Consider the following 57,671-nt stretch of genomic DNA (forward strand, 5'->3'; position numbering starts at 1 on the left):
CCTACATTAACGACTGGTCTAATGGAACAGGATTTACACCAGAACAAATTCAACAAGCACTTGATAAGTTAAAAGAAGAATAGACATTTTTGTTAACCCGTTTTAAAATACAGTGAACATGAAAGCAGATGAAAAAATCACTATGAAGGCTATAGCACTATGCTTTAAGCCATTCCTAAAGCCAGAAGAAGCTTTGATTTATACAAATCTTGAACGTACTGCATTGGCTAAAAGATGCGAGGAGGCTGGTATATATAAAAATGATGCAGGATATTTTAAGAAAGAAGACCTGGACAGAATGATGTCAGGTGCGCCCTCACTATTACTAGAGAAAGCGCAGGCAATAAAGTTATGATGGTAGGAGTGATGCGGCATCTCTCATATTGGATGCCGCAACTCTTCTTTGGTAAGTTTTGAGTACATATTTAGCAGTCTTTTGTCCCAAGAATGCGGCAACTGTCATAACATCAACTCCGGCAGCTTGTAACAAATCAGATACACTATGCCGCAGACAATGCCAAGTAATGGTTTTATTTATACCTACTGATTTCACCCATGCCTTTAAAATTTTATTAGCACCATCCGCAGTTGGAAGTTGAAATACCTTTTTCCTTGGATCGGTAATATCACCAATGATTGCCCTTGCAACTGGGTGCAATGGTACTTTCAATGGTTCTCCAGTTTTACTTTGTCTCTTTAGGGTAATCTCTGTTTCTCCTACTTGCCAACCTTCTAAATCAATATCGCACCACCGCAATCCTGTATACATACTCGTAATTGCGGCTTTTTTTACTTCATGATTTGTACAGTGAGAGTTCACCAACCTTTTATATTCATCCACAGTTAGAGTGTCTTTTATTTCACTAGGATGTTGTTTTATCGAGATTCCTGCTGCTGGACTTTTAGCGTAGTAGTTTTCATCGGTTGCCGCAGCAAGTACTCTTTTAAAGCGCATAAAATAATCACCAGGAGTCTCGCCGTTTAATGTGTCCAGGAGGTACTGCTGAAACCTCTCACATAAATTTTTAGTGATATCAAACGGAGATATTTGATTTGTTCTCTCTTTTTCCAATAAGAAGGCCTTAAATTTTTCGAAACTGCAGGGAAGGCTTTTATTGGTATCTTTCTTATTCTTTAAAACAAATTCACCATAATAGTCAACGAAATTTGCTTTAAATCGATGTTGAGGAATGTACAGCGTTCCCGTGCTATTGAAGGTAATAGTACTCTGAGCTGCTTTAATTTCTAAAATTGCTTTTTGCTCTTTGTTGAAATTTTTTTGAATTTGATTTGAAGGAGTTGCCCAAGTGAAAATGCCTGTCGCTTTTCGTTCACCTGGTCCCTTACCCCACTCTAGGGTGTAGTAGATTTTCTTCCCGTTTTTTGAAGGTACTGGTATAATTTTCATACTTGCCATATGTCTGCCAATTCATCTGCCATTTATCTGCCAAAAGCAGCGGCACTAAGTGAAAAAATGGGGTGTTTTTTGACATTGGCAAAAATAAGAAAACCCTTACCAATGCAGTAATAATAAGCATTAGTAAGGGTTGTAAATATAAGCGACTGGTAGTCTTGGTGCCCAGAACAGGAATCGAACCTGCACTCCGTTGCCGAAACAAGATTTTGAGTCTAGCGCGTCTACCAATTCCGCCATCTGGGCAATTGCTTTCGCTTATTTTGTAAGAACCTTTCCGCCGAAGCGGGATGCAAAAGTAGGTAAATAAATTTAATAAACAACAAATATTTAAAAAAAATTTCTGTGGAGAGATTTTTATCATCATTATCCGTCAGAAAATTTCCGTAAATTAAAGAATGGAAACGACTGTAAACATAGGACTGATAAGGGAAGAGAAGCAACCGCACGACAACCGCGCCGCCTTCACCCCAAAGCAATGCCAGTGGATCATGCATCACTTTCCACAGGTGAAAGTATTCGCACAACCAGCAAACTATCGCTGCTTCAAAGATGCAGAATATCAAAAAGCAGGTGTCATCATCTCCGAAGACCTCACCCACTGCAAGTTCCTGCTAGGCATCAAAGAAGTACCTCCTTCATACCTCATCCCCAACAAAACTTATCTCTTCTTCAGTCATACCAAAAAGAAACAACCACATAACCAACATATGCTCCAGGCTATCCTGGAAAAAAATATTACACTCATCGACTACGAATGCCTCGTCCACCCCGATGGACAACGCATCCTCGGATTCGGATTCTTCGCCGGCGTTGTAGGCGCACACAACGGACTGATGGCCTACGGACATAAAACAAAAGCATTCCACCTGAAACCAGTACACGAATGCCACGACTTCCAGGAACTCATCTCTCACTATTTTGGCGTCAAACTACCACCACTGAAAATCGTTATAACCGGCTCCGGACGCGTCGCCGCAGGCACCCTCGAAATTATGGGACTGCTAGGTATTAAATACCTCCCCCCCGAAGAATATCTCATCAATACCTATAACTATCCCGTATATACGCAGCTGAAAGCAGGTGAACTCTACCTGCGAAAAGATGATAAAACCTACAGCCGCGCCGACTTCCACGCACACCCCGAACAATACGATTGCCGCTTCCTACCCTTCGTTACCGTCAGCGATATCCTCATGAACGGCATCTACTGGGACCATAACATCCCTCAACTATTTCAACTCAAAGACATCCAGAAAGAAAACTTTCATATACAAGTCATCGCAGATATCACCGACGATACACACGGCTCTGTGCCCTGCAACCTCGCTGATAGCACCATAGAAGACCCTGTATATGGTGTAGACCGCCAAACATTCCAACAAACGGCGCCCTATCTCCCCAACACCATCGATATGATGTGTGTCAGTAACCTACCCAACGAACTGCCACGAGACGCCTCCCAATACTTCGGCGACCAACTCATGAAATATGTTTTCGAAGAATTGCTGAAAGAAAAAAGTGATACCATCGAAAACGCGACCATCGCTGCCAATGGTAAGCTGACACCACTTTTCAGCTACCTGCAAGATTATGCAGATGGGAAAGTATAAACTATAACTTAAAGTAATAATCTCTCAAAAGATCTACAAACGGTAACGTATACACGTTGTTTGCATCATATATATCCAGGTCTTCTGTTACCAGCTCTCCTGGTGCTCGCTCAAATATACCTACCGCCCTGAAATAAGCACTATGCCTGCTACTCTGACGTACACGCAATATCCTGCGCATATAAAACCCCGCCTCCTCTGCCATCTTCTTAAACTGCTCAAATTCCGTATACGGCAGCAACACCGAAAACTGGCCAGCAATTGTTAAATGCGTTGCTATCACCTCCAATAATGCCGCATAACTAAGGTTGGTAGCATGCATCGCCTGATCTTTCTTCGCATCGCCACTCTTCAACGCCGCCTCATAAAACGGTGGGTTAGTGATGATAAAATCAAATTGATCCCCCGCAGGCAAAGTTCGTATATCCGCTTCACGTAAATGTAAACGATCCGCCCAGGGCGAAGCAGCGAAATTCTCCCGCGACTGTAAAGCCGCACCAGGATCAAGTTCTACCGCCGTAATATCTGCCACATGACGCTGCGCTACCATCAAACTCAATAAACCTGTGCCAGCGCCAATATCCAACACACGATTCACTGCATGGCCATGCAATGCCAGATGCTGCGCCGTGAAAGCCCCCTGTATACAGGCATCTGTACAGACTTTCATGGCGCAGTGCTCCTGGTGTATAATAAATTGCTTAAACTTAAAATATGTATTAGCCATGCCCTATTTTGCCCGCAAAGATACGGATAGATTAGGCATACGCATGTTTCTATGTGGAGAAACTGCCTGCGCATCACGGATAGTCAAATGCTGCACCGCTGCACTGCCAGCCACCGGAATATCCAGCTCCTGCTCATACATAACCTGCGGCACCTGCGTATTAATAGACCATTGCAGCTGTTTCGCAAAACGGGTATACAAACGTACCACGATCTGATTCACGCCCTGCTTCAATGGCAACAACAAAATCTCTGATTGCATCGTACCACGTGCAGGATTATTATGTATCAACTGCTGTTCTCCATTTACAAATACCTGGATACCATCGCCGCTATTGAAGCCCACAAGGTAGTTACCAGCTTTCTTCGCAGTCACCTCTTGTAATACATAATATACCGTACTGCGGCCACCATCAAAACTTTGCGGCTGATCATCCTTCCAATCCGGATGCGCTATCCATACGCTGTCTGCTGCCCAATGGCGGGAAACATCCACCTGGTGGAGGTCTGCATGACTACCACCAATACCTCCCCAGTAAGGCCCCACGCTATACAGCTTTCCCCAGCTCAGGTCTGCGGCATCCACCGGCAACTTCACTTCCTTGCCCTGCAATGGAATATTGGTAGTGCTGCCATTCAACGTCAACGCTAACGCCCTGCCCTGCTCTGCTGCGCTAAAACGCAGTGTCATACGCTGCGCCTTCGCACTAGTGAATGCCCAGGTTTTACCCACCTCACTACGGTAATAACTCTCATAATCTACACCTGAAAAACTATACAGGTAAGCGCCATTGTTACGATCCAACACCTTTGGCTGTTTCAGCATATGCAATGGTAAAATATCCGCATCTCCCTCAAATTCTACCACAACAACAGGTATATCTTTGGAAGATACTAACCCTGTAGGTAGCGTCAATGCTACATTTCCCGCCTTATTTACAATAACATCGGGCAGCGCTTTATGATCACTCAGTGTATACACACCCGTTATTTTATTTTTTAATCCTGGTAAGATGATGGTGCTCTGATCTGGCATCTGCAACAGATGAAGGTATAATTTGCCAGGTTTAGCTGTTACTTCTCCCCATGCAAACGTTGTATCAAACGGATTGGGCGAAGCGCCGTAAATAGCCTCCCCATTGCGTTTCAGCCATTGGCCGTTGCGTAATAAAACATCTTTTTCAAAATCGACTACAGAGCCATCTCCACGTGGACCAATATTCAACAGATAATTACCTCCTCTGCTCACCACTTTGATCAGGCCACGTAATTTTTCATCCGCTTTAGCAGCAGCTTCACCATGATGCTGCCAGGACCTGTAGCCCCAGGTTTCATCATACACAGAAGCTGGCGTTTGCCATGGAGATGCAATCTGGTAGTCAGGATAAGCATTGTCTCCCATCACACAAAAATCTCCGGCATCATTGCCTAACCTACCACTAACCATACATCCCGGCTGCAAAGCATGCACCAGGTCTGCCAGCTCTTTGCTTTGCTGCGCCGTCAGCGAGCCCATATCAAACCATATCTCCGAAACCTGACCATAATTCGTCATCAGCTCTCTCACCTGATGCAAATTAAACTGATGATGCTCCGGCGTAATTGGATCACTATTGCTGCTGGATATAGGATAGGCTTGCGGATAATGCCAGTCTATCAATGAAAAATACATTCCGAATTTCAATCCGTGACGCTTACAGGCATCCGCCAATTCTTTCAGCACATCCCTTTTAAAAGGCGTAGCATCTACTACGTTATAATCCGTATAGGCAGAATGAAACATACAAAAACCATCATGATGCTTGGAGGTCATCACCACGGATTTCATGCCTGCGGCCTTTGCCAGCAATACAATCGAATCTGCATTCCAGCATGCAGGATTAAAACGTTTTGCTACATCTCCATAAACATCACTGTAAATACCTGCGTGCGACTGTATCTGTTCACTATACCCTTTTGTAACAGGTTTTCCTTCCCATACCCCGCCTAATGTACTGTAAATAGCTCCCCAGTGGATAAACATGGAATACTTCTGATCTTTCCATTCCGAAAGAGCTGTTTGCTGCGCCTTTGCACCAGCCGAAGCCAGTAACATCACCGCCAGAAAAAGTTTCTTCATATGTTCTTTTTGTTGGCTTTATGCAAACAATATAAAGCTAAATCGTTAAACTAGGAGTTTTTTCACGCTGAGAGGCAGAAGGTGCGAAGCAGAAAAGATCAACGGATTGTAGGTAGATTATATCGTTTTTTTTCAAAAACTACAACAATGACAATTAATAACAAAACATAATCCTCTACTGCTTTGCCTCTGATGCTGCTTTGCGAGCAAAAAAAAACCGCCAGAGGCGGTTCCAATATCCTTGTGAGAAAAACTAGAATGCTGCTCTTGCAGTAGGCACCGCATCCAACCCTGCAAAGTCTCCTTCGAGGTACTTGTAATAGGCCGTGATAGCGATCATTCCAGCATTATCCGTACAGTACTCAAATTTAGGAATAAAAGTGCGCCAGTTATATTTCTTACCATATTGTTCCAATGCAGCTCTCAACCCACTATTGGCGCTTACGCCGCCAGCAATGGCAATATCTCGCACGCCCGTTTCTGCAGCGGCTTTCACCACCTTATTTAGTAATATGCTGATGATACGCTGCTGAATAGAAGCACATATATCTGCCAGGTTGTTTGCTATAAACTGTGGATCTTTCTGCTGATTTTCCTGCAGGAAATATAATATCGCCGTTTTCAATCCGCTGAAACTGAAGTTCAGCTCAGGAATGCGCGGCTCCGGAAATTTAAAACGATCAGGATTTCCTTCCTTGGCATATTTGTCGATCAGAGGGCCACCAGGATAAGGCAATCCCAGTAACTTAGCACTTTTATCAAAAGCCTCTCCTGCCGCATCATCCAGCGTTTCGCCAATGACGCGCATCTTCAGCGGACTTTCACACAATACAATTTGTGTATGCCCACCAGAAACTGTCAGACAAAGAAAGGGGAAATCAGGTTTTGGATCATCAATGAAATTCGCCAGCACATGCGCCTGCATATGATGTACTCCTATCAACGGGATATTCAGGGCCATCGCCATAGACTTGGCAAAACAGCTACCCACCAGCAAAGAGCCTATCAGTCCGGGTGACTGTGTAAACGCAATAGCACTCAGCTCCTCTTTCTTTATACCTGCCTTCTGTAGGGCAATGTCCACCACAGGAACAATATTTTCCTGGTGTGCACGGGAAGCCAGTTCCGGCACCACCCCGCCATACTCTTCATGTACGCGCTGATTTGCTATCTGGTTGGATAAGATCTTTCCATCTACCAATACTGCTGCTCCTGTATCATCACATGATGATTCTATCGCTAATATTTTCACTGACATAAGGCGCAAAATTACGAATTAATTGCTTCTTATCGCCACCACTGGATCCAGTTTGCTGGCAAAATAAGCCGGGATAAAGCCCGCAATCATTCCCACCACAGCAGATACAGTTAATCCGAATATGATATTGCCCATCGTCATGTACAAATGGAAACTGGAAACCGCTGTAATGAGTAACGCAATGATGAACACCAGCAAAATCCCCAGCAAGCCACCTATTAAACACAGCATGATGGCCTCTATGAGGAATTCCAGCATAATGGTACCCCTGCGGGCTCCTATGGCTTTTTTGAGCCCAATGATATTCGTACGTTCTTTCACCGTCACAAACATGATATTGGCAATACCGAAGCCCCCTACCAGCAAGGCAAACAAAGCAATAACCCCACCGGTGCCATTAATTACCCCAAACATTGAGTTCAGACTTTCATTGGCAGAACTGATCTCGTTCATAGCGAAATCATCTTCCACAGTAGGTTTTAGCCGGTGAGATGCCCGCATTACGCCCCTGATCTCATCTTTTAACTGATCCAGCGATACTGTTGGCTTCGCTTTTACCAATATATATGGATCGCCATTACGTCTTTCATCTACCAATGTCCTTCCAAAACGATAAGGAACAATGATTGCATTGTCGAAGCTGGGGCCACCAATCATACTTTCGCCCTTACGCTTTAGTACACCAATTACCTTCACGTCGCGGCCCATGACTTTCACCGTTTTACCAATAGTTGCTTCCGCACTGCCAAACAGGCCATTCCATAGGGTATAACCCAGGATAGCCACATTGGTACCGCTGTTGCTTTCTGCATTGGCAAAATAGCGCCCATCTATAATGGATAACGCCTGGATCTGGTTATAATCATTGCTCACCGCCATCATCGTAGCGCCTTCCATATAATCATCACCATATTCCACTCGCCTGCCACCCACATCAAAATTAAAAGAGGCATAACTGGCACCCTGCACCTTATCTTGTAGCAGTTTCAGCTCCTTATATTCCGGTTCCGGGCGGTTCATATATTTCCACCATGGATATTCTCCATCACCTCCCCAAGGCCACTTCTGTACATAAATCACGTCATCGCCCAGGTCTGCAAGGTCCGCACGGATATTACGTTCCAGGCTATCCGTCAACGTAAATACCGAAATAATACAAAAGATACCTATCGTAATACCTAATAGCGAGAGAAACGTGCGTAACTTGTTGACACGCAGTTCTTGCAACGCCATTTTTAAACTATTCCATAATATTTTCAGGGTCGAGATCATATTTCAAATTTAAAGGATTTATTTACAGTACAAACTCCGGTAAACACGGAATTTAGCCGGATAAAAAATTTAGTTACCTTTGCAGCCATTTTTCGGACAAATTATATGAAGTACGCTAACGAGATCAATAAAAGAAAATCCTTTGCTATCATCGCTCACCCGGATGCTGGTAAAACTACCTTGACAGAGAAATTCCTGCTGTTCGGTGGCGCTATCCAGACAGCGGGAGCGGTAAAATCCAATAAAATTAAGAAACATACTACCTCCGACTTTATGGAGATAGAAAGGCAAAGAGGTATCTCCGTGGCCACTTCCGTGATGACATTCGAATACCACGATGTGCTGGTCAACCTCCTCGATACGCCTGGTCACAAGGACTTTGCGGAAGACACCTACCGCACCCTCACCGCTGTAGACAGCGTGGTACTGGTTATCGACTGCGTGAAAGGGGTTGAAACCCAGACAGAAGCACTCATGGAAGTATGTCGTATGCGCGATACCCCAGTGATCATCTTCGTCAATAAAATGGACCGCGATGGTAAAAATCCATTTGATCTCCTGGATGAACTGGAAGAAAAACTGAGCATAAGGGTACGCCCACTCAGCTGGCCTATCAATATGGGTAAAGATTTTAAAGGCGTTTATAACCTCTATGATAAAAGCCTGGTAAACTTCCTCCCAAATAAAAAAGCTACCGACGATGATATCGTGCCGCTGGCAGACCTCAGCGATAGCTATGTGGATGAACATTTCAACGAAAAAGACGCTGCGCAGCTCCGCAACGACGTGGAACTCATCGAAGGCGTTTATGATACCTTCGATACAGAAGCCTACCTGCAAGGTCAACTCGCACCGGTATTCTTCGGTAGCGCCGTAAATAACTTCGGTGTAAAAGACCTCCTCGATACCTTCGTAGAAATCGCTCCTACCCCGCGTAACCGCGAAAGCAGCACCCGCGAAATCGATGTACAGGAAGATAAATTCAGTGGCTTCATCTTTAAGATCCACGCCAACCTGGACCCTCGTCACCGCGACCGTATCGCCTTCCTGCGCGTATGCTCAGGTAAATTCGAAAGAAATAAATTCTATAAACATGTACGCCTCGACAAAGACGTACGATTCAGCAACCCATACTCCTTCCTCGCCCGCGAAAAAAACATCGTAGATGATGCCTTCCCTGGCGACGTAGTTGGTTTGTTCGATACTGGAAACTTCAAAATCGGTGATACCCTCACCGAAGGCGAAAAATTCTACTTTACCGGTATCCCTAGCTTCTCTCCTGAGCTGTTTAAGGAACTGGTAAACAAAGACCCAATGAAAACCAAACAACTGGAAAAAGGTATCCGCCAGCTTACAGATGAAGGGGTGGCTCAGCTCTTCACCCAACACGGTGGTAACCGTAAAATCATCGGTTGCGTGGGCGACCTCCAGTTCGAAGTTATCCAGTACCGCCTCCTCCAGGAATATGGTGCGGCATGTCAGTTCAATACACTGCCCTACTATAAAGCCTGCTGGATCACCGGCCCTAAAGATAAAATCGAAGACTTCATCCGTTTCAAATCAGCCAATATCGTGGAAGATAAAGACGGACACCTGGTTTACCTCGCTCAGTCAGAATGGTACCTCAACACCGAAAGGACCAACAACCCTGAGATCCAATTTAACTTCACATCAGAAATTCACAAATAATCTGATTTATTATAAACAAGAAAGCCCTTCGCTAAGCGAAGGGCTTTCTTGTTTATAACGCATACTTAATATCTGACATTCGACTGATGCTTATCGCTATACTGCTCCTGGAATGTAGTCGTCAAATCACTCCCCCATTTTTCCATCAGTGAAATAATAGGTAAAAGAGATGCTCCCAGCTCAGTGAGATAATATTCTACTCTTGGTGGTAACTCTGGATAAATAATCTTGGTTACAATTCCATGCTCCTCCAGTTCTTTTAATTGAAGCATTAATACCCGCTTGCTAGCTCCAGGATTATGTTTAGCCAGTTCGGTGGGCCGGCGTATTCCCCTCTGGATACAATTAATCAAACAAGGCTTCCATTTGCCACCAATAATTTCTAATGTTACACCAATACCACAACTAAGGTCTTTTAATATTTTCTTTTCGTACATAACCTACTCCTTGATCTGATAAAGTTAAGACCCGCTACTGACGCATAGGGATAATATTTTCACTATGACAGTTTTTTTACACCTATTTCCCTGCACCTGACCACCCAATACCTTTGTGCCACTAAAAGAATAACAGACATGGATTTATTATCATTATCAAACAGAGACAAAGCAGAAGCTATTCAGAATAGCATCGAAACAGCAACCTTAGCTGAAATTGGGTTAATACATCCCACCTCATACAAACAACACAATCCCAATGTTGCTACAGGACTATCCGCCATTCTGGCCTTGCATGACCAAATGCCGATGGAAAAAGTATACACCAATGTTGTCCGCAAATTTCAGGATGGTGATTTTGGATTTGTACATGTAGATTATTTTCTGTTCGACCATACCGTAGCCTTCGACATCCACCGATTTGAGGCTGGCATCAGTGTGGAACATTGGGACAACCTACAAATCCATTCCAAAAAACTGAACAAAAGTGGCCGCACCATGACTGATGGTAAAACGAAAGCCACTGACCTTCACAAAACTGCATCCAATAAAGCACTCGCTCGAAACTTCGTCCAGGAGATACTTATCGATGGTAAATTACAATTTGTATCCAGATATTTCCGGGAAGATGAGCTGATCCAACACAATCCACATATGGGTGATGGCGTGGAAGAGTTTTTCCGTGTTTTGACACAATGGAGAGAAGCAGGACAACCGCAGATCTATCAGAAGGTTCACCAGGTACTCGGAGAAGGTAACTTTGTACTGGTACTCAGTGAAGGATATCTGCATCATATACATACCGCGTTCTATGACCTCTACCGCATTGAAGATGATAAGATTGTCGAACACTGGGATGTAGTCGAAGCAATACCTGCACCAGAAAAAAGAATGAACACAAATGGCAAATTCTAAAGGGCTAAACAAATAATCTTTTATTTCCCCAATAAAAAAACATCACTGAATAAGGCTTATACTTGTACCTTATTCAGTGATGTTAATTCGTTTTTTTATTATTTACTATACTTAAAAATATATTCCTCTACTGTTCCATCTCTTGTGCCTTGCACTCTTGCTTCCAGCATTTTCTCTGAAGAAAAGCGATAGGTCACTTTTTGAGGAAAATCATTTTTCAGGTCTTCTGCCACAAATCCAATAGGTTTCAGTACACGCAGGCGCAATCGTATAGGCGCAAACGTTTCATGACCAGTATAGGAAGGAATAAAGAAGATGTCTGCCCCACGGCGTACCAGCATAACAGATTGTTGTAATGCAGTATCTCCGGCCGCTACCCGCCAGGTTTTGCCAGTCCAGGTAGAGTCGTTACTTTTCACCCATTCTTCTCTTACAGAACCATGTTTGGTATGCATCACCCACATGCCTTCCAGTTTGTTCAAGTAACCAAAATCGCTGGCATTGGCCTGAGCTGCCGCCTGAAAGCAGCAACCCAGTAGGATCAGGAGCATACTACTGCTCCACAATAGCTTCTTCACCATATATCTGATGTTTATATTTCAAGGAAGGTGATGCCAAAAAAGGCCCGAGGTTCAGCTCATTCCATTTAGCATCTACTTTTTGAATGGTAGCATCATCCGCAACTATGATATTTGGCCAGTCGCGCTCAAAACCATCCAGTATCTTGTTTTTCAGCGTACCGTCCATACCGATGCCACCAATATATTTACCAGGTTGTCCGGATGGTTTATTGATCACAAAGCTGTCACGCTTAGGGTCCAGGTTATTGCAGAAGCGCCATAATGCGGAAGGCAGGTCCATTACATCTACAGTATGTTCTACGAACAATATCATCTTGATACCAGCAAATGCAGGCAGGGTATATAACTGCTCGGTCAGTTCACGTACATGGAAAGGACGTGATTTCTCTATGCCTACTACGATACAGGAAATATCCAGTGCCAGCAGTTTAGTATTGATCGCTTTTATTTCCGGGAACTGCTGCATGATGGCTGCGGTATCCAGGTTTTTCGGAGCTGGCGCCTGCAGGTAAGTTTCGTCAATTTCTTCTTCGTATTTACGTGTACCGTCTATGCACATCTTACCGCCGAAGCCCATCTTGGAGCAGGAATGGTCTAAAACGTCCATAGGGCCCTGGCTCAGGTAAATATCCGTGGCCGGGTTCAGATTACGGAAGATATATTGTGTGAGTTTGAGATAGTCGGTAATACGCTCACCCTCATCTGTAACTACGAGGATTTTATTAAACATCATCTGACCTGCACCCCACATAGCGTTCATCACCTTTTGTGCTTGTCCGGCGTAATCTTTTTTGATTTGTGAGATGACCAGGTTATGGAAAACACCTTCTACCGGCATTTCCATGTCTACGATCTCAGGTACCAGCGTCATTTTGATGGGCGCCAGGAAGATACGTTCTGTAGCCTTTCCTATCCAGGCATCCTCTTGTGGTGGTATACCTACAATGGTAGAAGGGTATACTGCATCTTTACGATGAGTGATGGCGGTTACATGGAATTTCGGATACCAATCGGCAAGAGAATAGTAGCCGGTATGGTCCCCGAAAGGCCCTTCCCAGATCAGGTCTTCATTTGGATCTACGTAACCTTCGATTACAAAGTCTGCGTCTGCTGGTACTTCTATTTCAGGCTGAGAAATACATTTTACCAGTTCCACCTTCTTTTTACGAAGGAATCCTGCCAGCATGTATTCGTCCACGTTTTCAGGGAGTGGTGCGGTAGCAGAATAGGTATACGCCGGATCACCGCCAAGTATAACGGCAACGGGCATACGTTTATTCAGTTTTTTATATTCCATGAAATGCTTGGCAGAAACTTTATGTTTATGCCAGTGCATACCGGTGAGGTCTTTATCGAAGATCTGCATACGGTACATGCCTACGTTTCGGCTACCCGTCAGCGGATCTTTGGTATGAATTACGGGGAGAGTAATGAAAGGGCCGCCATCTTTTGGCCAGCATTTCAAAACCGGGAGTTTGGTGAGATCAGGATTGGTCATGACTACTTCCTGGCAAGCACCTTTGCCACTTACGACTTTAGGCATCCAGGAGGCAAATTGTCCTAGTTTAGGTAATAAGGATAGTTTGTCAAGAATACTTTCTTTGGGCTTGGAAAGCATTTTAAACAATGCCTCAATTTCTTTAGCCACATCATCCAGTTCCTGCACTCCCAGGGCCATACACATACGTTTATAGCTGCCCATGGAGTTGATCAATACCGGAAAATCATAACCGGTATTCTCGAATAAAAGGGCCTTACCTCCATCCGGAGATTTGCTGATCCTGTCTGTTATTTCTGCTATTTCCAGTTCCGGGTTGACATACGTCTTAACCCTTACTAGTTCTCCTGCCTGTTCCAGCGTATCTATAAAATGCCTTAGATTTTTATAAGCCATAATCCGATTAAATAGTATTCAGGCTGCTGAATAGCAGCAACCAGTGTACAAAAGTAACTATCTCCTGCAGGAATAAAAAATGCCTTCCGGAATTATCGGAAGGCATTTCATTTCTTTTACAGTAATCAGTTGGAGATCGTCACTCCAGCGTGGAAAACAGCTCTCGGGCGACCTGGTGGAGGTACTGGTACCGCTACTACAGGTACGTAAGCCGGGCGGTAGTATACGGGTCTTTCTTCATATACCACTACTCTTCTTGGTCGGTGGCAATCATCCCAACGGCGGTCATCGCAACGTCTGCGTTCCCAGCGGTCGTCGTCGCGATCTTCGCAATGTTTGTAGTGTCCCCATCCATGGCCACGACCACGGTCATAGCCACGATCATATCCTCTCTGTGCGAAGGAACTTAAAGCAGCGCCACCCATCAATAGTGTCAGCAACATTAATTTTTTCATGTGATTCTCTGGTTTTTTAATTCAAGACTGGTTGGTATTATTTATTAATGGAAGCTTAGCCAATATATGCTTTGATTCCCTGAACGTGGCTGCTGGCAAGTGTTTCGTATTGCTGAAAATTGATAATGCCGGCGTAGCGACGGTGATGATGATGATTATAATGTCGATTATAATGCCTGTTATAATGATGATGATAATACCTTGGCGGATATGGAGGCCTTGGCGGATAAGGTCTTGCAAAGTGCGGCGGACGCGGTGGGCGTGGCGGCAATGGAGGCCTTGGTGGTAATGGCGGTGCCGGAAAATGTCTAGGAACCGGTGGATGCGGTGGTGGCGGAGGAAGCTGTGCGTTGCTCTCCAAAATACCAACCGTCACTAACACAGCAGCTAAAGTTATTATCTTTTTCATGGCACTTATCTTTGGTTATGAATACAGGTTGTTGCACACCAACTAATAATAGTTCTGATGCTTAAACTCCTCTCCGCGATTCGTCTTACTTCCCACCTATTACAAGCTGGTGGCTGCATCATTACCTGTTTAATCAAAAGAATTCAACATCTATGCCAAAAAACAAATGGGGTCTATCTGCTACAGCATTTTGTTTACCTGAAAGTTGGATTTTAACTTTTATACAGATTTTTTCAAATAAAAAAAGCTGCCTCAAAATATGAGACAGCTTTCCAATTTATAAATGGACTTTGTTGGGGGCTTTGAATTTCAGCCAGTTAAACCAAACATTGTGCCAGGATAATATATTTAAATTTTACCAACGCGGACAACGGGTCGCTTTCACTTTACCCCAAGGGTTTCCGTTGTTGCCCAGGCGATAGGTAATAGTAAAGCCGGAGAATCCATACCAGTCTTTGTGTTTATCAGAACCTCTGATAGTACCGTCCATAGGGTAAGTACCAGGCGTTGTATTTTTACCGGTTACTTCATCACCTCTGTAAGCCATGTCCACGGAGGCCTGGCCACGATATGCCAACAGTGTGTTCTGATCTACATATGTTTTGCTGACATCATCCAGGTAATCTGTGGTGGTAGGACGGAAACCAACTTCCAGACCTAACGTCCATCTGTCGCTGAGTAATGCTTTGAAGCCAATACCAAAAGGAATTGATACAGTAAACATATCGTATGGTAAACGATCAGGATATTGCGGGAGGCCCTGACCTTCCGTACCTAGTCGGCGTAAGCGTACATAGTTGCCAGATTTGTCTTTCGCCTGCGGATCAAATCCAAATCCAGCAATACCGGCAAATACATAAGGGGTCCACCCTTTATCATCTATATCTAAAAAGTTCAGTTCACCTATGAGTGCAAATTCAATGATACGGCTGCGAAAGCTGAGGTTACGTGCCTGTAATGCTTTACTGGCGTTAGTGCTATCTGCTCCAGTTGCCGTTCCAAAGGTAATGGCACCACGCAAAGAAAAATATCGGTTAAAGTCTTTTCTTACCAGAATTCCCAGTGCTGGTCGGCTGTATCTCAAATCAACCTTTTTCTGGACGAGATCTCCGCTATAATTGCTGATTCCCAGAAACGCGCCCACATGCCAGTCCTGCGCCATGCTGATAAAAGGAATTGCCAGAAATAACAATAGTATTCCGGTAGATTTTCTGATTTTCAAGGTGTCTGTTTTTTAAGAGGTTAGTCCGGTATAACTTTGAATACATCTATTAACGTAATTCCGCTTGTTTTATTTGGTATAAAGCAGGCCAACGTGTATGTATGCACGTTATACCGTACAAATATTAATAATTAAAATGTAAAAATAAACTAATAAAACAATTCATCCATAAAGAATTACATTAACATTTAATGTATGCCCATCCATTTAGTTGTCGCTCTACGAGGTGAGCCACTGCAGAAGGGATGACAACAACATAATCTGGCAATGCAGTTTCCTGTATATGATGGCTTTTCATGGTATTCTTGCAGATCATCCAGCGCACAGACCGCGCGGCGAGGGAATTCACTAGCTCCAACAACGGGTTTTCCTGCTGTAATAATAATCCATAGGCTTTTCCATGAACGGCAACTTCCACGACTATACGTTTATTGTTTTCCATGCAATAATCTAACAGATTATTGATCTGGCCGAGCATAGCTTTTTTGGCAGATTCTTCTTCTGATGTAATCTGAAAAACGACTTGCATATTGTAAATATAACAATATCAGTCAAATATGTAAGTTAATTTCAGGCCTTTCCTCTGGCCTTGCGTAGTTCGTACTGGACCTGGTGAAGCTCCTGCTCCAGTTTACGATACCGTTCCGTGGCTTCGTGTATGCGTTGGGTTAAGTTCATCTCCTTCATTTCTGATTGCAGCAAATGAACATTCGCTACCTGTAATTCCCGCCCTATCTTGCCCAATATAAGCCAGCCCATGTAAATTATCATGATCAAGCCTACAATCACCACTCCCAGGATAATCATCCAGGGAATTGTCACGATCTGGGCTGTTGTTGAAGTAACATTGGCTGCAAGGGCGTTGCGACTGGCGCAACCCCAAAACAGGGCCGATAGGACTAATGCTTTTATGGAGATTCTAACTAACAAGGAATTGGTAATTATGCCTGAAGATAAATTTGTTAAATAATTCCATCTGGAAATAATTCCACATGACGCTTGACAATCAATAACAGGTAAATCCGTTTTTTAAACGCCCGCCGTAAGACCAATTACACGCAGGGTGGTTGTTACTTAAAATTATTTAATGATTTTCATTCTGATTTGTCCATTTTAGCTTTTTTTGAAAATACCGGATTATTTTCCATCCATATAATCAATATTACACCAGAACGATCAATATAATCAATTGATTATCATAAATATTTTGTCAATATTAAAATTATAATTATTGGAAAAAATATTTTATTTATATTGTATAAATGTAAAGCCGTAGGACCAATAGAAGCTTCACTTAATCCCATGAAAAAACCTAAATAAGGTTCTTATGTCTAAATCCTCCAGTCTCAACAGAGAACAGCTGGAAAACCTAGCATTACAGGGTATGTGCTTTGCCGACGACAACGTGGGTGAACCATTCGGTATCAAAGATGTATCCGAACGGCTGGGTATTTCCTATTCGTATTTCTATCACAACTTCGTAGCCGTAATGGGAGAACCATTCTGGCACTACGTAAAAAGACATCGCCTGGAACTGGCAGCAGGATTGCTTAGACACAGCGGCTACAACATCAGTGAAATATCCGAAATGTGCGGATATGCCACCACCGCCGCTCTCAGCAAAGCCTTCAAACAACATTTTTCAGTATCCCCCATGCAATTCAAAAAAATTGCTGTTCTCCCCAACGAAAAGAGAACCCTGGAAATCACTGAAGCCATTACACATGTCACTGGTAATACACCGTTGTCAAGTTTCTTTACCTACGACAGATGCGAGAAAATCACCCTACCAGAAACAATTCTGTACTATTCCCTGATATCACGCGGCTCAGACCCAATCGGGGCAATGGTTTCGAGAATGACCTACTACCTCAACCTCTTTCAGAAAACACGTACCCTCTATGATCTCCAGGATAGCCGCATCATCACCGGCACTCTGGATTCCATACCGGTAACGGACTATGAAAAACTGTCGATGTACGCTGGTCTTGCCATCCCTGCAAGTGCAATTAAAGCACATTCGCAGCTCAACATCACCTTTCCATACTTTCTTTACAAACGTATTCCCGGCGGCTCTTACCTGAAACTACCATTGCCGATGGACTTTGCCACCGCAGGAATTCCGATGTATGAATTTATCACAAGGTGTTGTATGGAAGGGATATTTAAAATGAGTGGTAATCACTTTTTCATATCCCTATCCCCTACAAACTATTGTGAGATCTACATCCCACTGCTAAGAAAACATTATTAACTATTTAGGAAACACTGCCCTGAAACAATTGGATGCCGTGTTACTTGTAGGCTGTTGCGTAGGCGCGGCACCGTTATTGTCTTTCCTGGCAATTCCGTAAAATTCGTCCAGGAAAGATCCTGCATCGGACCATACCGTTTGCATCATTCCCTGAAACCTTGGCTTCATCTCCTTTGTAGCCGTTTTCCGGAAGTCATACATATCCTGCAACTGCAATAACGCATTGTCGGGCATACGCCATGGACAAGTAATTACACTAATTCCTTTCATAGCAAAATATACCGGCGTTTTATCAGGGCGTTCATAATGCCAGTCGCAAATCATAATATCCTTAGGTACCAAATCAACCGCCCTCGCCGTATTATTCATACTTGCTTCCCAGGCGCCAATACCTGTTTCTTTTCCATCGATAAGTCTATCACCCCAAATCCATAACTGACGTCCCTTTCCTGCCAGGTGATTGCGAATCGTCCACACCTCTCCGGCATATAATTCAGCCTTATCACGGCCGCCACAACGCGGACATTTTTCTTCTCCTATATAAAATACTTCATCCATACCGGCATGAAATGCATCCGATTCAAAGGCATCGCATATCTCATCTACCAAATCAAAAACAATTTTATGTACCCCCGGATGCAAAGGACAATAACTTTTACAATACAGCCCATCTGCATTAGGCCACTTATAATCTTCCGGCATCTTCACCCAAGGGGTTTCATCAAAATCCGGATATACCCGCAGCAGATTACCTATATGTCCGGCCCATGACTGATGCCCCAACAAATTGATTTGCGGGATCAATCGGATATGATGCTTCTTGCAAACATTTACCAGCTGCTTTACCTGCGCGGCAGACAGCGCATTGTTATCACGCAGCTCCGGGTGTGATTTAAACTGGTAATTGTAATCAATACGCAGGATGAGGGTATTGACATTTCTTGGCGCCAGCTCCTCACGAATAAATTTGACAAAGGCATCTAACCTTTCTGCGCTTGGGGCGCCAATACAAAAGCCTCGTACAGGTAGGGTATCAGTCGGGGAATTTTTAACTTGTGCATAGCCTGTGATACTAAGGAACAGGAGCACCAGGATCATTAACTTTTTCATTTATAAAGGGTTTTATTCAGATAGCTACAAAATATAAAACAGATAGAAGGATAAGTTACCGTTCGCGGAATTACATAATTCTTAATGCAAAAGCAATTGATTTTTAATAAATTTGAATAAATACTATTCTTCATGAATGAATTAAAACTGCCCTTTTATGCCAAGCTGGCTTTATCGTTATTATCATTTTTCCTGATTGTATCAATAGCCAGAAGCGGAAGTGAAATCATTATCCCATTGTTGTTTGCCTTCCTGATTGCCATCATGCTGCTCCCTGTGGCCGCATTCCTGGAACGCTGGCGCTTCCCAAGGGGTCTTGCTGCACTCACCTCCCTTTTACTATTTATTATCGTATTGGCGTCTATTATAATGTTGTTGACAAGGCAGATGCAGTCTTTTATCACAGACCTGCCTACACTGGAAACAAAATTGATGACCACCATAGATTCGCTGCAGAAGTGGATCAATGAGGAGTTTCACATCAACAGTACCACGCAGATGTCGTACCTGGAGAAACTTGCCGTAAACACCTTAGGCACTGCTACCAGCTTTATCAGCTCTACATTGCTATCAGTATCTTCTTTGTTGATATTTATTGTGTTCGTATTATTATATACGTTCTTTATGCTGGTATATCGCAAGTTGCTGGTAAAGTTTCTTGTTTCTTTGTTTGCAGAAAAACACAAGGAAACGCTGATGGATGTAGTTACACGTACGCGTATGATCATTAAAAGCTACGTAGGTGGACTCATGATAGAAATGGTAGTAGTAGCTATTGTTAACTGCAGTCTCTTTGCGATACTGGGTGTCAAGTATGCGTTACTGTTAGGCATGATGGCGGCCATCTTCAACCTCATTCCTTACTTTGGTATATTCATGGCCTTGTTGCTATGCACCGTTGTTACACTCGCCACAGGCACACCAATTTCCGCGCTGCAGGTAGCTATCGGCCTATTCCTTGTTCACCTGGTAGATAGTAACATACTATTCCCTAGTATCGTAGGTTCTAAAGTAAAGATCAATGCACTGGTAACTATCATGGGGGTCTTACTTGGAAATATGCTCTGGGGCGTGCCAGGTATGTTCCTCGCCATCCCGGTAATAGCCATGATCAAAATAATTTGCGAGAGTATAGACTCGCTTCATCCATGGGCTATCCTGCTGGGTACTGATGAAAAGAAGGCAAAAGAAAAGGTAGTTGTTATTGAACAAAAGCCAGAACAGGAGTAAAAAGTTGTCCTTCAGGTAGATAAAAAATAATCAGACAGCCCCATCTCCTAAAACGAGATGGGGCTGTCCCGTTCAGTGAAACACCTTACCGGACAACCCCATCTGTTTATTTAACACTAACAACTATGCTTTCTTAGTTACCATTCTTCTATATGACCAATAGAATATGATCGGGAATATGAACAGGTTAAAGATGGTATCGGTAATCAGGCCTCCTATTACCACGCGGGCCAGCGGCCGCGCGGTTTCACTGCCTATACCCATACTCGTAGCCGCAGGCAGCAAACCTATCGCCGCCATCATAGCCGTCATAATTACCGGACGTATACGTGCTTCCACACCTTCATGTATCGCTAGCGCCAATCCCTGATCAGTAGGGTCAGACAAAGTCCGGATATTCGTTTTGAACTTCGACAACAATATCACTCCATTCTGCACACAGATACCAAACAAGGCGATGAAGCCAATACCTGCAGAAATACTGAAGTTGGTGCCAGTAATCCAAAGCGAGAAAATGCCTCCGATAATAGCGAATGGTACGTTACCCAATACCAGCAATGAGTCTTTTACTTTTCCAAATAGTATAAAGAGGATCAGGAAAATCAACAACAAACTGATAGGCACCACCTGGCTTAAACGTTTGGTAGCACGTTCCTGGTTTTCGAAGTCGCCTGCCCATTCCAGCGTGTAGCCTTTAGGCAGCGAAATCTGTGCTGCTACTTTCTGCTGTGCTTCTGCAATTGTACTACCCAAATCCCTGTCGCGCACAGAGAATTTAATAGCCCCATAACGCATATGCTTATCCCTGTAGATCATGCTTGGCCCAACAATATGCTGAATGTCGGCAATTTCCTTCAGTGGGATTTTATTACCGCGCAAGGTAGGTACGGTGAGGTTACCTATTGCTGTTTCATCTTCTCTGAAACTCTCGGGATAGCGTATACGAAGATCAAAATATTTCTCTCCTTCATATATGCGTGTTGCTGCCTTACCACCGATAGCCATTTCAATAACGGAGTTGGCATCTTCTGTAGTAACGCCATACAGCGCCATTTTCTGCTGGTTTAGATTAATCCTCAATTCAGGCTGGCCAAGGTTCCGCAGGATACCCAAATCCTCAATACCATGCACGGTCTTAAGAATCTTCTCTAGCTGTTCTTCTTTATCTTCTACAATCTTAAAATCATCTCCAAACAGCTTCACTACCAGCGAGCCTTTTACCCCAGATACCGCTTCTTCCACGTTATCCATAATAGGTTGTGAGAAGTTTAAGGTAATACCCGGGAAGATGCCCAGCTTTTGTTGCATTTTTTCAATGAGCTGTTCTTTGCTGAGATGGCTCGCCCATTCTTTCTGCGGATATATGTCTACGTGAAACTCTATATTATAAAAACCTGTCGCATCTGTACCATCATTCGGGCGGCCTGTTTGCGACATTACCTGTTTTACTTCAGGGAATAGCAGGATTTTGCGACGCATTTCATTTGCCAGCTTCACGGATTCGTCCAGCGATGTGCTGAGTGGTCCGGTAGCGCGTATATAAATAGCGCCTTCGTTCAACTGTGGCAGGAACTCTGTACCGAGGAAGCGGAAACAATACAATCCGCACAGTAATATTACCAGCGCCGCCGGGAATACTACATGCCTGCGTTTAAAAAAGGTATTAAAAATACCAATGGTATTACGATGTACGAACTCCAGGAAGATGTTATGTTTCTCTCTTACATTTTTACGTAACAGTACACTTGCCAGGGCAGGCACCAGTGTAAAAGTCAGTATCAGCGCGCCTAAGAGGGCAAAGCCTAATGTCCATGCAAGAGGCGAGAACATCTTACCTTCTACTTTCTCAAAGGTAAAGATGGGGAGCAGACCAGTGATAATGATCAGCTTCGCAAACATAATTCCTTTACCATTTTCCATGCAAGCCTTACGGATCATGCCCATTTTACTGAGCTTATTGAACCGTTCCATACCTACCTTTCTGGCCTGATGGTCAAGCATTACAAAGATTCCTTCCATCATCACGACGGCACCATCTATGATAATACCGAAGTCTATCGCCCCCATCGAGAGTAGGTTTGCGCTCATGCCTTTCATACGCAAACATATAAACGCAAACAGCAGTGCCAGCGGAATAACAACAGACACGATTACGGTTGTTCTCCAATCGGCCATGAATAGAAATACGATCACCGTTACAAAGATGATCCCTTCCAGCATGTTGTGTAAAACCGTATGTGTAGAGAATTCGATCAGGTCTTCCCTGTTATAGAAGGTTTTGATCTTAACGTCATCCGGGAGGATTTTCCCGTTCAGTTCTTCGATCTTTACCTTCAGGTCTTTGATAACCACAGCAGGATTTTCTCCTTTGCGCATGACCACGATGCCTTCTACGACATCATGATCTCTGTCGCGGCCCACCTGGCCCAGACGTGGCAGTGCAGAAATACTTACATCTGCCACATCCTTTACCAGTATTGGTGTTCCGTTGATATGGTCTACAATAATATTTCTGATTTCATCTTCATTGTTGAGGATACCGATACCACGTACCACATAGGCTTGTGCATTTTTTACGATCACATCACCACCTACGTTGATATTACTTTTCTGCAATGCCTGGAACATCTCCTGGGCAGTAATATCATACTGCACGGCCTTATCAGGGTTGATGGTTACCTGGAATATTTTCACTTCACCACCAAAGCTTACGATATCTGCGACGCCGGAAACGGAGAGCAGATTGCGTTCTACTGTCCAGTCCTGTAAGGTTTTCAGCTCAGAAATAGAGCGTTTGCTGCTTTCGAGTGTATAGCGGAAAATTTCTCCGGTAGGGCCATATGGCGGCTCGATTTCAGGATCGGCACCATCGGGCAGATTGGCGGAGGTGATGTTATTATTAATTTGTTGACGGGCAAATGTATCATCTACATCATCATCAAAGATTACTTTAACAACAGAGAGACCGAACAGGGAAGAAGAGCGTATATGCGTTTTCTTCTGTGCGCGGTTCATGGCGATTTCTATGGGCCGGGTAACGAATTTTTCCACCTCTTCAGCGCTACGGCCTTGCCATTGGGTAATGATGGTTACAGAGGTGTTCGTTACATCCGGAAAGGCGTCTACTCCTATCTTTTGAAAGCTGAGATATCCCGCGATGGCCATGACGCCTGCCGCGAAGAATATGAAATATTTATTGACAAGAGAGAAAGCAAGTACTTTCTTCAGAAACTTATTCATGTACAAATTTTTTGAGCGGTTGACATATTACTGCTGGTCCTGCAGTGTTTCATAGATGAATACCTGACGGGAGGCAATCACCTTGTCGCCCGCATTCAACCCTGAAGCGATATAGGCCCTGCCTTCAACGGTACGACTTACCTTTACTTCTCTGATGCCTACACCTGGCTTCTTATCGGTAAGTACCAACACAAAATATTTGTCTTTATCAAAGATGATCCCACGGGAAGGAATGCTCACCAGATTGCTGTCGGAATGGCGCTGGGCCTTAATCCTGACAAACATCTCCGGCTTAAGTATATAACCAGGGTTGTTAATAACTACCCTTGCTTTCATTACTTTATTATCGGGATCCAGTACGTTGTAGATCTTATCTATTTTACCTTCAAAAACCTTATCGGGATAAGATAAGGTGGTCATCTCCACTTTATCACCCACGTGAATACTGGCGATATCAGATTCAAAAACATTGATCATGGCCCATACATCTGCGAGATCTGCCACCACGAAAATGGGGTCGGTGTTATCCTGACGCCACTGCATGTTTTCCGCTCCTTTTTTGCTGATCACAAATCCTGGCACAGGAGCTTTTACGGCATAGCTACTCTGATGCGCGCCGCCGTTGATATCTACAATGGCTTTGGATTTATTGTAAGAGGCTACTGCTTTATTGTATTCGCTTTTAGCTTCTTCGTATTCTTTCTGGGAGTTCAGGCCACTTTTATAGAAGGATTCTGCTACTTCCATATTTCGTTTAGCCGTTTGCATATCGCTCTGGGTAATGGTTTGATCTGCCGTGAAGCTTGCCATTTCAGGGCTTTTGATGATAGCGAGTGTTTGTCCGGCTTTTACATAATCTCCGGCTTGTACGCGTACATCCTTCACGATACCGCTCACCATCGGGAAGATCCGGGCCATTTTATCTTCATTGGCGCTGATCTTCCCTGTCAGTGAGATTTGATTTTCCACAGATTCTGTAGTGGCCGTATCGATTACCAGGGTGTGAATCATGGAATCGTTTAGCACCCAGACTGGTTGCTGTTCTGGCGCCGGCTTGCTTCCGCAGCTGCTCAAAAATCCAGAAATCGCTATGATAGAAACAGTTGCAGGTAAAAAGTTTTTAAAAGAATATTGCATGGTCTGTTGGGAAGTTTAAGGATGGAAGATGAGCGAACCAGTAGTGAAATTGAGCTTTTCGAGGGCACTGAGTCGGTCGTACTTCAGCTCATTCATTTTTAGCACGTTGTTACGATATGCATCGTAGAGGTCAATGAACTCCAGCAAACCGATATTATGCAGTTTGTAGTTCTTCTCTATCTCCGACATCATAGCAGTATAGTCATTCTCGAAACCGGGATCGAATTCATTCAGGAGTTTTTCTGTTGCCAGTGCCTCTTTCATGCTGTTCATTACCTCGTGCTCCAGCCCATCCTGTTGCCCTTCCAGTTGTAGTTTGCTACTTTCCAGCACGGCTTTGGCCGACTTGATATTTCCCTGGTTGCGGTTGAAGAAAGGCAATGGCATGCTAACGTTGAGTCCATTGTAGTTTCTTTCAAAGTTGCCCTGCTTATCGTAGGAAAATCCTACCTGCAGGTCTGGCACCGCCATGGATTTCTGTAAGCGCAGGTTGAGATTATTATAATTGACGTTTTCCTGTGCAATTTTCAGGTCGTATCTGTTATGAACGGCCGTATCCAGCAATGCGCCATAGCTATAACTGGAGGCAGCCGGCAGGTGGTCCATCGTTGGTAGTTCAGGAACGATTACGGCTGTTGCGGGTATGCGTATCAGTAATGCCAGGTCAGACTGGGTTTGTTGCACATCTTGTCTTAATTGCAGTTCATCATGTTGCAGATCATATAATAAAGACTTCAGCCGAATAATTTCTTTAGGCGCGATATTACCCATGGCTTTCTGCGCTTCAAAAACCTTCACTACCTGTTGTAAAAAGCTGATCTGGCTGCCATAGGTAGCCAATGATTTTTGCTTATAATATAGGTCATAGAAGTTATCGCAGAGACTGAACCGCAGCGTGCGAAGCAAATCATAAAACTGGTACTCGCTCATCTTCACGCCGCTCTGTGCCAGCTTTACCGCCTTATTTCTTTTTCCAGCCAGTTTAAAAAGCTGTTGTACCTGCAAGGTGTTTTCTCCATCATAAGAGAAGTCGAACCATTTTTTTGTAGTATGGTTGTACAGTACATTCTCAAAGGTTACTTGCGGATTGTCGTATAGCCTTGCCGTTATAATGCCTGCTTTAGCAGAGTCAATATTATAGCGTTGGGCCAGGAGCGGGATGTTTTTCTGAAGCAGCATTTTTTCTGCATCAGGTAGGGTAAGCCGGATCGTATCTGCTGTTTGGGCCTTTATCCTGCTACAGCAAAAGACGCCGAGCAGAATTAGGAAAGCATGTAACGCTAGTCTATTCGTCATGGATCTTTATTTACAACAACAAAGATGGCAATAGGCTATTAGCTACAAGTTAGAATGAAGTTAAAACAAAATTAGAATTCATAAACAGCGAACAAAAAATTGTAAATCATTGTAGCGAGGGGAGATTATCACGAATAACCATAAAATCTTTTACCACAAAAGATTTCCAGTCATTAATCTTGTCAAAAAGGTTTAACAAACGCCTGGATCATCTCCCCCAATAACATTAAAATAATGTTGAAATCAGTCTTACAGATTAGAAAAGGGTTAATTACAGATTAGCCTTTCGGGTTAGTTGTAAAGAAGATATGGAAGGTGGTTCCCTCTCCTACTACGCTGCTCACGGTGATGCTTGCCTGATGGAGTTGCAGTATTTTCTGTGTCATCGCCAAACCAATACCATAGCCGCCAAAGCTAATAGCATTACCAGCCCGGTACAGCGGCAGGAAGATTTTCTCCATTTCATCCACAGCGATGCCGATGCCGGTATCACTGACAGAAAGCACCAGCCCTTCGTTGGTAACCTGCAGTCTTGCATCTACAGGTGCGTTGCTGGAAAATTTGAAAGCATTTCTGATGATATTATTAATGGCTAATGTCAGCAGTTGCCGGTTTCCTGTAACACTAAGCTGGGCGGGATCTTCCGGCAACCCGAGTACATTTACGCGCAGTTGCAGGGATGGCTGCTGTTGTTGCCAATAGGATTGCATTTCCCAGAGTAGTTCATCCAATCTAACGTTTTCTGTTTGGGAAGGATTCAGTACGGCATCAACTCTGGTTAGCTGTAGGAGTCCGTCAGTAATGATCTTGAGCTTTTCTGATTCGTCCAGCAAGGTAAGTAGTGTTTCCTGGTATTCAGCTGCACTGCGTTCTTTCTGCATGGTAACTTCTATCTCTCCGATGATGGTGGTCAGCGGTGTACGCAATTCGTGGCTGGCGTTAGACACGAAGGAACGCTGCATTTCAAAAGCGCTTTCGATACGTTCCAGCAGTTCGTTGAAGTTGAGGGCAAGTTCATCGATCTCGTCTTTGTTTTTTCCTCGTTTTACACGCAGGTGTAAGTTGCTTGCTCTGATCTTTTTCACTTGCCTGTTAATTCGCTGGATAGGCTGCAAGGCTCTGCTGGCGTACCATTGGCTCATCAGATAAATGACCAGTAGCGCTAATACGCCCATGCACACGAGGCTCCAGAGCAAGTATTGCAACGTTTGTTCTCCCTGTGCATTTCTGGCAGTAACGATCACCACGAAATTTCCTTGATTGTCGGGGTAATACATACCCAGGCCGTATTTATCACGGAAGTTGAAGCGGTAAATTTCATTGTGGCGGACGGCGTTCAGTAAGGATGCCGGCCAGTTATATTTTACGGTTTCGATGAATACGGGTTTATCATGTTCATCATATATGTTACTGGCTTCGTCGGGGATACTTTGCCGGTAGCTTTTTTCAATTTCTATGAATTTCTTTTTTGTTAGCTCATCTTTTTCCAGGTATACCTGTGCGGTCACGAGGGCGCGTACTTGTAATAATTTATAGAAGTTGTTGCGCACGTAGCGGGCAGACAACAGGTAAATCATCACAAATACTACTGTTAGTATAATACCGGATATCAGGGTAAACTGCAGGGAAAGCCGATGGCGGATCTTCATATCAACTTTTTAATTTCATCACATAACCCATTCCAACAACAGTATGGATTAATTTATCACCAGAAAATCCTTTCTCTATTTTATTACGGAGATAGTTAACGTAAACGTCTATGGTGTTTGTACCAGTGTCGAATTCGAGGCCCCATACCGATTCTGCGATCAGCGCGCGGGAAAGCACTTTTCCTGTATTTTTCAGAAAGAGTTCGAGCAATGCATATTCCTTGGCGGTGAGGATGATCTCTTTTCCTTCTCTATGGGCTGTTTTGGTATTGGTATCCAGTTTAAGGTCTGCCAATGTCAGGGCTATGGATTCGGGTTTAAAGAGACTTTTCCTTCTGCTGAGTGCATTGATACGGGCAAGTAGCTCAGAGAAATGGAATGGTTTGGCTAGATAATCATCGGCTCCGGAGTTAAGTCCGTCTACAATATCATGGGTAGCATTGAGGGCGGTTAACATTAAGATGGGGGTTTGAACAGCGGCACCTCTCAGGTTTTTGCATATGTTGATGCCATTGATACCAGGCAGCATAACATCCAGGATGATCAGGTCATAATCTTCCTGTAGGGCAACCAGTTGCCCATTGTTACCGTCTACGATTACGTCTACCTGATGCTGATGTTCTTCCAGTCCGCGTTTTATAAAGGCGCCAACTTTTGTTTCATCTTCTATTACCAATATCTTCATATAAAGTTTTATTATCCTACAGTTATACGAAATTAGGTAATGTTGCAGAGATGGTTATTAAAGCGGCATTAAAATACACCATCTACTATGCAGGCTGAATAAACATTTGAGATTGGAGCCAAGTAATTATGTCGGAAATTATGACGACTAAATATATATAATTATGGTATAATTTATTTCAACTCAAAATGTGGCAGATCATTTGGGCTTTTCCAGTCACCACCCCAGGTAATAGGGATATTCAATATAATGGCCACAGATTTAATATGCGCAGCTATTGTTTTAAGCTCATTTACTGCGTTTATTTCAACCTTACCGTTAATACATGGATACAAATCTACAGCATACCCAAAACCATCAGATTTAGCCTGGTGATTTGATTTATTAACTATTCCATCTGCATTGGTAACTCTTACACCTGGCCTTGATCTTCCTTGAGCATATAATTTTTGCTGGCGGGCAATTGTTCTAACTCCTTCCGTAATCGCAAAATCGATTGGAGTATTCTTGATTGCTTCTGTCATTACTTTGACCAGGTTAGGGTGAACTCCCTTTAAATTATTTATACTTCGTTCCCCAAAAATAGCCATTTGCTTATTTTTAATATACATAATACCACATGTTGCTGCGATTAATTCGCAGATAGCCGCTATAAAATTTGTTCGTTTCCTTTCTGATTCTGGCACACAATTATTAAAGCGCCATTAAATTTCTTAGCTTTACACGTCATCCAAAAAATACAGGTAACCATACCATGCACTTACCCGAAATCCCTGCCGGAGAGCTATTGCTACGGCCTGTTAAAGAGAAAGATACTGCAGCATTATTCAGGTTATTTTCAAATGATCAGGTAACCCGGTACATGGATATTGGCTCATTTACCAATATCAGCGAGGCTACCCAGATCATTGCTTTCTTCCAGGAGCAACAGCAAAAAGAAGAAGGATTCCGGATGGCGATAACAGTGTCCGGTAGAGATGAACTGATAGGTACCTGCGGGTTTCATAACTGGAAAAAGGTTCATTACAAGGCCGAAATAGGTTATGATCTGCTGCCGGAGCTTTGGGGCAAAGGTATCATGACTACTGCCGTGGGTGCATTGATAGACTTCGGCTTTGCCAGCATGGAACTCAACAGAGTTGAAGCTTTTGTGGATCCGGTAAATGGACATAGCGAGCGTTTATTGGAGCGATTAGGTTTCCGTAAAGAAGGATTGATAAGAGATGCTTTTTTTGAGAAGGGCAGTTTTGTAGATGCCAACATATTCAGCTTATTGAGAGCGGATCATGCCAGAGAGCAGATCTGGGAATAAATTACTTATACAGATGATGAAATTAACTTACAGACACGCAAAGATCGAGGATCTTCACAGGATCGTAGAGATTTATAACACCGTGATCCCGGGAAGAATGGTTACAGCAGATACTGATCCAGTTACAGTGGAGAGCAGGCATGCCTGGTATTATGCGCATGACGACCATCGCCGGCCGCTGTGGATGATTGATGATGAGCAAGGTCAGAATGTTGGCTGGATGAGTTTTCAGTCTTTTTATGGCCGCCCGGCATATGACGGAACGGTAGAATTAAGTATTTACCTGGATGAATCCGCGCGTGGTAAAGGATATGGAAAAGAGATATTACGTTATGCCATTGCCGTTAGTCCCGACTACCAAGTTGATACATTATTGGGATTTATCTTCGCGCATAACATTCCTAGTCTTAAGCTGTTTGAAAATATAGGCTTTAAGGAATGGGCGCATCTGCCAGACATCGCGCTGATGGATGGAGAGCGCAGGAGCCTGAAAATACTTGGATATAAGATTTAAAATACCTTAGTTATGTGGTGGATATATGCATTGTTATCAGCTTTTTTCGCGGCGCTGACAGCCATTTTTGCTAAAATTGGCGTTTCCGATATCTCGTCAAACCTTGCTACGGCTATACGAACGGTTGTCATTTTATTTGTGGCCTGGGGTATTGTGCTGGCACGTGGAGAATATAAAGGAACAGGGAGTATATCCAGGCATAGCCTGATTTTTCTGGTATTATCCGGGGTGGCCACTGGATTGTCGTGGATATTTTATTTCCGGGCGATTCAAATCGGTAAAGTATCACAGGTTGCTCCGGTGGATAAACTGAGCGTGGCATTAACAATTATACTTTCTGCTGTTTTCCTTCATGAAAGTATCACCTGGAAAACAGCTGTAGGGGCAGGGTTGATTATTGCCGGAACGTTAGTGTTGATATTGAAATAAGACTTCAATTATCAATAATAGAATATTATCATTTTCTAATAGAAAATGAACTTGATTTTTTGGCTGCTTTGGGTTTGTTTAGTATTTTGCTAAGAAATATAGCAAAACCAACCAAACCATATCATGTACAAAGTAGAAGCCATCGCCAATTATTTTATTGAGAAAGGGGTAGCGGTAGATTATCCGCTCAACCAGATAATATTACAGAAACTCCTCTATTATGCATACGGATGGGGGCTAGTAATGTCAGACAGGGAAAAGTTGTTTGATGCGCCTATTCAGACGTATGCCTGCGGCCCTGTTATTTTCAAGATATATCATCAGCTGAAACACCTTGGCATGGAAGAATTAGAAGATCCGATTCCCAGGTTTCGAAGTTTTATCTTTGAAAACCTCCTGGCTCCGCGGTTAAACCCTAAAAATAAGCGGGACAAACGGGTCATCATCTTTTTAGATGCAATATGGCGGGAGTATTCCGGGCTAAGCCCAATTTATCTTACAGCAAGTTTACTTGCTGAAGGAACACCATGGGATAAACTTAAAAAAAAATATGGCCGGGTAGCGAATGGTACTAATATAGATGATCAGATGTTAATCGATTATTTCCTCCCATTAAAGAAAAAGCAGGAACAATTACTATAACCATTAATCCCAAGGAAATGGAAAATGTTAACCCAAAAAGAGAAGAATCAATTGAGGCCGCACTCATCAATGCTGAGGCACCTTTCGACTTTATTGTCGAATCACAGAAAATAGAAATTGCATTAAAAAAGGCGTTCCTGAAGCGTAAAGGGCGTATTAGTACAAGTGTTTTTATATTAGTTAGTCTCTGGCTGAGCGCTATACTTGCCATTGTAATTTTTAAAGGGCTTCATCTCATTCCAGGAACAGGTTTAGTGTTCGAGATTTCAGATGCCATCAGCATTACGCTGATCAGCACTACCACCATCAATGTAATAGCATTTTTAACGATTATCGTTAAGGATCATTTTCCCAATCACAAATCGGTGAATATAAAGGTGCCTGAACCTTTGGATAAAAAAGGTGCTATACAGGATTAATACTTATGAGAAGATAAAAAGCGAGATCAGGCGTTATCAGGAATGATTTTATAGACGCATCGCCTTGCGCCGTTGATGATGTGTTCCATACGGGAAACGGACACATTGTTTCCTACGATGCTAACAAAGGTATTCATTTCTGAGGTGCAGATATTATCGCATTCAGTAGCCGCACAGCATATAGGACAGTGATTTTCAATGAAATAGTAGACACCATCTTCTTTTTTCCATTCAGCAAGGTATCCTTCTCCGCTTCGGATATTGGCGAAAGCGTCGAGTCGATTTTCCAGGCCGGAAACGCCATCGAGGGCGGTATGGTATTTTTCTTTCTGTTTGATTTCTCTGGCAGCAACTACATTATCTAGTGCCTCTTTACCGAGCACTGTTTTAATAGTTTGTATGAGCTGCAGGCTGAGTTCGGTATGTGTATCAGGGAAGCGGGCGTTGCCGAGTGCGGTAAGACTCCACATTAAAGTGGGGCGGCCAGGGCCTTTGGAAATGCTTTCAGTGGCTACCAGTCCTTCTTCCTGGAGTTTAACAAGGTGGAGTCTGGCTCCTTCATTGGTAATACCCAGCTCAGCCGCCAGCAATGAAGCTGGCTGCGGACCTTTGGTTTTGAGCATTGTCAATAACCTGTCGGCGGCGTTACTGATTCGTGTTGGATATTTTTCCAAGTTTTTGCTTGTTTTATTATCGAATGTCGTATTTTTGTGGGAGTTAAAAAAAACTTTTTTGGCAGGAGTCAGCCTGAAGGGGCCAGAAACGCCATAAAGACTAGTACTTTAAACGGAAAGGTTGTAATTTTGCGAACCTTACGGATTTAGGCCAAACCACCGTCGCTGATGCTTAGAGAATACAGACAGCAGTCATAGCAAAAAATAATCTCCAAAGCGCGGGATGAGAATGTACAATATTTTGGCCGGGTAACCGGCTTCAGTTATTTAAAACAGTTCTGATTATGATAACCGTTTCAGAAAAGGCAGGAGTATATATTAAGGCACTGATGGAAAGTGAACATCATGCGCCAGGAACCTTTGTACGTGTAGGCGTTAAGGGAGGCGGATGTTCTGGACTCGAATATGTGCTGAAATTCGAAACAACAGAAGAAGAAGGCGATCAGGTATTTGAAGACAAGGGTGTTAAAGTCGTAGTTCAGATGAAGAGCTTACTGTACTTATATGGTACGGAGCTGGACTATTCAGATGGTCTGAATGGTAAAGGGCTGTATTTCAATAACCCGAATGCTACCAGAACCTGCAGCTGCGGCGAGAGCTTTGCTGTATAAGATGTTTGACAGGAATAACAGCAGCATCCGAACAACACAAAATCACAAAATTGTATGATGAATAGTAACGAAATAATAGATGATATAGCCAATAAGGAGTATGAGTTTGGCTTTACCACCGATATTGAAATGGATATAGCACCTCCAGGGCTGAATGAAGATATCATCCGTTTTATTTCGGCAAAAAAGAATGAGCCTGAGTGGTTGCTCGAGTGGCGTCTGAGGGGTTTTCAGGCTTTCAAAAAACTGAAATTCCCTAATTGGCAGCATTTCGAAATGCCTGAACTGGATTTACAAGCACTCTCCTACTACGCTGCTCCTAAGAAAAAGAAACAGCTCAATAGCCTGGATGAAGTAGATCCTGAATTGCTGGCAACATTCGACAAGCTGGGTATTTCCATCAACGAACAAAAGGCTCTCACGGGTGTAGCCGTAGACGTTGTATTTGACAGCGTTTCTGTTGTTACTACCTTCAAAGAAAAACTGAAAGAACTGGGTGTGATTTTCTGCTCTTTCGGTGAAGCCGTTCAGGAATATCCTGACTTAGTAAAAAAATACCTTGGTACAGTAGTACCTCATTCCGATAATATTTTCGCTGCACTGAACAGTGCAGTATTTTCCGACGGTTCTTTCGTGTACATTCCTAAAGGCGTTCGTTGCCCAATGGAACTAAGCACTTACTTCCGTATCAACGCACAAAATACCGGTCAGTTCGAACGTACCCTCATCGTTGCCGACGACAATGCTTATGTAAGCTACCTCGAAGGCTGTACGGCTCCAATGCGCGACGAAAACCAGCTGCACGCGGCTGTAGTGGAAATCGTAGCACTGGAAAATGCAGAGGTGAAATATTCCACTGTTCAGAACTGGTATCCTGGTGATAAAGATGGTAAAGGTGGTATCTATAACTTCGTTACCAAACGTGGTATCTGTAAAGGAGCTAACAGTAAAATCTCCTGGACACAAGTAGAAACCGGTTCCGCTATCACCTGGAAATACCCAAGCGTTATTCTCCAGGGTGATTATTCCGAAGGTGAATTCTATTCCGTAGCAGTAGTTCGTAACAAACAAATTGCGGATACGGGTACTAAAATCCATCACATCGGTAAAGGCACCAAAAGCCGTATCATCTCTAAAGGTATTTCTGCCGGACATGGCGATAACAGTTACCGTGGCCTCGTATCTGTTGGTCCGCGCGCTGAAAACGCCCGTAACTTTACCCAGTGCGATTCCCTGCTCATCGGTAACCAGTGTGGCTCCCACACCTTCCCGTATATCGAGTCCAGGAACAAATCTGCGATGATCGAACACGAAGCTACCACTTCTAAAATCGGTGAAGATCAGATCTTCTACCTGAATGCACGTGGTATCGACACCGAAAAAGCAGTAGCACTGATCGTAAATGGTTACGTGAAGGAAGTACTGAATCAGCTGCCTATGGAATTTGCCGTAGAAGCACAGAAACTTTTATCTATTACACTTGAAGGAAGCGTTGGATAGTTGGAAATTGGTTATTGCAACCAGTAACTGATAACTACCAACTATTTAAACATACAGAACGAAATAAAACAATCATGCTGACGATTAAAAATCTGCACGCAGAAGTAGAAGGAAAAAAAATATTGAAAGGCATTAACCTGGAAATTGGCAAAGGTGAAATGCATGCGATCATGGGCCCTAACGGTTCTGGTAAAAGCTCCCTGGCCTCCGTACTGGCTGGCCGCGATAACTATACCGTAACTGAAGGTGAAGTATGGTTCAATGGTAAAAATCTGCTGGATTTATCTCCTGAAGACCGTGCACGTGAAGGCGTATTCCTGGCTTTCCAATATCCTGTTGAAATTCCAGGCGTTTCCAACATCAACTTCCTGAAAACTGCAGTTAACGAGGTAAGAACCTACAAAGGCCTGCCTCCTTTGGAAGCTAAAGAATTCCTGAAGCTTACCAAAGAAAAACAAAAGCTGGTAGATTTTAACACCAACCTGATGAACCGTTCCCTGAACGAAGGTTTCTCTGGTGGTGAAAAGAAACGTAACGAAATTTTCCAACTGGCTATGCTGGACCCTCAGCTGGCTATCCTGGACGAAACTGACTCCGGACTGGATATCGATGCACTGCGTATCGTTTCCAATGGTGTAAATAAACTGCGCGACGCGGAGAAATCCTTCGTAGTGATCACTCACTACCAACGTCTGCTCGAATATATCGTACCTGACTTTGTACACGTACTGTACAATGGTCGTATCATCAAAACAGGTACTAAAGAACTGGCCCTGGAGCTGGAAGAAAGAGGTTACGACTGGCTGAAAGAAGCAGAGCACCAGAAAGAATCAGTATAACCAATTACGGATGAACAACAGCCAGAGAAATCCATCTTCTCTGACTACACTGAAAAAGTAATTCGTAATAGTAAAAGTCCAAGCAACAATATGACAAGCGATATCATGATACCTTTTTACCAGGCTTTAACGGAAGATGTAACTGCCTTGTCGGCTCCGCAGGACAGCCTGCAGGATATCCGCCGCGAAGCACTGGAACGTTATACCGTAACAGGTCTCCCGACCCTGAAAACGGAAGCATGGCGTTTTACCAATATCCAGCGTTTCCTGAAAGAGTATCCATATGAATTAATAAATACACCTGCTACCACTACTGCTGCTATTGCTGACGAAGCAAGCATTCCAGGACTGGACAGCTACCGTGTAGTTCTTGTAAATGGCCATTTACAGGCAGATCTTTCCAGCCTGCCTACTGGTAAAGGTATCAGCATCGGCGCGATGAGCGCTTTTGCAGAAGCTCCCGGTTTTGTAAAATGGTTTAACAGTCAGAAACATCTTGCAGGTGAATCACTGGCCAACCTCAACACTGCCCTCTTTGCCGATGGTCTCTACATCGAACTGCAGGCAAATGTTGCGCTGGACAAACCGATCCATCTGATACATGTTTATACTTCCGACCGTCATGCATTTGTACAGCCACGTCACCTGTGGATCCTGCACAGAGGCGCTGCCGGCACCGTTATTGAAAGCACTGTACATCCTAAACAGGATGCAGTAGCATTCGCTAACAGCGTAACAGAAGTAGTGGTAGAAGATAATGCAGAACTCTGGCACTACAACGTGCAACAGGGCGCTGAAAACTTCCGCCAGGTAAACACTACTGCTGCTCAGCAACAGAAAGATAGCCGTTACCACAACTTCAACTTCACCCTGCCAAATACACCGTTCACCCGTAATAACCTGAGCGTAGTACTCAATGGCAGCAATACAGAAACAAACCTGAAAGGTCTGTACCTCGCTACTGGCAGTCAGCACATCGATAACCATACTTTCATGGACCATCTGGTGCCTAACTGTAACAGTAACGAACACTATAAAGGCGTATTGTTAGATACTGCCAACGCTGTATTCACTGGTCGTATTCACGTACACCAGGAAGCACAAAAAACAAATGCCTTCCAGCAAAACAACAACCTGTTACTGGGTGATAAAGCAACCATCAATTCACAACCACAGCTGGAAATCTATGCTGACGATGTGAAGTGCTCACACGGCTTTACCGCCGGCCAGTTCAGCGAAGAAGCCATGTTCTATCTCCGCGCCCGTGGTATCGGTGAAGATGCTGCAAAAGCACTGCTGGTAAATGCCTTCTCTCACGACGTAACAGACGAAATTGCTGTTCCTGCCCTCCAGGACTATATCCAGGGCCAGATCGAGGCAATTATGAACATTTAACAACGACGACGTACAATGGAACATATTGCTAATACACAAACCGCTGCACTAGATGTAGCTGCTGTCAGGAAAGATTTCCCGATACTGCAACAGCTGGTGCATGGCAAACCGCTGGTATACTTCGATAACGGAGCCACTACGCAGAAGCCAGCAGTGGTAATAGAAACAGAGAAGCATTACTACGAAACATATAATAGCAATGTGCACCGTGGCGTACATCATCTGAGCCAGGTAGCGACAGACGCATTCGAGAAAGCCCGCAATATTGTGACTGGCTATATCAATGCACCTAACAGCAACCAGGTCATCTTCACAAAAGGTACCACCGACGGTATTAACCTGGTAGCAAGTGGCTTCAGCCGCCGCTTCCTGAAAGCCGGTGATACCGTGATCATCTCTGCAATGGAACACCACTCCAACATTGTTCCCTGGCAGATGGCATGTGAAGACAACGGAGCCACCCTGAAAGTTATTCCTATCAACGATAAGGGAGAACTGCAAATGGATGCCTTCGAAGCCATGCTCGATGATACCGTTAAAATTGTATCCGTAACCTACGTTTCCAATACACTGGGTACCGTTAATCCAGTGGAAGAAATAATAACGCTGGCGCATGCACGCAATATTCCAGTACTGATAGATGCCGCACAGGCAGTACAGCACATCTCTATTGACGTTCAGGCCCTGCAACCGGACTTTCTCGTTTTCTCCGGCCACAAAATCTATGGTCCTACTGGCACCGGTGTGCTCTATGGCTCCGAAGAATGGCTCAACAAACTGCCTCCTTATCAGGGTGGTGGAGAAATGATTAAAACCGTTACCTTCGAAAAGACAACTTATAACGTGCTGCCTCATAAATTTGAAGCCGGTACACCTAATATTGCCGGTATCATCGGTCTGGGTGCAGCAATTGAATATCTTCAGCAGGTTGGCATTCCCGCCATCCAGCAATGGGAAGAGGAATTGATGGCATACGCCATGGACCAGCTTCGCCAGATAGACGGTATCCGCTTTATCGGTGATGCAGCCAACAGAAGCGGCGCCATTTCTTTCCTCGTTCATAACATTCACCCATTTGATATGGGCGAACTGCTGGACCAACAGGGTATAGCTGTCAGAACAGGTCATCACTGTACCGAACCTTTGATGAACCGTTTCAATATTCCCGGTACGGTGAGAGCTTCTTTATCTTTCTATAATACCAGGGAGGAAGTTGATAAACTGGTGGCCGGTATCAAACGTGCCAGCTCCATGCTGCTGTAAAATGGCCAATATGACGATTAAAGAAATACAGGAAGACGTAGTTTCGGACTTCGCTTTCATGGAAAACTGGGAGGATAAATACGAATATATCATCCAGCTGGGTAAAGAGTTACCCATGATTCAGGAAGCGTTTAAGAAAGAGGAAAACCTGATTAAAGGATGCCAGAGCCGTGTATGGTTGCATGCTGAGCTAAAAGATGGTAAACTTTATTTCACGGCCGACTCCGACGCCGTTATTACCAAAGGCCTGGTGAGTCTGGTGATATCAGTGCTTTCCGGTCATTCTCCAAAAGAAATTGCTGAAGCAGAAATATTTTTTATTGATGCCATCGGTTTAAGCAGTCATCTTTCTCCTACCCGCTCCAACGGGTTACTGAGTATGCTCAAACAGATGAAACTTTATGGAATAGCCTACCAGGCTAAAATGAACCAGTAATGAGTGAAGCAACCATAAGAGAACAAATAGAAACACAGCTGCGAACAGTATATGATCCGGAAATTCCGGTGAATATCTGGGAGCTTGGACTTGTTTATGCGATTAAAATCAAAGAAGATTTTAGCGTAGGCGTGGATATGACCTTGACCGCACCTGGATGTCCGGTAGCAGGTGATATCATACGCGAAGTAGAAGAAAAAGTTCGTGGGGTGGAAGGCGTTACAGATGTACATGTACACCTAACCTTCGATCCACCTTGGACAAAAGAGATGATGAGCGAAGAAGCCAAACTGGAATTAGGATTCCTGTAATCCATTTCCGAAGGCGAAAAGCAGCTATCAACAGGGCCTCGCCCTGACATATAATATATTTAAGGCCAAATGTCAACTTACTCCAAAATGAGATAGTTAGATATTTGGCTTTTTTATTTTTTGATTTTCTTTAATTTGTGCCAAAATTCAGCCTTCGGCGAAATAATCATTAAATAATTTCAATTACGCAAAGAAGACAAACTAAACAGAATCTATTTAAACCTTATGCCATATACAGAGGAAGCGACACAACCAATAATTGAAAGGCTGAAACAACGGTACCTCCATGCTCATGAAACCGTCGTGTCGATTCACCTGTTCCTCACCGGCCGGCAACCTGAAGTCCCGGTACTGACAACACCAGACGAAGCTGCAATGGCAGGCGCACTTATCCCGCTACTGTCTTTGCCCGACCAATGGAATGATAATGACCGACTGGTTTTACAGTTACTATCCGAACCACAGGTATGGGACCAAAATGAAGCTGCATTTCTTTCGCATATCGTTCCTATGCTAGATATGCCAGGCAGCTCCAATTCCATCGTACAACGCTTTAGTGCATTCACCAACTTCCTGCAAGACAGGGGCTTTGCCCCTGAGAAAATAGGCTCCATGATGATTCTTTATTCGAGAGAAGGAAATAATATGGACCTTATGCCATTGAAATTTTCTCCCGTTAGAAAATTCTTGCAAGACTTACTCAAATCCACTGACAGCTCGTCGATACAACCATACCTTCACCGCTGGGAACATCTCAGCTGGAATTCCCTGTTCTTTCGTCTTCTTGCTAAAAGTCATCCCGAACTGGAGATGACCTACCTGGAAAAACAACTCCTGGCCCAGGTACCAGGGTATCTGCATAGTGAACTCGCCAACGCCTTACTTCAGCATAATTACAGCAAATATGAACCGCTGATGCTACAGGTAATACAAGGACCACCACCACCCGTTGCCGTACAACTTGGTGTGCAACTGGCGCTGACCAACTATCAGCCAGATACCTACCAGGCCGGACTTCTACCATTATTCAGACAATACCTGCACGACTATACGCAGCAACCGCCCGCAGAAGAAGCCTATGCCTCTACCCTGCTCCATGCGGATGCCGTAGCCTCTTATCCGCTTAGTGTAATAGCCTTGCACGGTATTTTACAACATAATGCATCCGAAGGAATCGCTTACCTGCAACAGTTTATTGCAGAGAAACGCTTCCTGCCGCAAGACTGCTTCGATATCCTGACCCGTCAACTGCAGGTAGCTGCCGTACCGCTGCTGCTGGAAGCGTTGCATCAGGATTATGATATTCGTATGCTGCTGCCATTACTCGAACAATTTGATCCAAGTCTATACCTGGAAGCGCTCTGGCCTTATACCATGCATAAGCTGAAATCTGTTCGTATGGCCGTGGCGCCAATCCTGGCAAAAGATGCGGACGCTGTCAGCAAAGCGGCTGGCCTGCTGCAATACAAGAAAGCAGAACAACGCCTCACTGCCTCGCTGATACTTTGCACCATCAATACCGCAGAAGCACGTACACTCATACAAGAGGCACTGCACAATGAGATCAACGACGATGCCCGTGACCTTATGCTGGAAACATTAGGCAATACCATCCAGTATACCGCAGAACCAGCCACAGTCGATTATCTCGTAGCTTCGGCGAAACGCAGAAACAAGCTTTCCAGACCAATGGAAAAATGGCTGGACGACCAGGCATTACCTCCGTTATACATGCACGACGGCACCGTTCTGCCACTGGAAGTAAGCAGGTTCCTGATCTATCGTATGTCGCGCATTAAAGAAATGGGTTCCGACGTAGAAGCCAAACCATTGCTGGAACTGCTGGACAGGACCCGCAACGACGACTTCGCGATGGCCTTGTTCCATATCTACGAAGCACATCAGGGCGATACACAGCTCAAATATATATTAGCTACCGCTGCACTTACCGGTGGCGAGCAACTTGGCAATGCACTTCGTGAAAGCATTGGCAGCTGGATTAATAACCGCAGGCCACGACAGGCAGAACATGGACTCGCTGCACTCGCACTCCATGCAGAGAAAAAATCGCTGCAAGTTGTAGAGAAATATGCCAGGAAATATATCACGCGTCGTGTAGCACTGGGTAATGCCGCCAGACAAGCACTTTCACGCTCCGCAGCAGAACTCGGACTCACCATGCACGAACTCGGCGACAGGATTGTACCGGACCTGGAATTCCAAGGATTGGTGAAGCCTTTCATCAATAAAGATGAAACCTGGAAAGGCATGGTCGACCTGGATTTTCGTATAGGCTACCTCAATAAACGCAACAGACGTATGAAAACCCCTCCGGGGCAAACAACTGCTGTTGTAAAAAGGTTCTTTAAAACTACACAGAAAAACTTACCCGAGCTGGCGAAAATGCAGGCCTCCCGACTGGAGCAGTTTCTGATTACACAACGTAATTGGACAGCCACACAATGGAATGCACTGTTTCTACACAACCCAATCATGTTTGTATTTGCCAACAGGCTCATATGGGCATGCTACGATGAAGCAGGGCAATTTACTGCCGCTTTTCGCTGTACCGAAAATAGTACGCTTATAGATGTACGTGGAAATGCATACGAGCTGCCAGACACGGCTACTGTTCGACTGCTACATCCACTACAAATTGATGCGACCTGCAGAGAACAATGGCAGCAACATTTTGCAACACATCATATCATCCCTGGGTTTGCACAGCTGGAACGGCCAGTATCCGAGCTGAATATTCAGCAGCGTCAGCAAACGATGATTTATGATTTTGAAGATATCATCATGGAGCAAGAAGCCCTCAACAACCTGATGGAAGAAAAGGGCTGGAAGCTGAGGACCAGTGAGGACAATAAGCCTCAGTCTTTCCATAAAACAGACGATATAAACCAGGTAGAAGCCGTGATAGAATTATCCGGTATCTACCTGGAATCAGGTATCCAGTGTAAGCTGGGTATCCTCTACTTCATTGACTTGCAGAAAGCAGGCGATGAAGAATTCCATCGTACTGATAAGAATGCGGGGGCTTATATGTTGCCACTGCACAGAGTTCCGGCAGTATTCTATTCCGAGGCAGTTACAGATATTTCGAGGCCGGGCTCCACAATCGAACTGGTATAACAGTAACGTACATACGAAATACAAAAACAAATATGCCACCTCTACTGAGTAGAGGCGGCTTTTTTGTTTTATAGCTCCTTGGAAATGAAGGCGGGGTATGTATCTGTGGAGATTTTCCGGATGCGGGTTTTGGTATCAAAATCATAATAGAAAGGAATATAGCCGAAGCGTAGCTTTCCTCCTTCCAGGTACCAGCGGACGGCCGCATCGAAGGCTACAGCGCGGTACCGGTCTTCTCCAGCTGGCATATCTCTATACAATAACTGTTCTTCTCTCCAACTCACCTCTTCTTCATTTACATAGACATTATACACCCCATATACAACTGCTTCCATGGTATGTGCAGGTACAGTGGAAGACAGTAGGTGCATAAACCCCGTCATATCCCCGGAAGATTTGCGCATGGCTAGTTCATACCGGAATACGCTGGTACCTGTAAAATCCTTTTCCAGCGGCCCTTCTGTTCCATCTTGCAATACCTTATAAACTTTTTCATTGGTAACAGTAGTCATGTGGAATTGTATACCGTTTTCGGTTTCAGAGAGATCAGAGAATAACATCTTATCACTGTAGATCCCTTTCATGGCGCCTTTTTCAAGCTGATAAGTTAATTCCGGGGTCTCCAGCATTTTTCCCAGCACATGTGTGCGGATGAAATCGTGTAACATTTGCTTCATACTTAAACTAAGGATTGAAAAGGAAAAAAGTTCAACTACTCCGCCCCAAAATGTTGCCATACTCCCCAAGCAGCCACCAGCAAAGATTTTACCAACTCATCCTACTTAAGAAATTTAAAAAGTTTATAGTCAACCAGTTAAGAAAATGGCCCATCAGGGCATAGTATTAGTATTATAATAAGCAAATCATTAAACCAGTTATATTTTATGAAAAGCCCAACCACAACAATGATCACTACAATGGCGCTACTGGTATTAGTATTTTTCATGCCGCGCAGTAGCTACCAGGCAAGGGCTGCTAATCTTCCCGTTACAGTAAACCTACCGGTGCAGGATACATTTCCGCCTAAGCAAAGTAAACCCGGTTTCCCACCACAAGAGCGGGATACATCCAATCCGGGTACTCATCAGGCAAAGAGTAAATCTGGAAAGAACAAGCAACATCAACACAATACCAAACCGGTAAATTAGCACAGTCCGTACATAAAATAAAAACGCCGTCTCTGCAATGCAAGGCGGCGTTTTACATTATTTATTAATTAATCGATTTAGCATACTACTTTATTCAATTAATAAGGATTCCTATCAAGGTGTATAAGTAACCCCGCTACCGTATAACACATTGGAGACGGCAGACATATATGTATGCTGGTCTGTACTGGTGAGATTATACCACAGATAAACGCCGTAGCCATTGGTTTTGGTGGAATTCGCCAGGCTCACGGCTGTACTTTGGCTGGTAGCCTGGAGATTAACAGCGGCAGGCGCCAGTTGACTTTTCGTTAGTCCGGCAACGTTAGGAACGGAATAACTGCCATAAATAGCATTCCAGCTATAGTTTACGAAATCGCCGGCTTTCTGGCCGCCATAAGACAAGCGGGAAGCAGCAGGGCCATAATAATAGAAAGAAATGATTTTAGCAGGCATTAATGATCTTAACTCAGAAAGTAAAAATACGAAGGAGCTATCGTTTGGCTGTCCGGTGCCATTAGTGCCGTAATCAGCATATTCATCGTCGAAATCGATGCCATCCAATCCATAATAAGCCACGGTATCTGCCAGTTGTTTGGCAAAATTATGCGCGGAGGTGCGACTTGTAAAGTTGCAGAAGCCCGCACCCTGGTGGTTGCCGAGGATAGACAATAAAACCTTCATGCCTTTGTTCTGTAATGGAACGATTTGAGTAGCCTTGTTTACCAGCACACTGGTTACCTGCGGATTGTTGTACAATACAGCTTTCCCGGTACTGGTGTTGTAATTGATGTTGGCCGCGAAGATGATAGCGATATCAAACAGCTGTTGCCCGCCAGTGGTAAGTGTGTACTTACCTGTATTCAGGATACTGTTGCTGTTTACTTCTACATAACAGACAGACATACCGCCTGATTTGGTAACAGTTTCCGTATGTGCTTTAACGTTAGTATTACTGCTCAGCGCATTGTCCTTTTTACAGGCAGTGGCAAGGAGGATAACAAGTGAAATAAATAATACGGACGTCAGGAAAGTCCCGTGGAATGTCGATTTCATAACTTTTGGTTTGATGGGTTTGATGGTTAAGAATAGATAAAAAGATGCCTGGCCGCATCCTGGCAGAGATAACGGGTTAAAATAGTGTGCTAAATCCCGACTAATAAAAAATAATGGAATTCGAATTCTTACTTGAATATAACTAAAATCCAATAAAACAACTAAAACGTTTAAGCTGCCTACCACAGAGGATTTCAGCATAGTTTAGCAAAGGGGATAATTATCCTGATTGGGATTGCTGCGGTTGCCTGCTAAACAAAGTAAACATCTCAAATAAATAAAGACTTATCGCTTAGCTGCATACTGTTTCTAGTCTCCTCTACCCCTATGCTGCATAGCCTGCCTGTCACTTGCAGTCATAGTTTGTAAGTTTAAGCATACAAGCCAGGATTTGATCCTCCTATAGATGTAGCACTGATATCCCCCAATATGATCTCCTAAATTCCTGTATGATGAAAAAACTGTACTTGCTGTTATCACTTTTCTGTAGTTTGCCCGCCTATGCTCAGTTAACGCCTCCCCTGAGTATGCAGGTAGCCAGGGCTGAACTCAGATCAAGACAAATCATCTCCCCAGCGCCGGAAGCTGCCGAACTTGGAAAATATGGCAATGCACCGGTAAGCCTTTATACCGGCATGCCCGACATTGCCATTCCTATTTATACACTGCAGGGTAATAACCTCTCCATCGCGTTGAGTTTGCATTTTGATGCCGGCGGCTTCAGACCACAGGATGCACCTACCTGGGTAGGCCAGAACTGGTCACTGTTTGCAGGAGGGGTGATCACCAGAGTAGTACGTGGCAATCCAGATGATCAACATTATGCCACACTGAATATTCCTCCGACCAGCAATTTTTTCTCCCAGCAAGACACATTAGGGCAAATAAAAGCAGGCGTTGTGGAAATGGAGCCGGATCATTATTATTACAACTTCGACAATTATACCGGAAAATTTATTGTTACACCCAGTGGCCAGATAGTTACGAAAATGCGAAATATGATGAACATTCAGTTTGATTCCAGCGGTATATTTGTGACAGATGATAAAGGCACCCGCTACCGCTTTGCAGATAAGGAATTCAGCCGCATGGAACTACCATATGACCCATCCCCTGATTCGGCTATGGTTCGTACATATCACTATATATCAAGCTGGTATCTCACCAGTATCGTCGCGGCTAACGGTCATGAACAAATACGATTCGATTACGATTCTACTACGGAATATCCCATCGATATACAAAATACAAATAACACCGCCGTTTCCCGGAGTTACGCTACTATCAAGCATTACGACAGTAGTGGCATGATAGTCATTCATGCCATTGATAGTAACAGTAACGTATATACGGGGCCATTTACCTACAGTACCCGAAAATTTCTAAAAAAAATATCTCTGATCCGGGATGATAGTCTCATTGCCTATATTTCCCTGAAAGCTACACCCAATATCGATTCTGTTGGTGGTCGCCAACTGGATACCATTGCGGTATACGATGCCATTGGTGGCAAATCCCGATTGGTAAAGCAATTCAGATTGGGATATGGCAATTATGTCAATAATGCTAATAGTTTCACCAAACAGCGATTGAGGCTCGACAGCCTACAGGAACTTACGGTAAAACAAGATATTGCATCACCTCCGCCCTATCAGTTCTTTTACAATATGGACGCCGCTATGCCGGAAAGATTCTCCAAAAGTATTGACCATTGGGGATTTTATAACCGCGCCAATAATTCATCTTTAGTTCCAAATGTAAAAATCAACAACCCTGCAAACCCAGCGGATAGCATAATAGGCGGAAATGCTAACAGGGAACCGGATCTCACTGGATCATCCTATGCCATGATCAACAAAATTATTTATCCAACTGGCGGTTACACCAGTTTAGAATACGAATTACACAGCAGTTTAAATCAGAATCAATCCATACGGACATTAGGTGGTGTTAGAATTAAAACTATTGCTGAATATGCCCTACCATATATCCCCGGCATGTTTGGCAAAATAAAATCTTATAGTTATCTCAATGATTGGAATCTCAACAAAATAAGTGGTAAATCAGATGAAACATTTCCCGCATACCTCGTAACCTCCTCCTATGAAAACCGGGATCTAGACAGTCTTTCAGGTGATTATCTTCAAAACCAGACCAATTATACAGTTACTGCAAATGGTTCTTTTGGCCTTGGTGCTTTTCAAGGAATGCATATCGGTTATTCAGAAGTCTCGGAAATCCTGGTAGATGGCCGCCTACCCTTTACACATGGGAGAACATTATACAGGTATCAGTTGGGAAATATCATTACTGCTGATGAAGACATCTCCAATGGAGCCTTAATTCTGCTGCAATTCTATAACCGTCCTGGTGTATTAAGATATCAATTATCCAATACCTATACCATCAATACTAAAGACTCGTTCTTAACTACACAGGTAAAGCCAATATTAACGCAGACCAACCAGGTGCTATGGTGTGAAACGCAGGACTCCGTCGGAAATCCGTTGTATAAAGGATACACAATATTACAGGGACTACCCGCGGGCTGCATTGATTCAAGAAATTATCCCACACTGCTAAAAGCCAATAACTATGTTTTTAAGTCTCAGGAAAAATATCTTTCTAAACAGGAGGAGCTGCGCGCCGATGATTTCACGAACCAATTGCTCAAAATTACTACCCAATATACTTATGGGAATTCGGCACATATCTATCCTACCCTTATTAATCGATTTGGGTATCGCATAAATGAATTCACCCGTAAAAAGTATATCGCTGATTACACAGGGCCAACAGGGCCTAATGACGCGGGTATTCCGTTAATGCAATCCAAAAATTACCTGAGTGCGGAAGTGGAGTCTTATCAATATCGTGCCCCTTTTGTTGGCACTGAAAAGAGAGTGATCAGTGGTACAATTAATTATTACGGCGCCGATTTATTACCAGTAAAACAACTAGCTATTGAATCCAAAACACCCATCACTAGCTTCCAGGAATCAACACTGACTGCAGGCGGCCTAAGCATTGACCCGGCGTATAAACCACAAGTCTATTACACTTATAAAAATGGCGCACTGGCATCCAAACAAAAACATGCAAGCGCCATCACCCGATACCTGCGTGGTTATAACAACAGTTACACCGTAGCGGAAATGACCGGCGGAAATAGTGTACATGCAGCGTACTATAATTTTGAAGATAATGGGCAAGCCTGGTACGGCACTCAGATAAGCGGCTATACGATCACGGATACTATTGCATATTCCGGGCATAGGAGTGCAGTAATTCCTACGGGCGGCATGATCCTGATTCCCGCTTCTGCCCTGCGGGTCACCATGAGGCTTTCCTTCTGGCTATATAGCGGTAACATCGGGGTGAAACAGGGCCTTGCAACCATTTCACCTACTTTTACAGGACCTTCACGGAATGGTTGGACATATTACGAATATCGTTTCGATCCTGCTGATGGAAATGTTCAACTCACTGGCAACAACACTATTATAGACGAGTTACGCTATGTCTATTTCATTGCTGACATTAAGAGTTATACCTATGATCCGCTGACAGGCATGACAAGTAGCAATTCAGCCAATGACCGCATTCTCTTTTATGAATATGATGGATTAAACAGACTGGTAAATATCAGAGATGAAAATAAGAGTATCCTGAAGAATTATAAATATAACTATGGTCCTGGCATACCTGTAGACATCCCACATTAAGTACCCCCCACAATCTGTTTGTATGAAACGAATACTGATCATCATATGCCTGATTTTATACGTAGGTCCGGCTTTTAGCCAGTTAAGTACAGGCAATAATTTTATAGTAGAGACTACCATCAAAGTTCCCGGCATCACTAATCAAGCTGCTGTAGACGCATTATCTGCAGATCAAAAGTCCAGCACAGTTACTTATTTTGATGGCGTAGGAAGACCATTGCAAAAAGTTATGGTACAAGGGAGTCCTGATTTAAAAGATATGATAATACCATTCTATTTTGATAACCAGGGAAACAATATCCAGATCTTTCTACCTTATACTGATCTGAATAGCAGTAACTATGGTAGTTTCAGAGCAACTGCTTACCAGGACCAACGAACGTTCTACAACCCTTCCAATACCACCGTGGTGAATATTGCAAAAGATAATCTTCCAATTAAGGTATTACGCTTTGAGGATTCTCCTCTGAACAATCTACAGGCGGTGGGTGGCCCTGGCGCAAACTGGAACCCGTACGGAGGACATGCTACCAATACTAATTTTTCTTTGATAGCGTCTGGCTTTCCCATCAGCGATAGTTTACAAGTACACTGGACAATTACTTCCGACAGTGGTGCTGTACCTACCGCCTTCTTAATGGTACCGCTGGAGGCACATAAAATTATTACGACAGACCCGCAGGGCAATCAGACGATTGATGTTTATGATATTGACTATAATCTTATTACCAGAAGAAAATATGCAGATACAGTGGCACTGGATACCCATTATGCATATGATGATTTCAACCGCCTCCGTTATATAATGCCTCCAGGTGCATCCAACCAGTTGAGACGCAAGAGCCCTTTATGGACAGTAGACAGCATTCCCGGAATAAAAGAAGGCTACTGCTATGCTTATGATTATGATGCCAGAGGAAGGATTATCAGAGAGAAAAAACCCGGAGTTGGGCTTGTGGAGATGGTATACGATGCACAGGACAGAATGGTTTATAAAAGAGATGGCAATCTTTTAGCAAAAGGACAATGGTTGTATTATGCCTATGATGCTTTTGGTAAAATTACTGGCACCAGCTTATGGCTAACAACCAATTCCCGTAATGCTATGCAGGAAAAAGTAAACGCCTATATCTATGATTCGATTGTTGGGAATCTGTTTATACCATCGCCAGACTTCACGCCAGCAGTTGGTTCGACACAAAATGTATATACAACCAGTGGTGTTGCCGTCGACCCGCTATTAGTATTTGTTCCTGCTGAAATGTTGAAATTGCAAAACGGTAACAGCACCTCTCCTGATATTGTAAGCACGGCTTCAAAACATACTGTTGACTTGAAATACCTTGACGGCGCAACGGTATTGGATAGCACCTTAAATCTTCCGGCCTATTACTATTATGATGATAAGACCAGATTAATTCAGAAGGTATCCAAAAACATAAACGGAGGTGTCGATATCAAAAGTATTCGGTATGATTATGAAGGTAAGGTATTAAGTACCTATGACCATTACAGGAATCCTAAAAGTACAGTTACACCAGAACTCAAAATTCTTACTGTCAGATATTATGATGGCATCGGAAATCTAACACAGATAGATAAACAACTTAATGATTCGGGATCATTGAAAACAATCGTGCAGCTGCGCTACAATAGTGTTGGTCAGCTCATTAGCAAAACGCTGGGTAACAACCTCGATAGCATAAAGTATTACTATCATATTCAAGGCTGGCCCCAAGGAGTGAACAAAGAATACCTGCGCATTGGTACCGGCAACTATTTTGGTTTCGAGCTTGGCTACGATGATACTACTTCTGCCATCACTAGTGTTAACTACATCAACCGGCAGTATAATGGTAATATTGCTGGCTCCATCTGGCGATCCGCCAATGATAACATCTTACGTAAATATGATTTCAAGTATAGTAAAACAGATAATTTACTACGTGCCGATTTTTTACAGGAAGATGCAGGCAGCAGCTGGTCCAATAGTTTGGTTGACTATACCGTCAGCGGCATAAAATACGATGTTAATAGCAATATCCTGTCGCTAACACAGAAGGGACTTTCGGGCACGTCTTCCATATTTATAGACAGCCTGAAATATGAATACATTTTCAACAGCAATAAGCTATATTATGTAACTGACAGAGTGAATAATCCGCTCAGCACACTGGGGGACTTTAAAGAAGCCAATACTGATCTGCAACAAGACCACGACTATGATGCTAACGGTAATCAATATCTCAATATGAATAAACTGACGCAGGTGCTACGCTATAATTACCTGGATCAGCCAGATTCTATTTATATGTGGGGAAAAGGATATGTAGTATACACTTATGATGCTAAAGGAAATAAATTACAAAAAGCAGTCACAGATTATACCGGCGCCGGGAAATATACCACCATAGGCTATTTGGGCGATCTCGAATTTAGGAATGACACCCTGCAATCCATTACGCATGAAGAAGGTCGTATACGCGTGATAGCGAAGTCTGGCCAACCGGTTACCTATATCTATGATTACTTTGAAAAAGACCAGCTGGATAATGTAAGGGTAATACTAACAGAGCAAACAGATACCAGTCTTTATAGCGCCAGTATGGAAACTGCTAATGCGGCCAGAGAAGAAAATACTTTCAGTAACATCTCGGCTACACGTAGTGCTAAGCCGCCAGGATACCCTGCCAGCAATGGCAAAGAGAAAAATGAGTTTGTAGCTTTGTTATCCGGCAAGCCGGAAGACAGAAAAACGGGGCCTTCTTTGGTATTACGCGTGATGGCTGGAGATACCGTCCAAATTGGGGCAAATGCTTTTTATAAAAGTGCTGCCGTAAAGAAAAACAATCTGTTGTCGCCAGTGTCAGGGCTGTTAAACCAGGTATTACAAAGTGGCTCAGCTCAGGCGGGGGGTAATGCCAGCCACACAAACATGTTTGCTGATCAGCCACCATTGATAGCGAACAACCTTACACCAACGAATTATGAACGACTGAAATCCAGTACTGATCAACATTATGATCCTCTCACGCCCAAAGCCTACCTGAATTATATATACTTTGATGATCAGTTTAAAATGGTAGAAGATGGTAGTGGCCTCAAACAGGTAAAATCTATTCCTGACCAAATACAACAATTGGGTACAGAAAAAATGGTAGTCTCCAAAAGTGGCTATCTGTATGTGTTTCCAAGTAATGAAAGTTCGCAGCAGTTATACTTTGATGACATCACAGTATCGCTTATCACCGGCCCATTATTGGAGGTAACGCATTATTATCCTTCGGGACTAGCCATGGAAGGCATTAGCAGCAATGCTTTGAAAGGAACGAACTATCCTGAGAACAAGAAAAAATTTATGAATGGGGAATTACAAAGGGGTGAGTTTATAGATGGTGGCAGCCTGGAGTGGTACGATTTCAAGACATCCCTCTATGATCAACAGGTTGGTCGGTATTTACAATTCCGTAAGCACGATAAATTCCAGGAATACCTCTCTCCTTACCACTACCAATTCAATAAACCAGCAGGATATAGTACACCATTTAACCCCAATGCAGTACCATCAGTGAATGTATTACAGGGCAGAAGCATGGGAGCAAATGCCATACGTAGTGTGCTAATGTTGCCTGCATCTAACTAAATAAATAACGGGTGACTTCAATTGATTTGAGTCACCCGTTGTTTATTTAAGGTTAAATGGTAAGTGCTTAATACCTGTCGTTCTGTGTCATATTAGGATTGGCCAGTATTTCACTCATAGGTATAGGGAAACGTACATCTCTTAATGGGTCGCAGTTCCTGCTTTCCACCGGTGTAGGTTGCCCGGTGCCAGGATCTACAGCCCCATATACTTCTCCTTTCATAACATCTTTAAAAATATTCCAGCGGCGGATATCAAAGAAACGTGCTCCTTCAAAACACAGTTCCGACATACGTTCGCGGCGTATCAGTGCACGTACTGCCTCCTGGGAATTATATTTTGCAGGATCAACGGCTGTCATACCGGCACGATTACGTATCTGGTTGATATATCCCAGTACGTCAGGATTCTGCCAGTCTCCCAACTCCACCAAAGATTCTGCATAATTCAACAGGATCTCCGCATAGCGGATGATCATATAGTCCAGTGTTTTGGAGCTTGCATTCCTATCTTTAGGGTCCAGGTATTTATTCACCCAGAAACCGGTATTGGTAGAAAACTGTAGGCCAATTTTATCGCTGCCGGTGCTGGCAAAAGGGCGCAGCGTATCGCCCTGGTATACCTGATCGGGCAGTAATACGGCGGCGCTCAAACGCGGATCGCGGTTATTTTTGTAATTCGGCGTTTTATGATAGATAGTCTGTGAGTCGGCAGGCAGCTCTGATAAAGTTTTGCCCTGTAAGGTTTCAAAATTATCTATCACCAGATTACTCGGTGAAACTACTGTTTTCCCTCCTACCCCTGCTGGTGCAAACGTGCTCCAGGCCCCGCTGCATCCACCGTCTTTGAAGAAGATACGCTCTTTGTTCAGCTCTCCTGCATAGGTAAATAGCTCTGCATAACTGTTGGCTTTTGCGTTGGAGGTCTTATACAGGCTATATACGCCCTGATCTATCACAGCACGGGCACTTGACTTCGCCAGGTCGTATTTACTGTAAAACAGGGCTAATTTGCTGATTAACGCATAACATACGCCTGAGGATATACGCCAGGCTTCATTGCTATTATACGTGGCAGGCAGATTTGGCGCGCATGCTGTCAGCTCATTCACAATAAAATCGTAGACTTCCTGCTCTGTATTCCGCTTCAGATCACTCTTTAGCGGTTCCACAGCGGTAGTTACAATAGGAATACCACCAAAAAACATCAGCAGCTCCATATGGTAATAGGCACGCATCGCTCGGGCTTCGTTTTTATAGCGTTCCTTCAACGTGGAGTCCATATAGCAACGGTCCACGTTTTCCAGGAAGCGGCATGCCCTGCGGATGTCTTTGTAGTCATCTCTCCATACCATCAAGGCTACATCCCAGGTACTATTCTGTAGTCCTTTAGCATAAAGCTCGTATGCACCTCTGGTATCCTGCCTGGCCACCGCCTCATCACTCAGCGCTGATAAAAACATCAGCTGCCTTCCATCACTACCACCCGGCAGTCCCGCATATACGGACCCCAAAGCCCCCGTGGCATTGGCTTCCGTCTTCCACCATGTAGCATCTGTCACGGAAGTAGGGTCATCATGCGTCAGGAATTTCTCACAACTTGTCAAAAATAGTATAGCTATAATAAGCATCCAGCGATTTGTATACTGCATGTTGTAAGTTTTTAGAATTGAACATTAATACCAGCAATAAATGTCTGCATCACACCGTAAGTCCATTGGTTACCCTGGCTTTCAGGATCCATCAGCTTCATGGAGCTCAGTGTCCAGGCATTCTGCGCGTTTACATAACCGCGGATACGACTGATACCTCTGCGCTTCAGGCCATCAGAGATAACATTGTATCCCAGCTGGGCATATTTCAGACGCAGGTAAGCACCGTTCTCAAACCAGAAATCTGAAGAGTATTTGCTGTTGGCCGGTGCTGCAGACAAGCGTGGAAACATAGCATTGGTACGCTCTGGCGTCCAATACCTGGAAGAATAATATTTCGTTGGCACGCCCCCGTCTTTACTCATATCCAGCGGTAATGCCAGCATGCCCTGTAATACCGCATCACATTTGTTGACCCCCTGGAACATGAACTCCAGGTCCCAATTTTTATAGGCAATGCGGAAGTTGGCGAAATAATTAGTGGTAGGCACGGGATTGCCTATACGCATTTGGTCATCACTATCGATAATCTTATTACCATTTCTATCTACATACTTAATATCTCCGGGCTTAGACCCTGCAACCATTGGTATCAGTGGGTTTCCGGCGGCATCAAAATCAGATGCCTGTAGTAATCCTGCTGTCTTATATCCAAACCAGCTGTTGATCGCACCGCCCACTTCATTGATATTAGTAGTGGTCACTTTCGAACCACCTTCCAGGGCAAGAATCTTGTTTTGATTGAAGGTAATACCCGGACGTACAGAAATATTAATAGCCTTGGTAAGTTGCGCATTATAGTTCAGCGAAATTTCCCAGCCTTTGTTGGAAACCTTTCCGGCATTCACCGGCACTGCGGCCTCAAAGCCGCCAGTATAAGATAATTGTGGAAACAGAATCATGCCAGTAGTTTGTTTACTATAGTAATCTGCTACCAGTTCCAACTTACTGCCAAACAAAGCGAGATCCATACCGATATCCAGCATATTTACAGACTCCCAGCTGATGTCAGGGTTACCATTACTCACTTCTACGCCACTGCTGTTGTTAATAGTAGTCTGGTACTGATAGAGATCAATACCTTCATTTCCTAGTCTGCCATAAGAAGCTCTGAGCTTCATATTATTCACTGCCCTGATGCTTTGCATAAATGGCTCCTTGCTTACGTTCCAGCCGATTGCTGCAGAAGGAAAGAAGCCGTATTTATGACTGGGACCAAATTTGGAAGAACCATCTGTTCGGCCGGTAAGCTCAAGCAGGTATTTATCTTTATAAGAATAATTTGCTTTGGCATATGCAGATAAAATAGACCATATGCTTACTGTTGTTACATCAGAGGAAGATGATTGTCCGGAACCATTGCTTTCTTCCTGGGAATAGCCTGCCATTATAAACAGGTGATGATCATTTTTATCGATCGTATAATCCGCATTGGCGCCAAGATAGTAATAAGTCGTTCTTGCTAACTTATTGGCGCGTTGTTGCGTCCAGGTCTGCAATAGCTGCCCTGTATAGTAATCAAAGAAATTATAGTTGTCGCGGGTATCGTTGGTGATGTCACTATTCAATCTGAAACTGAACTGTCCACGAAGAAACAGGTTGGGCAATACTTCCCAGCGTGGTTGCAGGTTAATGCTTGATTGTCCGTATTCTCCTTTACGGATACCGCCTTTCTCCGCATAGGCCAGTGGGTTAACGATATCTGCATATCTCCCATAAATATCTACACCGTTTTTAGGTTCAGGATATTTAGGAAGAATAGTAGGCGGCACACGGTATATATCTTCCAATATCCTGTTTCCACCAGTACCATTGGGCCTGTTGGGCTGTGAGGTATTTCTTTTGATCGCCAGTACATCGATGTTTACCAATAATTTTTTACTGAGAGAGACAGAAGTATTGGCGCGTACATTGTATTTTCTGGACCTGGACAAAGGTATCATTCCTTCCTGGTCCTGGTAGTTGATATTGAGTGCAAAGCGGGCCATGTTATTACCGCCGCTAACACCGAGCGACTGACTATTGATGGGTGCTCTTTTATTGACGATCAGGTCCTGCCAGTTGGTGTTAGGATACTTTACTTTATCGGTACCCGCGATGGTGGCTTGTATGGCGTCTTCGGTATAGAAGGGTTGGTTGCCGGCATTTACCTGTGCTTCGTTGTACATGCGCATATACTGTGGCGCATCTACCAGATCAGGCATAACTGTTGGTGATTGTATACCATAATAACCGTCGTACATCACGCTCACTTTTCCAGGAACACCGCGCCTGGTGGTAACGAGTATAACGCCATTGGCTGCACGCGCGCCATAGCTGGCGGCGGCGGCAGCATCTTTAAGTACGGTAACACTTTCAATGGTGAGTGGATCGATATAATTCATATCCATCGGCACACCATCCACAAGTACCAGTGGGTTAGAGTTGTTGAGTGTGCTGATACCGCGGATTTTTATTACGGCGGCATCACCACCTGGCAGGCCACTGCTCTGGTTTACCTGTAAGCCGGTAATCCCCCCCTGCAGCGCCTGTGAAATGGTGGTCACCGGTTTTCCGTTTAACGCCGATGCTACATTGAGCGTAGCAACGGAGCTGGCTATATGTTTACGTTGCTGCTCTGTAAGACCCACTACCACTACTTCATCCAGCTTGGAAACATTCTCTTTCAGCGCGATGGTAAGACCGTTGTTGGTATTCAGCACCATATATTCCTGTGGCAGATAGCCAATCTGAGAAAAAATAATGGGATGATTGCGTGGTACACGGATACTGAAATATCCATCCGGATCAGTGGTGGTGCCGATAGCGCCGTCTTTTTGTTTGATGGTAACACCTGGAAGTCCTTGTGGCGGCTCGTGTGTATCGTACACACGGCCTTTCACCAATACCAGACTATCATCAGAAAGTTGTTTGCTTTGCCTGGCAGGCATTTGTGTTTTGGGCACAATGGTGACCTGCTTACCAGTAATCGTATAGCCGAGGGTGGTAGATGCTAATCCTTTATCCAATATATCTGTGATATTGGCATGCATGTAGAGGGTGATTTTATCGGAACCTGCAACCAGATCATCTTTATAGAAGAATCGCCATTCGCTTTGTGATTGGATCTGGCGGAATAATTCTGATAGCGGCGCATTCTTTAATTTAACCAGCAGCTGGCCATTCTGGGTGCCAGCGGCACTATACATACCAATAACGGTAAGCAGGGGCAATAGCAGCCATGCAACGTAAAGTTTTCGCATACGTTTGTTTTGTGTGTTAAAGAAAATCGTATATAGGTGCCCGTGAATAGGCATAGCAATCCCAGTAGATAACCCGGCCGTGGTTACCATCCTGATTATGGAATTACGAAATGGCTATGGTTTAATGAATATTATGTTACCTGAAATATTTTCATATCGCATGGAAGTGGCTTCAGCAATACTTTTCAGCACATCGTCCATATTATTATGGAGGTCGATATCGCCAGAAAAAGTTTCACTGCCTTTGGTTGAATTAATAGTAATTTTTCTGTTATAAAACCTGGATAGTTTCTTTAAAATCTCTTCTAATGTTGTGTGCATGGCTACCAGGTGATGATCTTTCCAGGCGGTATACATTTCGGTTGGCACCATTCCGGCATCGATTTGCTGCCCATCGGCCACTACGGCCATTTGCCCGGGTTTAAGCAATGCTGCCTGTTTTCCCGTTTCAACAGCGATACTACCGCTGCATAAAACGAATTGCTGTTGCTGATCATCTTTATAAGCGCTGATATTAAAAGAGGTACCCAGCACCTTTACTTTTGAATCGCCAGCATATACATAGAATGGACGATCTGCATCTTTACTTACTTCAAAATAACCCTCTCCTTCCAGCACCACACTGCGTTCCGTTTTATTAAATGCTGGCGGGTATATCAGTCTGGAACCGGCGTTCAGCCATACATGTGTACCATCTGCCAATGTAAGTTCAGCGGTATGAGCGTAAGGCACCAGCAGGGTATTGAAGCCGCCCTGATGAGCGTCCTGCTGTACCTGTTGGGTATTTACCGTTACTGTATTGGCAGACTGGTAGCTGATTACCGCCTTTGCCTGCGCTACCTGTACCTGTTTGTTGTTGCTGAGAATTAATCGTACAGCCGTAAGCGTATCTGGTGCGTTGTTATGCATATTGTTGGCAAAACGCAGGATGGTTGGCTGTTCCGAAGGCCTGAGCCAGTAAAATAATGGTAGTAGCAGCAACAGTATAACTGCAGCAGCTTTCCATATATATTGCAGGTAGATGCGTTTGTTTTTCTGCTTCATGCCAACGTCTATCCGCTGCCATAGCATATCTTTTTCGGCGCCGGTCAGGTGTTCATTACCAGCAGCCCGGGTGA

At 43.8% G+C, this 57,671-nt stretch carries 48 protein-coding genes, 1 tRNA gene and 1 pseudogene (1 of these 50 running past the window's edge); 22 read left to right on the forward strand and 28 right to left on the reverse strand.

Annotated features, from left to right (window positions below):
• The first annotated feature begins 118 nt into the window (after positions 1-118).
• Entirely contained in the window at positions 119-355 is a 237-nt protein-coding gene (locus ACE38W_RS16920; protein WP_375832436.1) for a hypothetical protein, read from the forward strand.
• On the opposite strand, the gene ACE38W_RS16925 is transcribed toward ACE38W_RS16920, so the two are convergent.
• Positions 350-1,408 carry a tyrosine-type recombinase/integrase gene (locus ACE38W_RS16925; RefSeq protein WP_375832437.1) on the reverse strand — a complete coding sequence of 353 codons (1,059 nt, stop codon included), beginning with the start codon at positions 1,406-1,408 and terminating at the stop codon, positions 350-352. The two genes, ACE38W_RS16920 and ACE38W_RS16925, sit on opposite strands and share 6 nt — an antisense overlap.
• 165 nt (positions 1,409-1,573) lie before the next feature.
• Positions 1,574-1,660, reverse strand: a tRNA-Leu gene (locus ACE38W_RS16930).
• 152 nt (positions 1,661-1,812) lie between these two features.
• Between ACE38W_RS16930 and ACE38W_RS16935 the strand changes: the two genes are divergently transcribed.
• On the forward strand, positions 1,813-3,027 hold the full coding sequence (locus tag ACE38W_RS16935; RefSeq protein WP_375832438.1) for an NAD(P)-dependent oxidoreductase: 1,215 nt from the start codon (positions 1,813-1,815) through the stop codon (positions 3,025-3,027).
• A gap of 1 nt (position 3,028) precedes the next feature.
• On the opposite strand, the gene ACE38W_RS16940 is transcribed toward ACE38W_RS16935, so the two are convergent.
• The 4 genes from ACE38W_RS16940 to ACE38W_RS16955 form a co-directional block, all read right to left on the reverse strand.
• Positions 3,029-3,697: a tRNA1(Val) (adenine(37)-N6)-methyltransferase gene (locus ACE38W_RS16940; protein WP_375832439.1), complete on the reverse strand. Its 669-nt coding sequence runs from the start codon at positions 3,695-3,697 to the stop codon at positions 3,029-3,031.
• Positions 3,698-3,757: 60 nt separating this feature from the next.
• Positions 3,758-5,872: an alpha-L-fucosidase gene (locus ACE38W_RS16945; RefSeq protein WP_375832440.1), complete on the reverse strand. Its 2,115-nt coding sequence runs from the start codon at positions 5,870-5,872 to the stop codon at positions 3,758-3,760.
• Between the two features lie 253 nt (positions 5,873-6,125).
• Positions 6,126-7,130, reverse strand: a complete 1,005-nt coding sequence (gene tsaD / locus ACE38W_RS16950) for a tRNA (adenosine(37)-N6)-threonylcarbamoyltransferase complex transferase subunit TsaD (RefSeq protein ID WP_375832441.1) — start codon at positions 7,128-7,130, stop codon at positions 6,126-6,128.
• Between the two features lie 18 nt (positions 7,131-7,148).
• Positions 7,149-8,363: an ABC transporter permease gene (locus ACE38W_RS16955; RefSeq protein WP_375832442.1), complete on the reverse strand. Its 1,215-nt coding sequence runs from the start codon at positions 8,361-8,363 to the stop codon at positions 7,149-7,151.
• Between the two features lie 144 nt (positions 8,364-8,507).
• Between ACE38W_RS16955 and ACE38W_RS16960 the strand changes: the two genes are divergently transcribed.
• Positions 8,508-10,091, forward strand: a complete 1,584-nt coding sequence (locus tag ACE38W_RS16960; protein ID WP_375832443.1) for a peptide chain release factor 3 — start codon at positions 8,508-8,510, stop codon at positions 10,089-10,091.
• A 65-nt stretch (positions 10,092-10,156) separates the two neighbouring features.
• Here the strand turns inward: ACE38W_RS16960 and ACE38W_RS16965 are convergent, their stop codons facing one another.
• Positions 10,157-10,528 carry a winged helix-turn-helix transcriptional regulator gene (locus ACE38W_RS16965; protein ID WP_375832444.1) on the reverse strand — a complete coding sequence of 124 codons (372 nt, stop codon included), beginning with the start codon at positions 10,526-10,528 and terminating at the stop codon, positions 10,157-10,159.
• 138 nt (positions 10,529-10,666) lie between these two features.
• Here ACE38W_RS16965 and ACE38W_RS16970 point away from each other — a divergent pair, with 138 nt between their 5' ends.
• A complete protein-coding gene (locus ACE38W_RS16970) occupies positions 10,667-11,443 on the forward strand; it encodes a nuclear transport factor 2 family protein (protein WP_375832445.1) in 777 nt (258 codons plus the stop codon).
• A 98-nt stretch (positions 11,444-11,541) separates the two neighbouring features.
• Here ACE38W_RS16970 and ACE38W_RS16975 read toward each other — a convergent pair whose 3' ends face one another.
• The 8 genes and pseudogenes from ACE38W_RS16975 to ACE38W_RS17010 all read right to left on the reverse strand — a co-directional run bounded on the left by ACE38W_RS16975 (position 11,542) and on the right by ACE38W_RS17010 (position 16,934).
• The gene (locus tag ACE38W_RS16975; protein ID WP_375832446.1) at positions 11,542-12,024 is read right to left on the reverse strand and encodes a DUF6265 family protein; all 483 of its coding nucleotides are present in this window, start codon (positions 12,022-12,024) and stop codon (positions 11,542-11,544) included.
• Positions 11,996-13,918 carry a menaquinone biosynthesis decarboxylase gene (locus tag ACE38W_RS16980; RefSeq protein ID WP_375832447.1) on the reverse strand — a complete coding sequence of 641 codons (1,923 nt, stop codon included), beginning with the start codon at positions 13,916-13,918 and terminating at the stop codon, positions 11,996-11,998. Before ACE38W_RS16980 ends, ACE38W_RS16975 begins: the two co-directional genes overlap by 29 nt.
• Positions 13,919-14,043: 125 nt before the next feature.
• Positions 14,044-14,373 (reverse strand): hypothetical protein, encoded by a 330-nt coding sequence (locus ACE38W_RS16985; protein ID WP_375832448.1) that lies wholly within the window; start codon positions 14,371-14,373, stop codon positions 14,044-14,046.
• A gap of 55 nt (positions 14,374-14,428) precedes the next feature.
• Complete coding sequence (locus ACE38W_RS16990; RefSeq protein ID WP_375832449.1) at positions 14,429-14,782, reverse strand: hypothetical protein; 354 nt, start codon at positions 14,780-14,782, stop codon at positions 14,429-14,431.
• A gap of 355 nt (positions 14,783-15,137) precedes the next feature.
• On the reverse strand, positions 15,138-16,004 hold the full coding sequence (locus ACE38W_RS16995; protein ID WP_375832450.1) for a DUF6089 family protein: 867 nt from the start codon (positions 16,002-16,004) through the stop codon (positions 15,138-15,140).
• Positions 16,005-16,185: 181 nt separating this feature from the next.
• Positions 16,186-16,533, reverse strand: a complete 348-nt coding sequence (locus ACE38W_RS17000; protein WP_375832451.1) for a DsrE family protein — start codon at positions 16,531-16,533, stop codon at positions 16,186-16,188.
• Positions 16,534-16,551: 18 nt separating this feature from the next.
• Positions 16,552-16,596, reverse strand: a pseudogene (locus ACE38W_RS17005) (hypothetical protein); the annotation flags it as partial.
• The gene (locus tag ACE38W_RS17010; protein ID WP_375832452.1) at positions 16,575-16,934 is read right to left on the reverse strand and encodes a hypothetical protein; all 360 of its coding nucleotides are present in this window, start codon (positions 16,932-16,934) and stop codon (positions 16,575-16,577) included. The gene ACE38W_RS17010 and the pseudogene ACE38W_RS17005, both read right to left, overlap by 22 nt.
• 397 nt (positions 16,935-17,331) lie before the next feature.
• Here ACE38W_RS17010 and ACE38W_RS17015 point away from each other — a divergent pair, with 397 nt between their 5' ends.
• Positions 17,332-18,258 (forward strand): helix-turn-helix transcriptional regulator, encoded by a 927-nt coding sequence (locus ACE38W_RS17015; RefSeq protein ID WP_375832453.1) that lies wholly within the window; start codon positions 17,332-17,334, stop codon positions 18,256-18,258.
• On the opposite strand, the gene ACE38W_RS17020 is transcribed toward ACE38W_RS17015, so the two are convergent.
• A complete protein-coding gene (locus ACE38W_RS17020) occupies positions 18,259-19,368 on the reverse strand; it encodes a family 20 glycosylhydrolase (protein ID WP_375832454.1) in 1,110 nt (369 codons plus the stop codon). It lies immediately after the preceding gene.
• 132 nt (positions 19,369-19,500) lie between these two features.
• Between ACE38W_RS17020 and ACE38W_RS17025 the strand changes: the two genes are divergently transcribed.
• Positions 19,501-20,598 (forward strand): AI-2E family transporter, encoded by a 1,098-nt coding sequence (locus ACE38W_RS17025; RefSeq protein WP_375832455.1) that lies wholly within the window; start codon positions 19,501-19,503, stop codon positions 20,596-20,598.
• Positions 20,599-20,721: 123 nt separating this feature from the next.
• Here the strand turns inward: ACE38W_RS17025 and ACE38W_RS17030 are convergent, their stop codons facing one another.
• From ACE38W_RS17030 to ACE38W_RS17055, 6 genes are all read right to left on the reverse strand, one after another.
• The gene (locus ACE38W_RS17030; protein WP_375832456.1) at positions 20,722-23,838 is read right to left on the reverse strand and encodes an efflux RND transporter permease subunit; all 3,117 of its coding nucleotides are present in this window, start codon (positions 23,836-23,838) and stop codon (positions 20,722-20,724) included.
• Between the two features lie 27 nt (positions 23,839-23,865).
• Positions 23,866-24,975: an efflux RND transporter periplasmic adaptor subunit gene (locus ACE38W_RS17035; RefSeq protein WP_375832457.1), complete on the reverse strand. Its 1,110-nt coding sequence runs from the start codon at positions 24,973-24,975 to the stop codon at positions 23,866-23,868.
• A gap of 15 nt (positions 24,976-24,990) precedes the next feature.
• Positions 24,991-26,271, reverse strand: coding sequence for a TolC family protein (locus ACE38W_RS17040; protein WP_375832459.1), 1,281 nt, complete (start codon positions 26,269-26,271; stop codon positions 24,991-24,993).
• A gap of 278 nt (positions 26,272-26,549) precedes the next feature.
• Positions 26,550-27,920, reverse strand: coding sequence for an ATP-binding protein (locus ACE38W_RS17045; RefSeq protein WP_375832461.1), 1,371 nt, complete (start codon positions 27,918-27,920; stop codon positions 26,550-26,552).
• Between the two features lies 1 nt (position 27,921).
• Positions 27,922-28,605: a response regulator gene (locus ACE38W_RS17050; RefSeq protein WP_375832463.1), complete on the reverse strand. Its 684-nt coding sequence runs from the start codon at positions 28,603-28,605 to the stop codon at positions 27,922-27,924.
• Between the two features lie 173 nt (positions 28,606-28,778).
• A complete protein-coding gene (locus ACE38W_RS17055) occupies positions 28,779-29,291 on the reverse strand; it encodes a M15 family metallopeptidase (RefSeq protein ID WP_375832465.1) in 513 nt (170 codons plus the stop codon).
• 68 nt (positions 29,292-29,359) lie between these two features.
• Here ACE38W_RS17055 and ACE38W_RS17060 point away from each other — a divergent pair, with 68 nt between their 5' ends.
• The 5 genes from ACE38W_RS17060 to ACE38W_RS17080 all read left to right on the forward strand — a co-directional run bounded on the left by ACE38W_RS17060 (position 29,360) and on the right by ACE38W_RS17080 (position 31,921).
• The gene (locus tag ACE38W_RS17060; RefSeq protein ID WP_375832467.1) at positions 29,360-29,917 is read left to right on the forward strand and encodes a GNAT family N-acetyltransferase; all 558 of its coding nucleotides are present in this window, start codon (positions 29,360-29,362) and stop codon (positions 29,915-29,917) included.
• 13 nt (positions 29,918-29,930) lie between these two features.
• The gene (locus tag ACE38W_RS17065; RefSeq protein ID WP_375832469.1) at positions 29,931-30,431 is read left to right on the forward strand and encodes a GNAT family N-acetyltransferase; all 501 of its coding nucleotides are present in this window, start codon (positions 29,931-29,933) and stop codon (positions 30,429-30,431) included.
• Positions 30,432-30,443: 12 nt separating this feature from the next.
• Complete coding sequence (locus ACE38W_RS17070; protein ID WP_375832471.1) at positions 30,444-30,860, forward strand: EamA family transporter; 417 nt, start codon at positions 30,444-30,446, stop codon at positions 30,858-30,860.
• A 123-nt stretch (positions 30,861-30,983) separates the two neighbouring features.
• Complete coding sequence (locus tag ACE38W_RS17075) at positions 30,984-31,502, forward strand: Panacea domain-containing protein (protein WP_375832473.1); 519 nt, start codon at positions 30,984-30,986, stop codon at positions 31,500-31,502.
• A 17-nt stretch (positions 31,503-31,519) separates the two neighbouring features.
• On the forward strand, positions 31,520-31,921 hold the full coding sequence (locus ACE38W_RS17080) for a hypothetical protein (protein WP_375832475.1): 402 nt from the start codon (positions 31,520-31,522) through the stop codon (positions 31,919-31,921).
• Positions 31,922-31,947: 26 nt separating this feature from the next.
• Here ACE38W_RS17080 and ACE38W_RS17085 read toward each other — a convergent pair whose 3' ends face one another.
• Complete coding sequence (locus tag ACE38W_RS17085) at positions 31,948-32,595, reverse strand: helix-turn-helix transcriptional regulator (protein WP_375832477.1); 648 nt, start codon at positions 32,593-32,595, stop codon at positions 31,948-31,950.
• 284 nt (positions 32,596-32,879) lie between these two features.
• Between ACE38W_RS17085 and ACE38W_RS17090 the strand changes: the two genes are divergently transcribed.
• The 8 genes from ACE38W_RS17090 (at position 32,880) to ACE38W_RS17125 (ending at position 42,088) form a co-directional block, all read left to right on the forward strand.
• On the forward strand, positions 32,880-33,206 hold the full coding sequence (locus ACE38W_RS17090; protein WP_167018189.1) for an iron-sulfur cluster assembly accessory protein: 327 nt from the start codon (positions 32,880-32,882) through the stop codon (positions 33,204-33,206).
• A gap of 54 nt (positions 33,207-33,260) precedes the next feature.
• Positions 33,261-34,706, forward strand: a complete 1,446-nt coding sequence (gene sufB / locus ACE38W_RS17095; RefSeq protein ID WP_375832480.1) for a Fe-S cluster assembly protein SufB — start codon at positions 33,261-33,263, stop codon at positions 34,704-34,706.
• Positions 34,707-34,780: 74 nt separating this feature from the next.
• Positions 34,781-35,545, forward strand: coding sequence for a Fe-S cluster assembly ATPase SufC (gene sufC / locus ACE38W_RS17100; protein WP_375832482.1), 765 nt, complete (start codon positions 34,781-34,783; stop codon positions 35,543-35,545).
• 90 nt (positions 35,546-35,635) lie between these two features.
• Positions 35,636-36,940: a Fe-S cluster assembly protein SufD gene (sufD, locus tag ACE38W_RS17105; protein ID WP_375832484.1), complete on the forward strand. Its 1,305-nt coding sequence runs from the start codon at positions 35,636-35,638 to the stop codon at positions 36,938-36,940.
• Between the two features lie 15 nt (positions 36,941-36,955).
• Positions 36,956-38,203, forward strand: coding sequence for an aminotransferase class V-fold PLP-dependent enzyme (locus tag ACE38W_RS17110; protein WP_375832486.1), 1,248 nt, complete (start codon positions 36,956-36,958; stop codon positions 38,201-38,203).
• A gap of 10 nt (positions 38,204-38,213) precedes the next feature.
• Positions 38,214-38,639, forward strand: coding sequence for a SufE family protein (locus ACE38W_RS17115; protein WP_375832487.1), 426 nt, complete (start codon positions 38,214-38,216; stop codon positions 38,637-38,639).
• The gene (locus ACE38W_RS17120; protein WP_375832489.1) at positions 38,639-38,950 is read left to right on the forward strand and encodes an iron-sulfur cluster assembly protein; all 312 of its coding nucleotides are present in this window, start codon (positions 38,639-38,641) and stop codon (positions 38,948-38,950) included. Before ACE38W_RS17115 ends, ACE38W_RS17120 begins: the two co-directional genes overlap by 1 nt.
• A 225-nt stretch (positions 38,951-39,175) precedes the next feature.
• The gene (locus ACE38W_RS17125) at positions 39,176-42,088 is read left to right on the forward strand and encodes a DUF4132 domain-containing protein (protein ID WP_375832491.1); all 2,913 of its coding nucleotides are present in this window, start codon (positions 39,176-39,178) and stop codon (positions 42,086-42,088) included.
• Between the two features lie 68 nt (positions 42,089-42,156).
• Here ACE38W_RS17125 and ACE38W_RS17130 read toward each other — a convergent pair whose 3' ends face one another.
• The gene (locus tag ACE38W_RS17130) at positions 42,157-42,765 is read right to left on the reverse strand and encodes a hypothetical protein (protein ID WP_375832493.1); all 609 of its coding nucleotides are present in this window, start codon (positions 42,763-42,765) and stop codon (positions 42,157-42,159) included.
• A 207-nt stretch (positions 42,766-42,972) separates the two neighbouring features.
• On the opposite strand from ACE38W_RS17130, the gene ACE38W_RS17135 reads away from it, so the two are divergent.
• On the forward strand, positions 42,973-43,236 hold the full coding sequence (locus ACE38W_RS17135) for a hypothetical protein (protein WP_375832495.1): 264 nt from the start codon (positions 42,973-42,975) through the stop codon (positions 43,234-43,236).
• A gap of 114 nt (positions 43,237-43,350) precedes the next feature.
• On the opposite strand, the gene ACE38W_RS17140 is transcribed toward ACE38W_RS17135, so the two are convergent.
• Complete coding sequence (locus tag ACE38W_RS17140; protein WP_375832497.1) at positions 43,351-44,292, reverse strand: endo-beta-N-acetylglucosaminidase H; 942 nt, start codon at positions 44,290-44,292, stop codon at positions 43,351-43,353.
• A 452-nt stretch (positions 44,293-44,744) separates the two neighbouring features.
• Here ACE38W_RS17140 and ACE38W_RS17145 point away from each other — a divergent pair, with 452 nt between their 5' ends.
• Together ACE38W_RS17145 and ACE38W_RS17150 are read left to right on the forward strand one after the other, a co-directional pair.
• A complete protein-coding gene (locus ACE38W_RS17145; protein WP_375832499.1) occupies positions 44,745-48,017 on the forward strand; it encodes a hypothetical protein in 3,273 nt (1,090 codons plus the stop codon).
• Positions 48,018-48,039: 22 nt separating this feature from the next.
• On the forward strand, positions 48,040-51,660 hold the full coding sequence (locus tag ACE38W_RS17150) for a DUF6443 domain-containing protein (RefSeq protein WP_375832501.1): 3,621 nt from the start codon (positions 48,040-48,042) through the stop codon (positions 51,658-51,660).
• Between the two features lie 67 nt (positions 51,661-51,727).
• Here ACE38W_RS17150 and ACE38W_RS17155 read toward each other — a convergent pair whose 3' ends face one another.
• The 3 genes from ACE38W_RS17155 to ACE38W_RS17165 form a co-directional block, all read right to left on the reverse strand.
• Positions 51,728-53,311 (reverse strand): RagB/SusD family nutrient uptake outer membrane protein, encoded by a 1,584-nt coding sequence (locus tag ACE38W_RS17155; RefSeq protein WP_375832503.1) that lies wholly within the window; start codon positions 53,309-53,311, stop codon positions 51,728-51,730.
• Positions 53,312-53,322: 11 nt separating this feature from the next.
• Positions 53,323-56,553 (reverse strand): TonB-dependent receptor, encoded by a 3,231-nt coding sequence (locus tag ACE38W_RS17160; RefSeq protein ID WP_375832505.1) that lies wholly within the window; start codon positions 56,551-56,553, stop codon positions 53,323-53,325.
• A gap of 114 nt (positions 56,554-56,667) precedes the next feature.
• A protein-coding gene (locus ACE38W_RS17165; RefSeq protein WP_375832507.1) for a FecR family protein crosses the window boundary here: on the reverse strand, positions 56,668-57,671 show its 3' portion. It continues 16 nt past the right edge of the window; the window shows 1,004 of its 1,020 coding nt (coding positions 17-1,020); its start codon lies beyond the right edge, outside the window; it ends in the stop codon at positions 56,668-56,670.

Source organism: Chitinophaga sp. Hz27, from assembly GCF_042263525.1.
GTDB lineage: Bacteria > Bacteroidota > Bacteroidia > Chitinophagales > Chitinophagaceae > Chitinophaga.

Excerpts from the sequence above, each read along its gene's own strand:
- ACE38W_RS17145 (WP_375832499.1), top strand. The coding sequence starts at position 44,745 with ATGAAAAAACTGTACTTGCTGTTATCACTTTTCTGTAGTTTGCCCGCC.
- ACE38W_RS17070 (WP_375832471.1), top strand. The coding sequence starts at position 30,444 with ATGTGGTGGATATATGCATTGTTATCAGCTTTTTTCGCGGCGCTGACA.
- ACE38W_RS16980 (WP_375832447.1), bottom strand. The coding sequence starts at position 13,918 with ATGGCTTATAAAAATCTAAGGCATTTTATAGATACGCTGGAACAGGCA.
- ACE38W_RS17155 (WP_375832503.1), bottom strand. The coding sequence starts at position 53,311 with ATGCAGTATACAAATCGCTGGATGCTTATTATAGCTATACTATTTTTG.
- ACE38W_RS17120 (WP_375832489.1), top strand. The coding sequence starts at position 38,639 with ATGAGTGAAGCAACCATAAGAGAACAAATAGAAACACAGCTGCGAACA.
- ACE38W_RS17065 (WP_375832469.1), top strand. The coding sequence starts at position 29,931 with ATGATGAAATTAACTTACAGACACGCAAAGATCGAGGATCTTCACAGG.
- ACE38W_RS16965 (WP_375832444.1), bottom strand. The coding sequence starts at position 10,528 with ATGTACGAAAAGAAAATATTAAAAGACCTTAGTTGTGGTATTGGTGTA.
- ACE38W_RS16970 (WP_375832445.1), top strand. The coding sequence starts at position 10,667 with ATGGATTTATTATCATTATCAAACAGAGACAAAGCAGAAGCTATTCAG.
- ACE38W_RS16945 (WP_375832440.1), bottom strand. The coding sequence starts at position 5,872 with ATGAAGAAACTTTTTCTGGCGGTGATGTTACTGGCTTCGGCTGGTGCA.
- ACE38W_RS16960 (WP_375832443.1), top strand. The coding sequence starts at position 8,508 with ATGAAGTACGCTAACGAGATCAATAAAAGAAAATCCTTTGCTATCATC.
- ACE38W_RS17090 (WP_167018189.1), top strand. The coding sequence starts at position 32,880 with ATGATAACCGTTTCAGAAAAGGCAGGAGTATATATTAAGGCACTGATG.
- sufC (WP_375832482.1), top strand. The coding sequence starts at position 34,781 with ATGCTGACGATTAAAAATCTGCACGCAGAAGTAGAAGGAAAAAAAATA.
- ACE38W_RS17150 (WP_375832501.1), top strand. The coding sequence starts at position 48,040 with ATGAAACGAATACTGATCATCATATGCCTGATTTTATACGTAGGTCCG.
- ACE38W_RS17035 (WP_375832457.1), bottom strand. The coding sequence starts at position 24,975 with ATGCAATATTCTTTTAAAAACTTTTTACCTGCAACTGTTTCTATCATA.
- ACE38W_RS17080 (WP_375832475.1), top strand. The coding sequence starts at position 31,520 with ATGGAAAATGTTAACCCAAAAAGAGAAGAATCAATTGAGGCCGCACTC.
- ACE38W_RS16920 (WP_375832436.1), top strand. The coding sequence starts at position 119 with ATGAAAGCAGATGAAAAAATCACTATGAAGGCTATAGCACTATGCTTT.
- ACE38W_RS16940 (WP_375832439.1), bottom strand. The coding sequence starts at position 3,697 with ATGAAAGTCTGTACAGATGCCTGTATACAGGGGGCTTTCACGGCGCAG.
- ACE38W_RS17140 (WP_375832497.1), bottom strand. The coding sequence starts at position 44,292 with ATGAAATCGACATTCCACGGGACTTTCCTGACGTCCGTATTATTTATT.
- ACE38W_RS17040 (WP_375832459.1), bottom strand. The coding sequence starts at position 26,271 with ATGACGAATAGACTAGCGTTACATGCTTTCCTAATTCTGCTCGGCGTC.
- ACE38W_RS17020 (WP_375832454.1), bottom strand. The coding sequence starts at position 19,368 with ATGAAAAAGTTAATGATCCTGGTGCTCCTGTTCCTTAGTATCACAGGC.
- ACE38W_RS17135 (WP_375832495.1), top strand. The coding sequence starts at position 42,973 with ATGAAAAGCCCAACCACAACAATGATCACTACAATGGCGCTACTGGTA.
- ACE38W_RS17025 (WP_375832455.1), top strand. The coding sequence starts at position 19,501 with ATGAATGAATTAAAACTGCCCTTTTATGCCAAGCTGGCTTTATCGTTA.
- ACE38W_RS16975 (WP_375832446.1), bottom strand. The coding sequence starts at position 12,024 with ATGGTGAAGAAGCTATTGTGGAGCAGTAGTATGCTCCTGATCCTACTG.
- ACE38W_RS17050 (WP_375832463.1), bottom strand. The coding sequence starts at position 28,605 with ATGAAGATATTGGTAATAGAAGATGAAACAAAAGTTGGCGCCTTTATA.
- ACE38W_RS16935 (WP_375832438.1), top strand. The coding sequence starts at position 1,813 with ATGGAAACGACTGTAAACATAGGACTGATAAGGGAAGAGAAGCAACCG.
- ACE38W_RS17045 (WP_375832461.1), bottom strand. The coding sequence starts at position 27,920 with ATGAAGATCCGCCATCGGCTTTCCCTGCAGTTTACCCTGATATCCGGT.
- ACE38W_RS17060 (WP_375832467.1), top strand. The coding sequence starts at position 29,360 with ATGCACTTACCCGAAATCCCTGCCGGAGAGCTATTGCTACGGCCTGTT.
- ACE38W_RS17125 (WP_375832491.1), top strand. The coding sequence starts at position 39,176 with ATGCCATATACAGAGGAAGCGACACAACCAATAATTGAAAGGCTGAAA.
- sufB (WP_375832480.1), top strand. The coding sequence starts at position 33,261 with ATGATGAATAGTAACGAAATAATAGATGATATAGCCAATAAGGAGTAT.
- ACE38W_RS16990 (WP_375832449.1), bottom strand. The coding sequence starts at position 14,782 with ATGAAAAAGATAATAACTTTAGCTGCTGTGTTAGTGACGGTTGGTATT.
- ACE38W_RS16925 (WP_375832437.1), bottom strand. The coding sequence starts at position 1,408 with ATGAAAATTATACCAGTACCTTCAAAAAACGGGAAGAAAATCTACTAC.
- ACE38W_RS17115 (WP_375832487.1), top strand. The coding sequence starts at position 38,214 with ATGACGATTAAAGAAATACAGGAAGACGTAGTTTCGGACTTCGCTTTC.
- tsaD (WP_375832441.1), bottom strand. The coding sequence starts at position 7,130 with ATGTCAGTGAAAATATTAGCGATAGAATCATCATGTGATGATACAGGA.
- ACE38W_RS16985 (WP_375832448.1), bottom strand. The coding sequence starts at position 14,373 with ATGAAAAAATTAATGTTGCTGACACTATTGATGGGTGGCGCTGCTTTA.
- ACE38W_RS17000 (WP_375832451.1), bottom strand. The coding sequence starts at position 16,533 with ATGCAAGTCGTTTTTCAGATTACATCAGAAGAAGAATCTGCCAAAAAA.
- ACE38W_RS17110 (WP_375832486.1), top strand. The coding sequence starts at position 36,956 with ATGGAACATATTGCTAATACACAAACCGCTGCACTAGATGTAGCTGCT.
- ACE38W_RS17030 (WP_375832456.1), bottom strand. The coding sequence starts at position 23,838 with ATGAATAAGTTTCTGAAGAAAGTACTTGCTTTCTCTCTTGTCAATAAA.
- ACE38W_RS17130 (WP_375832493.1), bottom strand. The coding sequence starts at position 42,765 with ATGAAGCAAATGTTACACGATTTCATCCGCACACATGTGCTGGGAAAA.
- ACE38W_RS17015 (WP_375832453.1), top strand. The coding sequence starts at position 17,332 with ATGTCTAAATCCTCCAGTCTCAACAGAGAACAGCTGGAAAACCTAGCA.
- sufD (WP_375832484.1), top strand. The coding sequence starts at position 35,636 with ATGACAAGCGATATCATGATACCTTTTTACCAGGCTTTAACGGAAGAT.
- ACE38W_RS16955 (WP_375832442.1), bottom strand. The coding sequence starts at position 8,363 with ATGGCGTTGCAAGAACTGCGTGTCAACAAGTTACGCACGTTTCTCTCG.
- ACE38W_RS17075 (WP_375832473.1), top strand. The coding sequence starts at position 30,984 with ATGTACAAAGTAGAAGCCATCGCCAATTATTTTATTGAGAAAGGGGTA.
- ACE38W_RS17160 (WP_375832505.1), bottom strand. The coding sequence starts at position 56,553 with ATGCGAAAACTTTACGTTGCATGGCTGCTATTGCCCCTGCTTACCGTT.